This window comes from Prauserella shujinwangii (genome assembly GCF_003001955.1).
Lineage (GTDB): Bacteria > Actinomycetota > Actinomycetes > Mycobacteriales > Pseudonocardiaceae > Qaidamihabitans > Qaidamihabitans shujinwangii.
Genome location: NZ_PVNH01000009.1, coordinates 277,564 through 319,976 on the forward strand (window position 1 = coordinate 277,564; position 42,413 = coordinate 319,976).

Genomic DNA, 42,413 nt, shown 5'->3' on the forward strand with positions numbered 1-42,413 from the left:
ACGACTCGCTCGGCGGGCGCTCCGATGCCAAGCAGGCACAGCTGGCGATGCTGTGGGTGCTCAACCTCTCCGACGGCGGGCACTCACTGCTCGACATCGCCGAGCGGTCCGGCCTGCCGTTCGCCAGCGTCACCGCGGCCGCCGACGCCCTGCTCGCCGCGGGCCTGCTCAAGGAGTGAGCGGATGGGTATCGGACGACACCGGCGCGTGCGGCCGTCCCGCGGGCTGAAGGCCATGGCGGGGCGGCTCAGCTGGGGCCTCGGCGACCAGGCCGTCTCCAGCCTCACCAACTTCGCCGTCGGTGCGTTCGTCGCCCGCTCGCTCGGCGCCGGGGCGTTCGGCGCGTTCAGCCTCGCCTGGGTCACCTACGGCGTGCTCGTCAACGTCTCCCGCGGCCTGGCCACCGACCCGCTGATGGTGCGCTTCAGCGGCGTCGCCGCCGACGCGTGGCGGGGTGCGGTCGTCCGGGCCTCGGGCACCGCGCTCGCCGTCGGCGTCGCGGGCGGGCTCGGCTGCCTCGGGCTCGGCCTGGTGATCGGCGGCCCGGTGGGTGGCGCGTTCGCGGCACTCGGGGCCGTGCTGCCCGCACTGCTGGTGCAGGACTCCTGGCGGTACGCGTTCTTCGCCTCGGGCGAGGGGCGCAAGGCGTTCGGCAACGACCTGGTGTGGGGTGCCGCCCTGGTCCCGGCGATGCTGCTCGCCTCCGCACACGACAGCGTCGTCGCGTTCGTGCTCGCGTGGGGCCTCGCCGCCGCCGTCGCGGCGGGCTTCGGCTGCGTGCAGACCGGGGTGCTGCCGCGCCTCACCGTGGCGGCGACCTGGCTGCGGCAGCAGCGCGACCTCGGCCCGCGCTACCTCGTGGAGAACGCCAGCAACAGCGGCGGCTCGCAGCTGCGCATGTACGGCCTCGGCGCCATCGCGGGCCTCGCCGACGTGGGCGCGGTCCGCGGGGTCGAGCTGCTGCTCGGCCCGTTCCTCGCCGTCCTGATGGGACTGTCGCTGGTCGCGGTCCCCGAGGCGGCCAGGGTGCTCCGGCGCTCGCCGCACCGCCTGCGCGTGTTCTGCCTGCTGCTCGGCGGAGGGCAGGCGGCAGCGGCCCTGTGCTGGGGCACCGCGCTGCTGCTCCTGCTGCCCGACCGGGCCGGTGAGTTCCTGCTCGGTGCCGTGTGGGAACCCGCTTCCGCGCTGATCGTGCCCGCGACGCTCGGGGTCGTCGGCGCGAGCTTCTTCACCGGCGCGGCCACCGGCCTGCGCGCCCTCGGCGCGGCGCGCCGCAGCCTCCGCTCGCAGCTCGTCGCCTCCGCCGCCTACGTCGCGGGCGGGCTCGCCGGTGCCGCCCTCGGCGGCGCGCTCGGCTCGGCGTGGGGCGTCGCGGCCGGGGTGGCGTTCGGCGCGGTCGTCTGGTGGGCGCAGTTCGGGGCCGGGCTGCGCGAGCACGTGGCCCGGCCCCAGCCCGAACCCGAAGGAATGAGGACGTCATGACCACCGTCCCCCGGCTGAGCATCGGTCTGCCCGTCTACAACGGCGAGGAGTACCTCGCCGAGTCGCTGGACGCGCTGCTCGGCCAGAGCTACGGCGACTTCGAGCTCATCATCTCCGACAACGCCTCCACCGACGGCACCAGGGACATCTGCGAGGACTACCGCAGACGGGATCCGCGGATCAGCTACGTGCGGCTGACCCGGAACGTCGGTGCCGTGCCCAACCACAACTTCGTGTTCACCCGCGCGCGGGGCGAGCTGTTCAAGTGGGCCTCGCACGACGACCTGTACGGCCGGGACCTGCTGCGCCGCTGTGTCGAGGCACTCGACGCGCACCCCGAAGCCGTGCTGGCCCACTCGGCGAACGCGATCATCGACGGCGCCGGGCGCGTCACCCACCGGTACGACTACCGGATCGCGACCGACTCGCCGCACGCGCCGGAGCGTTTCCGCAGCCTGCTGTTCGAGCCGGGCGGCGACGACTTCTACGGGGTCATCCGCGCCGACGTGCTGCGCCGGTCCGGCCCGCACGACAGCTACCACCACGCCGACCGCACGTTCGTCGCCTCGCTCGCGCTGTACGGGCCGTTCCACCAGGTGCCGGAGCTGCTGTACTTCCGCCGCGACCACCCCACCCGCGCCGAGCGGGCCAACCCGACCATCCGCGGCCGCTGCGCCAACCTGGACCCGCGCCGGGCCGACCGGCTGCGGCACCCGACGGCGCGGCTGCTCGGCGAGTACGTGCTCGGCTTCGTCGACGCCGTGCGGCGGGCGCCGCTCACCCCTGCCGAGCGGCGGGAGTGCTACCGCCACCTCGCGGGCTGGTTCGCCAGCCGGACCCGTCCCGGCGCGGGGCAGCGGGTCGAGGACGCCCCGCCCATCTCCGTCGCGGAACTCGACCTCACCGTCGACACGGTGGTCGCGGGCCGCGCGGGGAGCACGCCGTGAGCCAGTCCGTCCGCATCGGGCTGTTCGGACTGCTCGGCTCGGGCAACCTCGGCAACGACGGCTCGTTCGAGGCGGTGCTCGCGCGGCTGCGTGCGGAGCATCCGGACGCGCTGCTGGACTGCCTGTGCGCCGGGCCCGGCGAGGTCACCGCGCGGTACGGGCTTCCGGCGGCGCCACTGAACTGGTACCGCGGCGAGTACGAGACCGTGTCCGGGGTCCGTTCGGTCGTCCTGAAGCTGGTGGGCAAGCTCGCCGACGCCGTGCGCACGGCAGCGTGGGTGCGCGGGCACGACGCCGTGATCGTGCCGGGCATGGGCGTGCTGGAGGCCACGTTGCCGCTGCGGCCATGGGGTTTCCCCTACTCGCTGTTCCTGCTGTGCGCGGCGGGCCGGGTGTTCGGCACCCGCGTGGCGCTGGTCAGCGTCGGTGCCGACCGGGTCAACGCGAGGGCGACCCGCTGGCTGATCACGCGCGCGGCGGCGCTCGCGACCTACCGGTCGTATCGCGACGAGCTGTCCAGGACCGCGCTGCGGCGGATGGGTGTCGACACCTCGGCCGACGACGTGTACCCCGATCTGGCGTTCGCGCTGCCCGCGCCCGCGGCCGCGGCCCCGAACGGGACGGTCGGGGTCGGTGTGATCGACTTCCACGGCAGCGACGACGAGCGCGCCGAGGCGGACGCGCTGTACGCCGCCTACCTGGCCAGGATGAAACGCTTCGTCGGCAAGCTCGTCGCGGACGGCCGCCCGGTGCGCCTGTTCACCGGCGATGTCGCGGACCAGGCCGTGGTCGACGCGCTGCGCGCGGAGATCGACTCGCCGCTGCTGTCCGCCGCGCGGACCACGACGATCGGCGAGCTGCTGCGCGAGATGTCCACAGTGGACGTCGTGGTCGCCAGCCGCTACCACAACGTGCTTTCCGCGCTGCGGCTGGGCAAGCCCACACTGTCGATCAGCTACGCGGCCAAGAACGACGAGCTGATGGCCGACCTCGGCGTCGGTGAGTTCCGGCAGCCGATCCGCACTCTCGACGTCGGCCTGCTGCTCGCCCAGCTCGCCGATCTGGAGGCCAGGTCGGACCGGGTGCGCGCCACGCTGGCCGGGCGCAACGCCGAACTGACCCGCGCGCTCGACCGCCAGTTCGCGGCACTGTCGGCGGCCCTGTTCCCGCACACCACGTCCGAGGAGGCCAGGTGAAGGCGACCCCGGTCCCCGCCATCGCGGGGGCGTACCTGTTCGAACCCACGCCGCACGCCGACGAGCGCGGGTTCTTCTGCCGCACGTTCGACCGCGCCGTGGTCCGCTCGGTGGGCATCGACCCGGACGGGTTCGCCCAGGACAGCGTGTCCCGCTCCGGCAAGGGCGTGGTGCGCGGGCTGCACCTGCGCTCGGGCCGGGGCGAGGCGAAGCTCGTCCGGTGTTCCGCGGGCGCGGTGTTCGACGTCGTGGTCGACCTGCGGACCGGCTCGCCGACGTACCGCAACGTCGAGTCGTTCGAGCTCACCGGCGACACCCAGGTGTCGCTGTACATCCCGGCGGGCTGCGCGCACGGGTTCCAGGCGCTCACCGAACCCGCCGACGTCTCCTACCGGATCGACCGGCCACACGACCCCGCCGAGGACGTGACGATCGCGTTCGACGACCCCGAGCTCGCGATCCCGTGGCCGTTGCCGGTGACCCTGATGTCCGAACGCGACCGGCGCGCACCACGGCTCGCCGACGCACTCAACCCGGCGCGGTGACCACCATGGACCTCGCACGATCCAGGGCCGCGGCCGAGCGCCTGCACCAGCTGGTTCCCGGCGGCGCCCACACCTACGCCAAGGGTGACGACCAGTACCCGGCCGGGCTCGCGCCGGTCATCTCACACGGGCGCGGCGCCCACGTGTGGGACGTCGACGGCAACCGCTACGTCGAGTACGGCTCCGGGCTGCGCTCGGTCAGCCTGGGGCACGCGCACCCGCGCGTCGTCGCGGCGGCCCGGCGCGAGCTGGAGCGGGGATCCAACTTCGTCCGCCCCGGCATCCTGGAGCTGGAGGCGGCCGAGCGTTTCCTCGCGGCGGTGCGCACGGCCGAGATGGTGAAGTTCGCCAAGAACGGCTCCGACGTCACCACGGCGGCCGTGCGGCTGGCCCGCGCCGCCACCGGCCGCCCGCTGGTGGCGATCTGCCGCGATCAGCCGTTCTTCTCCACCGACGACTGGTTCATCGGCACCACGGCGATGAACGCGGGCATCCCGGAGGAGACCACGAACCTCACCGTGTCGTTCCCCTACGGCGACCTGGCCGCCACCGAGGAACTGCTGCGCGCGCACGACGGCAGGGTGGCCTGCCTGATGCTGGAGGCCGCCGGGCAGCGGGAACCACCACCCGGGTACCTCGCCGGGCTGCGCGAGCTGGCCGACCGGCACGGCTGCGTGCTCGTGTTCGACGAGATGATCACCGGGTTCCGGTGGTCGGAGGCGGGTGCCCAGGGGCTGTACGGCGTCGTGCCCGACCTGTCGACGTTCGGCAAGGCGCTCGGCAACGGGTTCGCCGTGTCCGCGCTGGCCGGTCGCAGGGAGCTGATGGAACAGGGCGGGTCACGGGACGCCCGCGACCGGGTGTTCCTGCTGTCCACCACGCACGGTGCGGAGACGCACGCGCTGGCCGCCGCGATGGCGGTGTTCGACACCTACGTCGAGGAGGGCGTCACCGCCCGCCTGCACGAGCTCGGTGAGCGGCTGGCGGCGGGAGTCCGCGAGGTGGCGGCCGGGATGGGTGTCGGCGACCACGTCCTCGTCCGCGGCCGGGCGAGCAACCTGGTGTTCGCCACGCTCGACGAGCGGCTGCGCCCGTCCCAGGAGTACCGCACACTGTTCCTGCGGCAGCTGGTCACCGGCGGGGTGCTCGGGCCGTCGTTCGTGGTGAGCAGCGCGCTCACGGAGGACGACATCGACCACACGATCGACGTGGTCGGCCAGGCCTGCGCGGTCTACCGCAAAGCACTGGACGCGGGTGACCCGAGCGCCTGGATGGGCGGCCGCTCGGTGCGGCCCGTCTTCCGAAGGCGGAACTGACGCCCTGAACAGCGGTTTTCCACTCGGCAGAGTGACAACACGGCGGGCCGGAGATGCGTAGTTTGTCGTCATGTCGCCACCGCGCGCCGCGCTCGCCGCGGCGCTCACCCTCCTGTTGTCGCCGCTGCCCGCACCGGCCGCGGCGGCCCCGGCGCACCCCGAGCCGTGGGCCGTCTGCGACAACCAGCCGGCGCTCCACCCCGAGCCGCCCGACGCTGCCGTCGTCGTCGACCCGGCCGTCGACGCCGACCTGCACGCCAAGACGAGCGCGCACCCGCCGGGCACGACGTTCTGGCTCGCGCCCGGCACACACACGCTCGGCCAGGACGAGTTCGGGCAGGTGATGCCGAAGGACGGCAACACCTACCTCGGCGCCCCCGGTGCGGTGCTCGACGGGCAGGGGATCAACCGGTTCGCCTTCACCCGGCAGGCGAGGGACGTCACCCTCCGCGGCCTGACGATCCAGGGCTTCGCCGCACCGAAGGACCAGGGCGTGGTCAACCACGACTCCGGTGACGGCTGGGTGATCGAGCACAACACGATCCAGCGCAACGACGGCGCGGCGCTCATGGCGGGGGACCGCCAGCAGGTGCGGGGCAACTGCCTGCGCGACAACGGCCAGTACGGCATGAACGCCTACCAGCGTGGCGACGGCATCACCGGCCTCGTCGTGGCGGGCAACGAGATCACCGGCAACAACACCGGCGACTGGGAGACCAGGGAACCGGGCTGCGGCTGCACCGGCGGCATCAAGTTCTGGGCCGTCGACGGTGCCGACATCCGCGGCAACTGGGTGCACCACAACCACGGGCCGGGACTGTGGGCCGACACCAACAACAACGACTTCCTCATCGAGGGCAACCTCATCGAGGACAACGAGGCCGAGGCCGTCTTCTACGAGATCAGCTACAACCTCGTGCTGCGCGACAACGTCATCCGGCGCAACACCTGGGCGATGGGACGCCGGTTCGCCGAGCGCGGTGACGACTTCCCCGTCGGCACCGTGTACGTCTCCGAGTCCGGCGGCGAGCCGAGGGTCCCCGCCCGCACCGACCGGATCGAGATCCACGACAACCTGTTCGAGGACAACTGGTCCGGCATCACCCTGTGGGAGAACGCCGACCGGTTCTGCAACAGCCCGGCCAACACGTCGTCGGGCTACTGCACGCGGCTGGTGGAGGAGGTGGCGGCGTGCGCCCGCCCCGGCATCGAGACGCCGCCGCTGGACGACGACTGCCGCTGGAAGACGCAGCGGGTGGACGTGCGCGGCAACACGTTCCGCATCGACCCCGCGGCGATGGGCTGCGCGGACCGGTCGTGCGGCCGGATGGCGGTGCTCGCCAACTACGGCACCTACCCCGACTGGTCCCCGTACCACGGCTTCGGCGTCGCCGGCGCGATCACGTTCGGCCAGGACAACCACTGGTCGCGCAACACCTACGCCGGGCCGTGGTCGTTCGTGGCCCACGACGTCGCCCGCGCACTCGACGCGGCCCAGTGGCAGGCCGCGCCCTACCACCAGGACACGTGCAGCTCGTTCACCCCGGACTCGCCTGCCTGCTGACCGGGCGGCGTTCGGCGGCCAGGTCGACGAGCAGTGCCAGCACGGGCATCACCGCCAGCGCGGTGGCGAAGCCGCCCAGCGTGTCGGTCGCGTAGTGCGCGCCCAGCGCCACCTGTGACCAGGCCATCTCCGCCCCGGCCACGGCCGGCGCGCCCAGTGCCACCAGCACGCCCGCCGTCCGCCCCGCCCGGAACAGGTCCACGGCGAGCAGCGCGAACACGAACGCGAGCGCGGTCGCCAGCGCCGTGTGCCCGCTCGGGTAGGACAGGTGCTCGCCGTTGATCGTGCGGCCGAACACCGGCTTCAGTGCCGTGGTCACGGCGGCCGGGACGAGGCATGCGACGGCGAGCACGGCCAGCCGCCGCCTGCGCAGCAGGAGGCACAGCCCGGCCAGCAGCGTCACCAGGATCGCGGCGCCGGCCGGTTCCGCGCCGAAATCCACCATCAGCGCCACCGTGCGCGCGGGCGAGTCCGCGTCCAGGATCGCCGCCGTCGCCGCGGCGTCCACGCCGTGCGCCACCGACTCACCCGCGTGCAGGATGCCGACCAGGACGACGGTGACCGTCGCGACCACCGCGGTCACCGTGAGCGGCGGGCGCAGCGGCCCGGCGAGTGCTCTCGGATCGGGACCGGCCAGGCTGCTCACTCGTTCGCCACCCACATTCGACAAGTCGGGCTTCGTGCCCGAAGCGTTTCCCGCGAACGCGTAACGAGCGGCCCCCCGGCGCCGAATCCACTATGGAACCGCGGCAGGAAGGAAACGCCATGCGCCTGCGTTCGAGCGACATCTCGGCCCGCACCCTCGGAGACGAGACGATCGTCCTCAGCCTGCCCTCGTCCCGCTACTTCTCCATCACCGGGGTCGGTACCCGCGTGTTCGAACTGCTCCAGCGGGACGTGACCCTCGACGAGCTGGTCGGCACGATCACCGAGGAGTACGACGTCGACGCGGACAGCGCGCGGCGGGACATCGAGCTGTTCCTCGACCGGCTGCGCGATGCCGAACTCCTGCACTGAGATCGCGCCCGTCACCGGGCTGCCCGTCATTCCGGCCTGGGAGGTCGCCCTCGGCCGCCCCACCGGTTCCGTGCCGCTGCTGCCCGCGCGGCCCGCCCGGGTCGATCCCGACCCTCGGCGCGCCCTGCGCGACGCGTTGCTGCCCGCGCTGCTGCGCCCACCGTGTGTCGTGGCGTTCTCGGGGGGCCGCGACTCCTCGCTGCTGCTCGCCGTCGCCGCCGAGCTCGCCGCCGGGGAGGGGCTCGAAGTACCGGTCGCCCTCACCTTCCGCTATCCCGGCGACCCCGCGGCCGACGAGTCCGCGTGGCAGGAACTCGTCCTCGCTCACCTGCGCGGGCGCGGGCTGCGGCCGGTGTGGGTGCGGCGAGAGGTCACCACGGAGCTGGACAACATCGGCCCGCTGGCCGCGCCCGTCCTGCGCGCCCACGGCGGCCCCAGCTACCCCGCGGGCATCGGCAACACGATCCTGCTCTCCTCGTACGCCCGCGGCGGCAGCCTGGTCACCGGCAACGCGGGCGACGAGGTGCTCGGCGGGCACCGCATGCCGGTGCTGCGGGCCGTCCTGCGGCGGCGGGGACGCGGGCTGACCGGGGCGGACTGGCGGCTGGCCGCCACCTGCGCGGCCCCGGCGCCGGTGCGGTCCCGGCTGGCCAGGCGTGTCTCCGGCGGCGCGGGCTGGCTGCGGCCGGGCCCCCGTGCCGCCGCGCTGGCCGAGGCGGCCCGCGGCCACGACCGGCCGCTGCGCTGGGACCGTAGCGTGTGGTCGGCGCTCGCGCCGAGGGCGGTGCTCGTCGGCGAACGGACCCGCGCCCGTGTCGCGAGGGACCGTGACTGCGCGCTGGTCGACCCGCTGAGCACCCCGGGTTTCGTGGCGTCGTACGCGGCGTTCGGCGGCCGCTGGGGCGGGCTGACCCGCGCGGCGGGCATCCGGCTGCTCGCCGGGGACCTGCTGCCCCCTGAGCTGCCGGGCCGCCGCGACAAGGCGCGCTTCAATGCCTCCCGGTTCGGCCCCGTGTCGCGGGAGTTCGCGCGGGCATGGAACGGGCGGGGCGTCGACGACCGGATCGTCGACCCGGACGCGCTGCGCGCCGCGTGGCTGTCCCCGGAGCCGCCCGCGGCGACGGCGCTGCTGCTGCAACAGGCCTGGCTGGCCACGACGGGAGGCGCATGACCGTCCGCAGACGCATCCGGCTGGTCCTCGAAGCGCTGCACGCGGTGGCCGTGCTGGCCGCGATCGAGGCCGGGCTCCGTGTCACCGACCTGCCGACGGTGTGCCGCCTGCTGCGGGTGCGCCTCGACCTGGAGAGCGCGCGGCCGCCCGCGGTGGAACGGGCCGTGCTGCCCCGGCGGATGCGCCCGGCCGTGCTCGCCTGCGGCGCCGTCGTCACGCGCTGGCCCGCGGGCGACACCTGCCTGCGCCGCTGCCTGCTGCTCGGCCACCGGCTGCGGGCCCTGCGCCCGGTGCTGCGCATCGGGGTCCGCCGCGTGGACGGGGGCGAGTTCTCCGCGCACTCGTGGCTGGAGATCGGGGGACGCACGCTCGATCCGGCCGCCACCGGGTACGCGGCGCTCGGCTCGGCGGGGCGGTGAGCGGACGTGGCGCACGTGTACCGCGCGCACGGGCTGACCGTCGTCAGTGAGCTGCCGCTGCCGCTGCCGCCCGGCGATCCCGGTGGCGCCGAGGCCGGCCCCGATCTCGTGCTGCGCCTCGGCGGGGAGCGGCCGGTTCCGCACGAGCATCCGCCCGGTACCCGAGTGGCCGGGCTGACCCGCGCGGACGGCCGGATGTTCTACAGCCTCGTCCGGGAAGGCGACCGGACCGTGCTGCGTTACCCGGAGCTGTGCGAGTTCACCGGCGACCGGGAGTTCGGCGCCGTGACGGTCGAGCCGCACCCGGGAGTGGACCCCGGCCTGCTGTCCGTGCTGGCCGGGGGCACGCTGCTCGCCGTGCACCTGACCCTGCGGCAGCACCTCGTGCTGCACGCCAGCGCCGTGCGGGTCGGCGGCCGTGCACTGGCGTTCGTGGGTGCCTCCGGCATGGGCAAGTCGACGCTCGCCGCGGCGTTGTGCGGTGCCGGGCACGGTCTCGTCGCCGACGACGTGCTCCGCGTCGACCGGACCGAGGCGGCCATGCTGGTCCACCCCGGCAGCACCGAGAGCAGGCTGCGTGTCAACGCGCGCGGGCTGGCCGACGCGGCACCCGCCGGGGCCGTGCGCCCGACGGCGGACGGCAGGCTCGCGCTGCGCCCCGGCACGCGGGCGGACGGGCCGTTGCCGCTCGCCGCGTGCGTGGTGCCCCGGCCGAGCCGCGAGGTGGACGGCGTCGCCGTCCGCAGGCTGCCGCCCTCGCTCGCGCTGCTGCGGATGTGCCAGTTCCCGAGGGTCCTCGGCTGGTGCGACCCGCCGTCGATGGACGCCGCGTTCCAGGCCCTCGGCGACCTGGTGGAACGGGTGCCGGTGTTCGAGGCGACCGTGCCGTGGGGCCCGCCGTTCCCGCCCGGCGTCCTCGACGACCTGCTCGCCGCCGTCACCCCCTGACCGCGACGACGTGTCCGCGACCTGTGTACGCGTGTCCGCCATCCATGGTCGCGTGTCCGCCGTCCATGGCCGCGTGTCCGCCGTCCATGGTCGCGTGTCCGCGACCTGTGTCAGCGCGGACCCGGGGTGGCGTACACCGATGTCGGACACGTGTTCCTAAGTCGCGGACACGTGTTCCTAAGTCGCGGACACGTGTTCCCAGGTCGCGGACACGCGGTCAGTGGTAGGCGGAGGACTGGAGGCGGTACAGCTCGGCGTACTGGCCCGCCCTGGCCATCAGCTCGTCGTGCGTGCCGGACTCCACCACCCGGCCCGCGTCCATGACGTAGATCCGGTCGGCCAGGCGCGTGCTGGAGAACCGGTGCGAGATCAGCAGCGCCGCCCGGCCACCGAGCATGGCGCGGACGTCGGCGAACAGCTCGTGCTCCGCGCGCGGGTCGAGCGCGGCCGCGGGCTCGTCGAGCACCACCAGATCGGTGTCCCGGTAGAGCGCCCTGGCCAGCGCCACCCGCTGCCACTGCCCACCGGAGAGGTCGACGCCCTCGTCGAGGTCACGGCCGAGCATGGTGTCGAGCCCGTCGGGCAGCCGCCGCGCCGCGGGCAACACCCCCGCCCGGTCCGCCGCGTCCGCGACCCGCCCGGGATCGGCGTCGCCACCTCCGTCGCTGATCACGATGTTGTCCCGCAGCGACAGCTGGTAACGGACGAAGTCCTGGAAGATCACGGTCGTCGACGCGCGCACGTCCGGCGCGGGCGCATCGGTGCCGTCCCAGCTCCGGGTGCCCGCGTCCGGCTGGTACAGCCCGGCCACGATCTTGGCCAGGGTGGTCTTGCCCGAGCCGTTCTCGCCGACGAGCGCCACCACCTCGCCCGCGCCGATCTTCAGGTCCACGTCGTCGACCGCGGGCCGCTCCTGACCCGGGTAGCGGAACCCGACACCGGTCAGCGCGACGCCCTCCCGCAGCGGCCGCTTGCGGCCCCTCGGCGGCGCGGGCGGGCCCGAGGCCACGAACCGCTCCAGGTCGGCGAGGAACGGCGCCGACTCCAGCAGCCCGCCGATCGCCCCGAACATCGTGCTCAACTGCCCGGAGAGCAGCCGGACGGCGATCGCGGCCGCCCCGGCCTCCGCCAGGCTGATCCGCCCGCGCCGCACCAGCTCGATGATCGCCAGCAACGCGGCCGTCAGCGCCACGGCCACCCCCGCGGTGGTGAGCGCGGCGATCAGCTGGCGGCGCCGGACCTGGGTGCGCAGCGCCGCCGCCACCTCGTCGTTGAGCTCCTGGTGCCGCGCCCGCAGCGGCCCCGCCGCCTCGAACGCCCGCAGTTCGGCGGCGTACGGCCGCTGGGTGAGCAGCTGGCGCAGGTAGTTGCGGCGGCGGAACAGCGCGGTGAGCCGGTGGGCGAAGGCGAACTCGCTGCGGCTGGCCCAGCGGGAGAGCAGCACGGCGGGCAGCCCGGCCGCCAGCAGGATCGGCACGAGCAGCGGCTCGACCCCGATCAGCGCGGCCGACAGCGTCACCACGCCCAGCAGGCTGCCGGTAAGCCCCAGCAGCGAGGTGGTGACCGCGAACGGGCGGGTCAGCGCGTTCTGCTGGATCCGCTCCAGCGTGGTCGCGAAGCCGGACGACTCGTAGGTGACCAGGTCGGCGCGTGCGGTGGTGTCGAGCAGCCTGTCCCAGACCCGCTGCGACACCCGCTCGCCGAGCAGCCGGTGCTGCTGCGTCTGCAGCGGGCCGACCGCACCCGAGAGGGCGGTGGCGAAGGCCAGCAGGAACAGCGCGGGGGTGAGGCCGAGGGCGGCCTGCTCGGGCGCGAGCAGGGCGTCGAACGTCAGCTTGCCCGCCGCGACCACGCCGAGTGCCGCGCCCGCTCCCACGATCTGGTAGGCGGCCGCGACGACCGTGCCCAGCCGATCGGCCCGCCACACCTCACCGGCCGCCGCGGCGACGAGCCGCGGGGTGGCCACGGAGACCCTGGCGGCCCTGGCCATCCGTACCAGACGCACCGGGAAATCGTATCCGCGCGGCGGCCCTTCCGGACCCGAGGCGCAATACCCGGGTGGTACCGGTTGCGTCACCGTGTGGACACGTTCTCCGTCCGGGTGTAACGGCTGCGCCGAACGCACGAATTCACCGGCAGGGCCGGGCAACGGCGCCCGACCGTCCATTGTCGCCAGGAAGGGGGTGAAGGATGAAGGAAGTTTACGTCGCCCCCGTGGTCGAGGACCTCGGCGCGGTGTCCGAGCTGACGCTGGGCCAGTCGCAGGGCAGCAGGCTCGACGCCGACTTCGCCGCCGGCACGATCTTCGGCGACCTCACGTTCTCGTAGCCGGTGTCCCAGTCGGCTCCGGACCGCGGAAGGAGGTGTACATGCGACAGCCGTACGAACCGCCGGAGATCACCACGCTCGGTTCGGTGACGGAACTGACCCAGGCCAACCTGTTCGGCACGAAGCCGGACAACCTGACCTGGCTCGTCCCGATCCTGGGCGACAACGACGCGTTCTCCTGACAGCCCGTCGCTCGTGAGTGCGAAACGTGGTTCTAACCACGGAAAACACTCACGAGTGGTGTGCGCGAGACTGACGGGTGGCCGGTCGGGGACCGTGCGGCCGGCCACTCGACACGGAAAGGGCCCGCCGTGAGCGGCACACGCACCGCGTACTCGGTGTACACAATGGATCCGCTGGAGATCGCGGGTGGCTGGCTGGCCGGGTACGAGCGGGTGCCCATGCCCGAACCGCCACCCGGCGGAGCCCGGCGTGCGCTCGACCGGCTGCTGCTGCCGCACCTGACCAGGACGCCCTGCCTCGTCGCGTTCTCCGGCGGCCGGGACTCGTCCGTCCTGCTCGCGGCGGCCGTGGCCCTCGCCCGCCGGGAAGGACTGCCGTTGCCGGTGCCGATCACGCTGCGCTACCCGCAGGCACCCGGCACCGACGAGGCGGACTGGCAGCGGGCGGTGCTCGACCACCTCGGCCTCCGCGACCGCGTGGTGCTCACCGTCCACGACGAACACGATCCTGTCGGTCCGATCGCGACCCCGGTGCTGCTCCGGCACGGCGTCGTGTGGTCACCCAACTTCGCGCCGACCTGGCGCATGCTCGACCATGCCCGCGGCGGTTCGCTGCTCACCGGGGAGGGCGGCGACGAGCTGTTCGGGCTCAAACGCATCACCCCGGTCACCAAGGTCCTCAAGTCCCGGGGCCGCGTCGATCCCCGGGTCCTTCCGCACGCGATCCGCGCGCTCGCTCCCGCGCCGCTGCGCAGGCGGGCCGTGGCCCGCGGCCGGTACTCGAGGCCGTGGCTGCGCGAGCCCGTCGAGCGGCTGCTGGCCCGCCGCGACGCCGCCGACGCCGCGGCCTGGACGCTGCACGCGGGACGCAACGCGTGGCAGTTCACCGACCGGCGCTGCGCCCGCCGCGCCTACGACACGATGCGGGCCCTGGGCGCGGAGATCGGAGCCGGGTACGTCCAGGCCTTCGCCGAGCCGGAGCTCGTCGCGGCGGTGGCCGGGGCCGCCGGGTTCTGGGGCTGGACCGGCCGCACGGCCACCATGCGCGCGCTGTTCGGCGACCTGCTGCCGAGGGCCGTGCTGGAGCGGAGCACGAAAGCCGTGTTCACCGACGCGGTCTTCACCGGGCACACGAGGGAGTTCGCCCGCGGCTGGACCGGAGCGGGCGTCGACCCGGAGCTGGTCGACGCCGAGGCGTTGCGGGCCAACTGGCTCTCCGCCGAACCGCACGCCCCGGCGATGGCGTTGCTGCAGTCGGCCTGGCTCGCCGACCGCAGGGGCTGGTGAGCGCACAACGGCGCTCTCGCCACGGTTTCACTCCCGAGCCGGAGCGCCCCGGCCCCGCCGGATCTCCCGGACGGCGAAGCGAAACCGGGACAGTGCCGAGGGGTGCCTGCCCTCGGTGTACCCGCGGTCGGGCAGCAGCAGTGCCCGCAGGTAGGCCACCCGGTCGCGGAACCCGGGCAGCGCCGGGATCGTCGCGAGCGCCTGCGCGGCGAACGTCTTGCCCTCGTGCGTGTGCAGCCCCAGCCAGGCCTCCTCGCGCCGGGTCGGGAGGTAGCCGTCCGCCCACGCGGTGAACGCGTCACCGCCCCGGATGCCGAGCAGCCGCCTGGCGTCGGCGACCGCGGCGGCCACCACCGCCTCGACGCCCCACGCCGCCGCCCTCCCGCGCACCTCGGTCGCCTCCCCTCCGGTGCGGGGCAGCAGTGCGGCGACGTCCCGCAGGGATCCCAGCCGCAGCGGCCAGTCCCCGAGCGCGGCGTGGTAGCAGGCGTGCAGCAGCCGGTTGGTGCGGGACAGCGCCCGCAGCGTCCGCCCGCCCACCGCGAACTCCTCGCCGTCGTCCCACAGCGAGTCCAGGTCGACACGCACCCCCCACGGCCCCAGCACGAACGTCCGGTGCAGGTCGACCTCGAACCCGCCGGGGTGACGCAGCGTGGTGCCCTTGTCGAAGCGGCGGTCGAAGCCCGGCCTCGGCTCCGCGAGGGTCCGCGCGAACCCGGCCGCGGACAGCGCCGCGACCGCCCGCCCGATGTCGTCGGCGCGCACCAGCACGTCCAGGTCGATGAACGAGCGCAGGGCCGGATCGGGATAGTCCAGGTGCGCGTACGCACTGCCCTTCAGCACCCGGAAGTCCACATCGGACTCTTCGAGCCGGTCGGCGACCGCCATCAGTTCCCGCTCCAGCGAGAGCACCCGCAGCAGCACCCCCCGGTGCGCCGCCCTGGCCGCGTCCGCCTGCGCCGCCGTCGCGGGCAGCGCACCCGCCCCGGCCGCCGCGCGCAACGGCCCGAGCACGCGGTGCTTGCGGGCCGCGGCCAGCAGGCCGGACCACGAATCGTCGTCGAGCGGGCCGCCCGGCCACGGCCGGTCCGCGCCCGCGAGGCCGTACCCCGCGACCGCGAGCAGCGGCCCGGGATAGGCGTCCACGCCGCACAACCGGCGCGCCATCAGCTCACACCGGTTCGCACGTCGCCGCTCCCTCGATCGCCGCCGCGTACCCGGACAGGAGCCGCTCCAGCCCCACCTGCGGGGTGAACTCGCGCTCGTAGCGCAGCCGCGCCGCCGAGCCCATCGCCCGGTTGCCTTCGGCGTCGGTGACCGCGCGGCGCAGGGCGTCCGCCAGCGAGCGCGCGTCGCCGGGCCGGTGCAGCAGCCCGGTCAGCCCGTCGTCGATCAGCTCCACGAACGCGCCGTGCGCGGCCGCGACCGTCGGCACGCCCGCCGCCATGGCCTCCACCACGACCAGCCCGAACGTCTCGAGCCACGTCGAGGGCGCCACGGCGGCCACCGCCCGTGCCGTGAGCTCGCGGCACTCGTCCCTGCCGCGCAGGCCGACGTACCGCACGTCGTCCCGGTCGCGGGCCCACCGCGCCACCTCCTCCGCCATCGGCCCCGTGCCCGCGAGCACCAGCGGCACCCCGGCCCCGCCCTCGGCGGCGAGCCGGTCCCACGCCGCCATCAGCAGGCCGACGCCCTTCTCCTCGGTGAGCCTGCCGAGGAACAGCACGTGCTCGCCCGCCCCGGCGCGGCGGACCCCGGGGTCGGCGACGAAGTTGTGCTTCACCGCGAGCCGGTGGGCGGGCAGCCCCGCCTGGACGAGGATCTTGCGCTGCGCGCCGGAGATGCAGAAGAACCGCGCCACCGCCGTCCACCAGCGGCGGCGGTTCAGCACGAGGCTCGCCGCGGGCGGCACGGTCGCGAGCGCCGAGCCGCGGTAGCAGCCGTGCCGGATCGCGGGCAGCGGGGACGTGCCGAGGCAGTCGGTGCACACCTCGCCGCCGCGGTACAGCGTGCCGGGCACGCACGTCTGCGTGTAGTTGTGCAGGGTCGCGACGACGGGCACGCCCGCGTGCGTGCACGCGTCGAGGATCGCGGGGGACAGCAACGGGAACGTGTTGTGGACGTGCACGACGTCCGGCCGTCGCCGCTCCAGCGTCCTGGCGAGGTCGGCCCGCGCGGCCGGGTTCCACGGCACCCGCACCGGCACCAGCGCCTTGCGTGGCGCGGACATCGCGGCGATGTCGTCGCTGCGCCGCTCGAAGACGGCGACGTCGTGCCCGGCGCCCGCGAGCAGGGCGGTCTCGGCGTCGACGACGTTGTTCTCGCCGCTGGGCTGCTCCGACCGGTATCTGTTGTGGACCACCAGCACTCTCATCTGGGTTCCTCTCTCGTGAGCAGCGCCGACGCCACGACCAGGTGCAGCAGGTAGGGCGAGGCGTCGCCGAGCCCGGCCTCGGTGTAGGAGGCGGCGAGGCAGTAGACGATCAGGAACAGCGCGCAGGCGCGGGCCGGCGACGGCGGCCGCAGCACCGCGGCGATCAGCAGCGTCCCGAGGAACGCGGCCACGAGGGCGATGCCGAGGTAGCCCTGCTCGTGGTAGACGGCCAGCCAGCTGGAGTCGATGGGCAGCCCGTCGAAGGACTTGTCGGTGAGCCCGACGCCGAACAGCTCCTCGAACGCGGACCTCGGCTCGGCGAGCAGCGCGTCCCACACCTTCGCCCTGCCCGTGAGGTTGGAGAAGTTCTCGTCGGTCTGCCCGCGCTGGAACCACGCCTGGATGGCGGGGGCCGCCACGACGGCCAGCAGCCCGGCCACCGCGACCGTCCAGCCGAACGCCCTGCGCGCCCGCGTGCTGGTGAACACGAGCGAGAGACCCGCGACGCCGAGCGCGGCGACCAGGCCGACGGTGGCCGTCCGCGTGTGGCTCAGCAGGAGCATGGCGAGCGCGGGCAGCGCGATCAGCAGCGTGCTGCGGCCGTCGGTGCGGCGGGCGAGCCAGAGCAGGATCGTCAGCCCGGCGACGATCGCGGCGTACTGCCCGACCTGCGGCGCGGTGAGCGGCCACAGCGCCCCGACCAGCCGCCCGCCGTAGGTGTCGGGGAACGCGAGGCCGGGGGAGGCGACCACGCCGATCGCCACCGAGGCCAGCACCACGCCGAGGACCCGGATGTGGTGCCGGACGAACGCCAGGCTGCCGTCCCACCACCGCGACAGCAGCCACAGCGTGGCGATGAACACCGCCAGCCGCGCGCAGCGGAACAACGCGCCCAGCCCCGACTCCAGATCGACGCTGGCGATGAGGCTGACCACGAGCAGCAGGCTGAGCAGCAGGAGGTAGGCGCTCGGGCGGACGCGCAGCCGGGGGTTGAGCGCCAGCGCGAGCACGAACGCCAGCACGAGGGCGCCCATCGTGAGCACCTGCGTCGCCAGCCGGGGCAGCTGCACGATCGTCTCCGCGCCCGTGGAGCCCAGCGTGTTGAGGACCAGCAGGCCCCAGATGACCGCGACCAGCCCCGGCACGCGGCGCCGACCGGTCTCGCCCGCCGGCGTCGCCTGGACCGCCGCGGCGCCGGTGCCGTCCCTGCCCACCACGTCAGCCACCGCTTCCGCCGGTGAACGTGCTGCCCGGGTCCTGCCGGTACGGCGCGATCCGCCACTGGTTGTGGTCGATCACGCGGCTCGCGTCGAACGGCACGAACGTCCACGGCCCGACGTAGGTGTTGTCGTGCCAGGAGTTGTCCTGGTCGAACGTGATCGCCTGCTGCACGGCCTCGCCGTCGTAGGGAGACCAGTCCGGGTAGGTGCCGTAGTTGGACAGCACCGCCATCCGCGCGCAGCTCGTGGTGCAGCCGACCGTCGCCGGGTCGTGCGCGAAGTGGTTGTGGTGGATGTCCACCCGCTGCGTCTTCCAGCGGCAGTCGCCGTACAGCGGCCGCTCCGCGATGCCGGGCTGGGCGCACCGGCCGAGGTCGGGCACCAGCAGGGTGCACGTGCCCGAGGACGTGTTGGCGGGGCTGTTGCAGAACCGGTCGGCGTTCTCCCACAGGGTGATGCCGGACCAGTTGTTCTCCAGGACGTTGTCGTGGATCTCGATCTTGTCGGTGCGGGCGGGGACCCTCGGCTCACCACCGGACTCGGAGATGTAGATCGTGGCGACCGGGAACGAGTCGTTCCTGGCGGCGAACTCCCTGCCCTGCGCCCAGTTGTTCCTTCGGATCGTGTTGTCGCGGATGATCGCGTTGTAGCTGGTCTCGTAGAAGATGGCGCTGCCGTCGTTGTCCTCGATGAGGTTGCCCTCGATGAGGAAGTCGTTGTTGTTGGTGTCGGCCCACAGCGCCGTGCCCCGGTTGTCGTGCACCCAGTTGCCGCGCACCTCTGCCCCGTCGACGGCCCAGAACTTGATGCCGCCGCTGCAGCCGCAGCCGGGGACCCTCGTCTCCCAGTCGCCGGTGTTGTTGCCGGTGATCTCGTTGCCCTCGACCACCAGGTCGGTGATGCCGCCCGCCGCCTGGTAGGCGTTCATGGCGTACTGGCCGTTGTCGCGCAGGCAGTTGCCGCGCACCCGCTGCCCGGCGCCCGCCATCAGTGCCGCGCCGTCGTTGCGCTGGAGGGTGTTGTGCTCGATCACCCAGCCGTTGCCCGAGTTGTGGTTCACCACACCCTCGTTCTGCGGGGCGACGAAGTTCTGCACGGTCAGGTGCCGGATCGTCACGTCCCGGGCGTGTCCGGTGAAGGCGTACTGGTTGACCCGCCCGCCGTCCAGCACGGCGCCCGGCGCACCGACGTAGGTGTTGCCGTCCTTGGGCTGCACCTGGTCGTACTGGCCGCCGCCCAGCCTGTGCGTGCCGGGAGCGAGCCAGAAGGTGGTGCCCGCCCGCTCGTCGGCGGTCTTGGTGGCGAGGTCGCCCGGCACGGCGGGGTCGACGCGCACGGCGCCGGCGGGCGGCTGTGCCGGTCCCGGCGGCGTGGCGTCGCACACGGCGGCCACCGGCCGCCGCTCGGTGACCTCCTCCTGCGGAGGCTCGTCCGAGCAGGCGGCGGCCAGCAGCGCGAGCGCGCCAAGGAGCACCGCGACGCGGCGGTGACGGCTGGTTCCTCGGGCCTCCACTGCGGAGCACCTCCCGGTCGGGCTACGTGCGCGGGCGCAGCACGGTGATGAGGGGATCGGGACCGCCCACGCGGCCGGTGCCCAGCAGCGTGGTGGCGGGTTCCTTGCGGCCGAAGCCGGGCGAGTACCACCCGAGGGGCGGGTCCGCCTCGCCGCGGTGCGCCGTCCAGGACAGCTCGGCGGGCAGCGTGAGGTCGGCGGTGTAGCGCGTGCCGTCGCCGGTCCACGCCAGCCGGGCGGAGTGCCCGGTCAGCTCCGCCTCGACCCGGGGTCCGAGGTGGAAGGCGAGCCGGCAGGGGTGGGTGCCGTCGCCCCGCACCTCGTCGGACACCCGCAGCTCGCGGGTGCCGAGGTCGAGCTCCACCGTGCGGCGGTGGACGGCGGGCCGCTTGCGACGGCCGTAGCCGTCGTGCTCACCGGTCCAGCGCGCGACGCCGCGGTCGGGCGTGTGCGCCACCAGGACGCGGCTGCGGGCGTGCCGCGTCCACAGGAACGGCCCGCCCGGGACCGACTGGTCCCGCCCGTCGAGTTCGAGCGTGTTGTGGCCCAGCGTCGAGCGGAAGTACGAGCGCCACCGCGGTTCCCCGTGGTAGCAGTACGTGCCCGGGTCGGCGAGCAGCTCGACCCCGCCGTGCCGCACCTCCAGCGACAGCGCGTCGGCATGCGCGTGCGCCGCGATGGAGAGGAACCCGTGCGGCCCGCCGTCGCAGCGGCACCACAGCTCGGGCCCGGGATCGTCCGCGGGCGTGCGCAGCAGCGTCAGCCCGGCGTCGGCGAAGTGACCTGGCCGCAGTGCCGGACGCGCCATCGTGACCGCGGGCAGGACCGGACCGGCCAGCGCGGTGAGCAGCGCCGTGCGCACGTCGCCCTCGGGGTGGTCCGGCCACCAGCCGAGCCGTCCGAACAGGACACCGCCGGTCGCCAGCAGCGACGCCCAGCGTCCGGTGCCGGTGCCGTCGAGGACGAGACCGTGCCCGTCGTCGGCGTCGCCCTGCCGCGGCGGGTGCAGCGTGCTGTCCACCATGGCCGCCAGCGCGTCGCACATCCGCAGCAGGGTGAGCCACGTGGTCTCCGGCACCGGCACGCCCGCGGCCGCGGCCTCCGCCGCACCGGCGAGGCCGAGCTCCAGCACGAGCCCGTGGTACTCGGTGGCGAGCTCGCGGTTGAGGCCCGAGCCGAACGTGTTGGCGCGCAGGTGCTCGTCCAGCGAGCGGAGCGCGTCCGCGCGCCAGCCTGCGGACTCGGGGAACCAGTCGAACGCGCACGCCGCGGCGAGCTGCCCCGCCGCCTCCGCGATGACGTGGTTGTTCGCCGACGAGCCCCGGCTGCCGAACGCGGCCAGCCACCGCTGGTGGAACCAGATCTGGTGCAGCGCCTCGGGGTTGTCCTCGAACAGCCCCGGCGCGCCCGGCCAGCCGTCCAGCAGCCTGCGCACCCACACCCACGACAGCAGCCGGATGCCCAGCTCGATGCCGCTGACCCAGTGCACGCCGCGCAGCGGCGGGTTGGCCGCCCACCACGACTTGAGGTGGTCGGCCACCCGGCTCGCGTAGCGGTCGTCGCCGGTGCGCGCGTACGCCGCGGCGAGCACGGTCAGGTGCTGGTGGCGCGAGGGTTCCCAGATCTGCTTGATGTCCCCGACGGCGACCTCGTCGCGGTAGGGGATGTCGAACGTGTAGGTCTCGCTCGGCGCCCGGCGGCCCGTCTTCGGATCGAGTGACCAGTCCGGGCTCACCATGTCGCGGCGCGGCACGCCGAAGTACTCGGCATGGCCGTCGAGCAGCTCGTCGGCGGTGGCGACCAGCCGGGCCGCGGCGTCGGCGCCGACCGGCTGCCACGCCTCGGGTCCGAGCGTCGCCGGGAACCGCCTGCCGGGCAGCCACGTGTGGCGCGCGGGCTCGTCGGCCACGCCGCGCCAGCGCCGCCTGCGCACCGTGTCCGCGGCGCGCCCGGCCACCTCGCGCGGTCCCATGCGCGACAGCCGCCGCAGATACCAGCCCGCGCTCGTCATCCGAGGGCTCCGTTCAGCGCGGCGGCACCGGCACCGGCGGGGTCGAGCCGGACGGGCACGCCGGTGGACAGGCTGGTGTGCACGGCGAGCGTGGCGAGCGTGGTCGCCGCCAGGGAGCCGACCGGGACCGGCATCGGCCCGCCCGTGCGCACGGCGGTGAGGAACGCGTCCAGCTCGGCGGTCTGCCCCTTGTCCCGGCCCTGCGGCAACGTGGGGCTGTTCGACCGGCCCCGCCCGAACAGCGAGGCGCGCGCGAAGTCGTCGAACTTGAGCACCTTCCCGTCGGCGACGACGTCGATCGTCTCCTTCGGGAACTTGCTCGACCCGCTGGTGACGTAGCCGATGGTGGCCACCGAGCCGTCGGGGTAGCGCAGCACGGCCTGCAGGTCGGCCTGCCCCGGCGTCGCACACGCGTAGACGGAGACCGGGTCGGCGTCGAGCAGCCAGCTGACGGTGTCGATGAAGTGGCCGCCCTCGCCGGTGAACCGGGTGCCTTCCGAGCCCTGCTCGTACCAGCTGCCGCTGTCCAGGCGGCCCGCGTTGACCAGGTAGCGGACGGAGGCGGGGCCGACCCGCCTGCCGAAGCGCCCCTTGGCCCTGCGCAGCAGCGGCGCGAACCGGCGGTTGAAGCCGACCTGCAGCCGGTCGTTGCCCGACTCCTCGATCGCCGCCAGCACGGTGTCCAGCTCCTTCTCGGACAGCGCGAGCGGCTTCTCGACGAACACGGCCTTGCCCGCCAGCAGCGCCTGCCTGGTCAGCTCGGCATGGGAGCTGTGCCGCGTGACGACGAACACCGCGTCGATGTCCGGGTCGCCGAGCACGGCGTCCACGTCCGTGCCCGCTTCGGCGAACCCGAACCTGCGCTTCGCGTTGGCCGCCGACAGCGCCGACGTGGTCGCCACCCGGGCCAGCACGGCGTCGCCGTGTCCGGCGAGGTGCGGCAGCAGCATCGACGAGGCGTAGTTGCCCGCGCCGACGAAGCCGAGGCGAACCGGCCCGCGCAGCGGGCCAGGGCGAGAGACGTCGCCGGGCGCACGGGGAACACTCACGACCACGCCGGCCTTCGGCTGCGTTTCCCGCACCGGGTAGCGGAAGAGCACGGCGACGGCCTTCAGCTCGCCCTCGTTGAGCCGCTGGTAGGTCTCCACGGCGTCGTCGAACTCCGCCATGTGCGAGATCAGCGGTTCCACGTCCACCCGCCCGCGGCCGAGCAGGTCCACGAAGCACTCCAGGTTGCGGCGCTCGGTCCAGCGCACGTAGCCGATCGGGTAGTCGCGGCCCTCCAGCTCGTACTCCGCGTCGTACCGGCCGGGCCCGTACGAGCGGGAGAACCGGACGTCGAGCTCCTTCTCGTAGTAGGCGTTCCACGGCAGGTTCAGGCTGCACTTGCCGATGTCGACCACCCGGCCGCGGTCCCGGCTCAGCCGCGCCGCCAGCTCCACGGGCTCGTTGGTCGCCCCACCCGCCGCCAGGTACACCTGGTCGACGCCGTGCCCGCCGGTCAGCTCGCGGACGGCCGACTCCACCTGCTCCGAGCCGGGCGCGCCGCACGCCGAGGCGCCCAGCCGCTCGGCCAGCTCGCACCGGGCGGGATCGGGGTCGGCGCCGACCACGCGCGCCCCCGAGGCCACCAGCAGCTGCACCACCAGCTGCCCGATCAGCCCGAGCCCGATCACCAGGGTCACGTCGCCGAGCCGGGGCTCGCCCTGGCGCACACCCTGCAGCGCGATGGAACCGACCGTGCCGAACGCCGCGTGCCGGGGCTCGACCCCGGCAGGCACCCGGGCGTAGAGGTTCTTCGGCACCCAGTTCAGCTCGGCGTGCAGCGCGTGCTCGTTGCCCGCGCACGCCACGAGGTCGCCGACCGCGACGTCGGCGGTGTCGCCGCCACCCTCGCCCACCTGCTCCACGACACCGCACAGCGAGTAGCCCAGCGGCGTGTAGGAGTCGAGCTTGCTCGTCACCTTCCGGTAGGTGGCGGGCAGCCCGTTGGTGGCGACGCTCTGCATCACCTTCGCCACCTGATCCGGCCGTGCCCTGGCCTTGCCGAGCAGCGACATACTCGCCTCGGAGACCTTCATCAGCTCGGTCCCGGTGGAGATCAGCGAGTACAGCGTGCGGACCAGCACCCCGCCCGGCTTGCCCGCCGGGGCAGGCACGTCCAGCAACGCCAGCTCACCGCTCTTGTAGTTCTGTACGACCTGCTTCACGAGGCTCCTTGTTCGACGCTGCGGTACCAGTACTCGAGGGTCAGCACGTGCCAGAGGTGTTTGGACCGGTCCTGCCTGCCGGAGGCGTCCTCGTCGACCAGCCGCTGCAGCGCCTCGCGCCGCAGGAAGCCCGACCGCACCAGCGCGCCCTCGTGCACCACCGCACGCACGACGGGGGCCAGGTCGCGGCTCATCCACGCTCGCAGCGGTGCGCTGAACAGGCCCTTCGGCCGGTGGACGATCTCGGCGGGCAGGATCGACTCGGCCGCCCGCTTCAGCGCGACCTTGCCCTGCCGCCCGGCGATCTTCCGGCCGCCCGGGGTGGCGAACGCCGCCCTGACCACCTCGACGTCCACGAACGGCACCCGCACCTCGGTGGAGGCGGCCATGCTGGCCCGGTCGGTGTAGGCGAGGTTGAGGCCGGGCAGGAACATCCGGGTGTCCGCGAGGCACATGCGGTTGACGAAGTCGCCGAGCGCGTTGTCGTGGTAGGTGTCGGCGTGCTCGGTCAGCACGTCGTCGACGGTGCCCGCCAGGTCGGGGTCGACGAGGTCCAGCAGCTCCGCGCGGTCGTACATGGTGTAGCTGCGCCGGAACGCCGTCTCCTCCGGCAGGTCGGCGAACGAGAGGAAACGCTTGGCGAAGCGCACCGAGCGGTACCCGCGGCGGGCCGTCGCGACGGGCAGCCGGTCGACGAGCGCCCGCACCGGACGCCGCACCAGGCCGGGGACCCGCTGGTAGCGCACGCCGAGCAGGTTCGCGAGGTGCTTGCGGTAGCCGGCGAACAGCTCGTCGGCGCCCATCCCGGAGAGCATCACCTTCACCCCGGCCTCGCGCGCCGCCGAGCAGATCAGGAAGGTGTTGATCGCCGCGGGGTCGCCGATCGGCTCGTCCAGGTGGTAGGCCATCCGCGGCAGCAGGTCGAGCACCTGCGGCGCGATCTCGATCTCGTGCAGGTCCACGCCGAACCGCTCGGCGACCTGGCGCGCGTAGCGCAGGTCGTCGGGCATCGCCTCGAACCTGGCGTCCTCGGCCCGGAAGCCGATGGTGTAGGCGGAGATGCCGGGGGAGTGCCGGGCGGCGAGTGCCGTGAGGTAGCTGGAGTCCAGACCGCCGGAGAGGAACGTCGCGACGGGCACGTCGGCCAGCAGGTGCTTGCGGGTCGACTCCTGCACCACCGCGTGCAGGTCCGGCCGGTACGCGGGGTCCTCGGCCCTGGCCGCGCCTTCCTCGGCGACCTCCCGCAGCGAGAAGAAGCGGCCCTGCTCGGTGCCGCCGTCCGGCCGGAACCGCAACCACGTCCCCGGCGGGAGCTTCTCCGCCTCGCGGAACGCGCACCGCGCGTCGGGCACCCAGTAGTACAGCAGCGAGGCCACCAGCGCGCCCTCGTCCACCCGCAGCGACGAGCCCAGCTCCCCGGCGAGCGCCTTGAGCTCGGACGCGAACGCCACGGCGCCGCCCCGGCGGACGAGGAAGAGCGGTTTGATGCCCAGCTGGTCGCGCACCAGCGTGAGCTCGCCGCTGCGCTCGTCGAACACCGCGAACGCGAACATGCCGCGCAGCCGGGGCAGGCAGCCGGTGCCCCAGCGGCGCCAGGCCGCCAGCAGCACCTCGGTGTCGGACGTGCCCCGGAACCGCACGCCCGCCGCGGCCAGCTCGGCGCGCAGCTCCGGCGCGTTGTACAGCTCGCCGTTGTAGGTCAGGGCGAGGCCGCCTGCCACCATCGGCTGCGCGCCGTTCTCGGACAGGTCGATGATGGACAGCCTGCGGTGTCCCAGGTGGACCTCACCGGCGCCGGCCGGGTGGTCGTAGCGGCCGGAACCGTCGGGTCCGCGGTGGGCGAGGGTTTTCGTCAGCCGGTCGGTGACGGGTCCGCCGTCCGGCCAGAGGTAGGTGCCTGCGATTCCGCACATGCGCGCTCGGGCCTCTCAGTCCTTCACCTTGCCGATGGGGGCGAACCGCTTCGTCGGCAGGTCCGCGCCGGACGACTGCTTGCCGTTGCCGTTGGGCACCGGGGCGAGCTGGGTCGTCGGGGTGTCGTCGGTCGCCGGGGGACGCGGCTGCCCGTCGCCGCCTGCCCGGCCGCGCAGCGCCGTGTGCAGGCCGTCCCAGAGCGTGCCGTCCGAGGAGTCCTTGGGGTCGGCCTCCACCAGCACCACCCCGACGATGGGGATGCGCGCGTCCGCGAGCTGCCGCGCGACCGTGTGCAGCCAGGACGTGCTCGCGTGCCCCGCGCGCACGACGAGCACGGTCTCGGCGCCGAGCCCGGGCAGGTCGGTCCAGGCGGTACCGGGGGCGACCGAGCCGACGCCGAGCAGGCGTTCGCGCGGCCCCGGCCGCGGCGCGGGCGCCGCGCCGTCCCGGACGCGGACGGTGCCGTCGTCCCCGGCGAGCGCCGCGAGGTCCGTGCCGGGCAGGTCGTCCACGAGCGTCACCGGGCCGTCCGTGGCCAGCTGCCTGGCGACGTCCACGGACAGCGCCGCGGTGGCCTTCGGGCAACCGAGGTCTAGCAGCGACACCGGGCCCTGGCCGGTGCGGATCGCGCGGGCGAGCGTGGCCGCGACCCGCTGCCGCTCGGCCGTGGCCCGCGCACGCCGCCACAGCCGGGCCGGTCCGCGCCCGGGCAGCGCGAGCTGCGCGAGCACCGAGGCACCGAGGTGGGCGGACATGTCCTTGCGCAGCACCGGCCGGTCGCGCACGACGCTGGACACCGCGGTCAGGGCGAGCCCGGCGGCGAGGCCGAGCACGAGACCGACCGCCGAGTTCAGCGCGCCCGTGCTCAGGAGCGACGCGGGCACCGGGCGGGGCGCGTCCACGATCTGCGTGCCCGCGGCCACCCTGGGCGCCCCGATCCCGGCCTCGTCGGCGCGCCGGCCGAGCTCGGAGATCTGCGATGCCAGCTCGGCCCGCCGCGCGTAGAGCGTCTCCAGCTCGGCGGCGTTGCCGGTGCCGAACTCGGCCTCCTTCTCCGCGATCGACCCGTTGAGCTGGGCGAGCTCCTGCTGCAGATCGGTGCGCTGGTCGCGCAGTGCCTGCGCCTCGGCGTCGGCGGCGGCCTGCACACGCCGCACGTGGTCGGCGACGAAGACGTCGGCGAGCGCCTGGGCCCTGGCCACCGCGTCCTCGGGGCTGCTGCCCTCGACCTTGAGTTCGAGGACGTTGCTCGTCAGCCCGGTCGCCTCGTACGTCTTGAGGAACCGCTCGGGCCGCTCGGCCGAGCCCAGCTCGTCCAGCGCGGCCTTCGCGATCCGGGTCGTCTGCAGCAGCGCGACATCGGTGCGCATCAGGCTGCCGCCGTCGGAGGGCTGGTCGTCCTCGTGCACGATCAGCAGCTGGGTGACCGCCGTCGGGGGTGCGGGCATCAGCACCGCCAGCGCCCCGCCGAGCAGCAGGCCGAGGAGGCCGAACGAGAGCCAGAAACGGCGCCGCCTGCGCACGGCGACGGCGAGCCTGCCGAGGTCGATCAGCGGTTGGCTGTCCACGTTGTGTGCCGTCATGCCGAACCCGCCATCACGCCGTCGTGCACCGGGGCCGTCGCGGCCGGTTCCGGTCCCTGCCCACTGCCATCCCCCCGCGCCGTCGGCTGGGTGAGGACGGCGCCGAGCACAGCCTGTCCCGCCTCCGCGCAGGCCTCGGTGATGCCGACCAGTTCCCACGCGGTCCGCGTGCCGGGCGTGAGCACCAGCAGCGCGCCCGAGGAGCCCGCGGTGTCCGGAACGGTGGGCCTGCCCGCGGTGATCCGCACCAGCCGCAGCTCCAGGTTCGCCGCGCGGTCGTTGGTCGCCAGCAGCCGGTCGGCGGCCCGCCCCGCGGGCGCGTCGTCGTCGGGAACCAGCACGAGGACGCGCCGGGAGGATCCGGGCCCGCCCCGGAAACGCGCGAGCACTCGCCGGTACCGCACGGTCACCGCGGCGTCGTCGGCGGGCGCGGGTGGCTCGGGCACGTTCCACGGCCGGTCGGTGCCGAGCACCCGGCGCAGGCGGCCGAGCGGCCCGGTGGCCCGCGCGCCGGGGTCGGCGCCGGACGGGACGTCGACGCTGCCGACCATCGGGGCGCCGAGCGCGGCGACGATGTCGGCCTCGTTGCGCAGCCTGCGGTCTGCCCTCGCCGCGGCGAGGTGACCGAAGATCCCGAGCAGGACGAACACGACCGCGCCGCCCGCGACGAACTGCGCCATCGTGGGGGCAGCCTGTTCCGTGGACAGCGCCGCGGGGCCCATCACCACCATGTTCGCCCTGCTGGACGCCTCCTCCGCCTCGGCGAGGGTGGTCATCGCGTCCTCCAGGGAGGTCCGCAGTGCCTCGAGCTGCGTGCGGGCCTGCACGCTCTCCACCGACGTGCCCTGCCCGGCGACCGACTCGTGCAGCCGGGTGATCCGCTCGTTCGTCTGCGCCACCCGCTGCCGCAGCACCTCCCGCTGCTCCTTGAGCATCTGGGCGGACGCCTCACCGGGGTCGGTCACCAGCTGGGTGGAGAAGGCCACGTACTCCTCCGCCACCAGGTCGGCGAGCCGTTGCGCCCGCTCCGGGGTCTCGGCGGTCGCCCTGATCTCGATGACGTTGCCGTTGAGCACGGCGGCCTCGACCACATCGTCCAGCTCCTGGCCGGGGACACCCCAGCCGAGCGCGGAGGCGGTCCGGTCGAGGACCACCGAGCTGGTGGCGATCTCGGCTTCGGTGAGCAGCTCGTCCTCCTCGCGGGGGCCCTGCAGCAGGACGCTGCTCGTCGTCTCGTACCCGGGGGAGAACAGCAGGGAGGCGCCGGCGCCGACGAGCGCGCCGACCGCGGCGAGCGCGAGCAATGCTCGCCACCGCCTGCGCAGCAGCCGCCCGATCACGGGCAGACGCACCAGATCGTCACTCAACGTCGGGGTCCCCCCTCTGATCGGCTTTCCCCAACACGTCGCGCCGATCACGGCATTGGTTACAGTCGGCCGGGAGTCTTGTTCGAAATGAAACGTGGCGGTCAATCGCGCGTCGCCGCGTAGGCGGCGAGCAGTGACCTTGCGGAATTCGCCCAGGACAGCGGCCCGTCGACGCGCTCCTTGCCGATGCGGCCCATGTGGGCGCGCTCGCCGGGGTCATCGAGCAGCCGGGCGACGAGCTTGGCGAACTCCGTCTCGTCGTTGGCCGGCGCGTAGACGGCCGCGTCGCCCGCGGAGACCCGGGCCTCGCGCAGGTCGAACGAGACGACGGGGCGGCTCATCGCCATGTACTCCATGATCTTGTTCATCGTGGACACGTCGTTGAGCGGGTTCAGCGGATCGGGTGCGAGGCAGACGTCGGCGGTGGACAGGTAGCGCACCAGGTCCTCGTCGGGGATGCGGCCGGTGAACTCGACGAGGTCGTCGAGTCCCAGCCGCCGGGACAGCGCCACCATCTCGTCGAAGGTGTCGCCCGCGCCGACGAACACGGCGTGCCAGTCGGTGCGGTCCAGGTCGTCGCGGAGCTTCGCGAGCGACCGCAGCGCGTAGTCGACGCCGTCCTGCGGTCCCATCACGCCGAGGTAGCACAGCAGGTGCGGCTTGCCCCGCTTCAGCCCCGGCTCGGGCGGCACCTGCCGGAACCGGTCGACCGCGGGCGCGCTGCGCACCACGAACACGTCCTCCGGGCGCCTGCGACCCCGCCGCAGCGCCACGTCGCGGTAGCTCTCGTTGGTCGCGATCACGACGTCGGCGACCCGGTAGGTGAGCCGCTCCAGCGCGCACACGGCGCGGTAGAGGAGGTCCTTCCCCCGGTCGAACCGGGACAGGTACAGCTCGGGCACCAGGTCGTGCTGGTCGAAGACGAACCGCGCCCCGCGGAGCTTGCCCAGCAGCCCGACCACGAACAGCAGGTCGGGCGGGTTGCACGCGTGGATCACGTCCACCCGGCCGACCCTGCGGGCCAGCCGCAGCGTGTGCCACAGCGCCGAGCCGTACTCCGACAGGTAGCCCGAAGGTCCTCCGGTGGCGGCGCGCAGCGGGTAGCGGAGGATGTGCACGCCGTCGACGACGACCTCGCGCTCGGTGTCCCGTTTCGTCCCCTGTGGACAGATGACGTGTACTTCCCAGCCCGCGTCGCGCAGCGTGGTGCATTCCTGCCACACCCGGCGGTCGAACGGGACGGAGAGGTTCTCGACGAGGATCAGTGCTCGGTGGGGGCGGCTACCAGGCAAGGCCAACGTATCCCTCTTCGGTTCGGCGTCGGTCGGCGTCGGGGAGGCGGACGAGGTCGACGATCACCTGGTCCCCGCCGTGCGGCAGAGCGCCGAGTACCGCGGGGTCGGCCGTGCCGACCAGGCAGACCTCGGCGTGTTCCAGTACCTCCTCGACGGAGGCGGCGAGCAGCTGGCCGAGGTGCGGCAGCCTGCTCTCGATGTACTCGCGGTTGGCGCCGAGCAGGCGGGACAGGCTCACGTTGGCGTCATGGATCTTCAGGTGGTAGCCCTTGCCGAGGAGCCGTTCCGCGAGCTCCACCAGCGGGCTCTCCCGCAGGTCGTCGGTACCGGGTTTGAACGAGAGCCCGAACAGCCCGACCCGCCGTTTGCCGGTGCGGGCGACCAGCTCGAACGCGCGCCGCAGGTGCTCCTCGTTGGACGGCAGCACGTGGGCGAGGATCGGCACGGACACGTCGGCGCGCTGCGCGGCGTACACCAGGCCACGCAGGTCCTTCGGCAGGCACGAGCCGCCGAACGCAAAGCCGGGCCGCAGGTAGGCGGGGCTGATGTTCAGCTTGCGGTCGGCGAGGAAGACGTCCATCACGCGGTGCGAGTCGAGGCCGAGCGCGCGGCAGACGGCGCCCAGCTCGTTGGCGAAGCCGATCTTCAGGCCGTGGAACGCGTTGTCCGCGTACTTCGTCATCTCGGCCACCGGGATCGGCACGCGGAACACCGCACCGGGCAGACCGGCATAGAGCGCGGCCACCACGTCGCCGCTGGCCTCGTCCAGTTCGCCGATGACGGTCTTCGGCGGGTCGAAGAAGTCGCGCACGCTGCTGCCCTCGCGCAGGAACTCCGGGTTCACCGCGACGCCGAAGTCGACCCCCGCGGTGCGGCCGGACGCCTTCTCCAGGATGGGCACCAGCAGGTCGAGGCACGTGCCGGGCAGCATCGTGCTGCGGAAGACGACCGTGTGCCTGCGGTCGTGCCCGGCGAGTGCCTCACCGATCTGCTCGGTCACCCGCTCCAGGTAGGCGGTGGAGAGGCTGCCGTTGGGCTCCGACGGGGTGCCGACACAGATCAGGGAGACGTCACTGCCGGTGATCGCGGCGGCGACGTCCGCGGTGGCCCGCAGCGCGCCGGACGCGACGACCCGCGCGGTCAGGTCCCCGATCCGCTCCTCGACGACCGGGGCCTTGCCCGCGCGGACGAGGTCGACCTTCACCGGGTTGACGTCGACGCCGACCACCTCGTGGCCCTGTTCCCCCAGGCAGGCGGCGGAAACGCAACCCACGTAGCCGAGCCCGAAGACACTGATCTTCATCCGGCTCCCCTTCCGCTGCCTGCCGGCAGTCGCGCGACCTGCCTGCTGATTCGCTGGGCGGAGCGCGGTCGTTACGGGGTTTACCGAGTGGTGATGTCACGAAGTGCCGCGATGGCACGGGATTCGTCGACATGGATGTCCTGCAGCCGGGCGCCGAGCTCGGCGAACAGGGCGCGGGCCTGCCGTTCGGTGAAGGGCGTCTCGGCGTCGTAGTGCGTGCGCAGCCGCCGCAGCTCGGTGGCGGCCCCGGCGGCGGCTTCCCGCCCGGCGTCTCCGGCGCGCACGCCGTCGCCGACGCGGCTGACGAGCCCCCGCATCCAGCCGAACTCCGGGTGGTCGTCGCCGAGCAGCACCCTGGCCAGCTCCTGCCAGCGGCCGGCGATCGCGCGCCACGTGCGCGCGTGCTCGGTGAGGGCGGGTTCGCCGAGCAGCGGCGCGGCCTCGGCCAGTCCGTCGGCGAACAGGTCGCGCAGGTGGCCGCCACCCGGGCCGGAGGGGGAGATCGCCGTCCACGCCGAGAGCAGGGCGCCGACGAGCCCGCGCCGCTCGGCGAACACCGTGGGCCAGTTCTTGCGGGCGCGCTCGTCGGTGACCTGCCGGGCCCACGTGGCCCAGGCCTCGGCGCGGCAGGTGCGGGCGCAGTGGGCGAGCCCGGCGCGCACGGCGGCGGCCGGGTCCACGGGTGTGCCGTGCTCCCTGTCGTCCGGCCGGAAGGCGAGCAGCACGTGGCGGGCACCGGCGCGGGACCGGGCACGGGTGAGCGTGGCGCGGTCCACGGTCAGCGGCGCGGTGTTGCGGTCGTCGACCAGGACGCCGTCCCCGGTCTCCGCGTACGCCACCACGAAATGCGCGCCCGCGCCCCCGGTGTCCTCGGGCAGCTGCCAGTAGCCCGCCGCCGACCGCTCCGGCAGCACCAGGGCGGGCCGGCCGGCCGCCAGCTCGGTGCCGAGCCGCTTGCCCGCAACGCGCGCCCAGCCGGTGGTGTGCGGGACGGGAAGACCAAGACGCTCCACAGTGGACGAAAGCCAGCCGCGGTGGTCGCCGGGACGGTCGCGGAAGCCCAGTGTCAGCGTCTTGCTGCCGTCGGCGGTGAACTCGCCGAGGTGGTACCCGGCGCCGATCCCGCCCCCGGCCAGGAACAGCAGCGGCTCGGTGAGCGGTGCTGCGTCCGGACCGGCGATGCCGTGGTGGGCCAGCAGGTTGGCGAGCGCGGAGACGTCCGGTTGCCTGCCACCCCGCAGCCGGTACTCCCGCTCCGTCAAGACCTGACCTCCCGGATGTCATGAGTGGCTCGTTACTGACGTTTTCGCCAGTAACGAGCCACTCATGACAGTCTAGAAGGAAGCGGCCGCCGGGATGACCTCGCGCCGGAACGTCTCCAGCTTCGCGGGGTCGTGGACGCCGCGCAGACCGCCGATGACCGCGTCCACGCCGAGACCGTGCAGCCTGCGCAGCTCGTCGATCAGCTCACCGGTCTTCTCGCCCCGCTCGCCGATGTCGAAGAAGTGGTACACGGTCTTGGTGATGCTGGCGTAGTCGCGCCCCTCCGCCTCGCAGTGCGCCCGCAGCACGTCCAGCTTGCGTTCCAGGTCGGGACCGTTGAACACGTTGCACGCCTGGGCGTACCGCGCCACCAGCCGCAACGTCTTCTTCTCGCCCCCGCCGCCGATCATGATCGGCGGGTGCGGCCGCGACAGCGCCTGCGGGACGTTGAGCAGCCGCTCGGCCTCGACGTGGGTGCCCGCGAACGCCTCGTCGCTGTCCGACCACATCCGCAGGCAGTACCGGACCGCGTCCTCCAGCAGTTCGAACCGCTCCGCCACCGGCGGGAAGCGGAAGCCGAGCCCCACCGACTCCTCCTCGTTCCAGCCCGCGCCGACGCCGAGCATCGCCCGGCCGCCGGAGAGCACGTCCAGTGTGGTGACGGCCTTCGCGAGCAGGCCCGGATGGCGGTAGAACGCGCCCGTGATGACGGTGAGCAGCTTGGCCCTGCTCGTGTGCGCGGCCAGGTAGCCCAGCGTGGTGTAGGCCTCCAGCATGTCGTTCTCGGCGGGCCCGACCACGTCGATCTGGAAGAAGTGGTCCATGACCGCGAGGTAGGCGAAGCCCGCGTCGTCCGCGGTGCGGGCGATCTCGGCGAGCCGGGGCGCGAGTTCCTCCGGTCCGCCCGGCCAGGTGAAGTCAGGAATCTGCAGTCCGAGTTCCATGGTGAGTACGCCTTCGTGGTGATCCGATCAGCTCCGCCACCGACCGTACCCCCGGAGTTACTCCAGGTAGGCCTCGTCGTGAGTGGGGAACGTGGTGAGAACCACGTTCCCCACTCACGACTCAGAAGTCCGTGATCACCAGGACGGCGTCGTGCACCGGGTCGGCGACGTACACGGTGCCGGTGCGCTGGTCGACGGCGACCGCGCCCGGGTTGATGCCGAGGGAGAGCTCCCCGGTCAGCTTCGCGGCGGCGCCGTCGACGCGGGCGATGCCGTTCGGCCCGCCGTTGGTGTACACGGTGCCGGTGGCCTGGTGCACGGCCACCGAGGACGCGGCGCTGCGCAGCAGCACCGTGTCCCGCTCCACGAGCGTCTCGCCGTCCACGATCGAGAGATGGTGGATGCCCGCGTTGGCGACGTGGATGGTGCCGGTGGTCCGGTGCACCGCGATGCCCTCGGGTGCCCTGCCGACGCCGAAGCCGCCGGTGAACTCGCGCCGCACCAGGTCGAGCACCTCGACTCCCGCCCGGTCGGCGCTCGCCAGGTAGGCACGGCGCCTCCCGGGGTCGACGGCCACTCCCGACCGGGGACCGCCGGTGCCGGGCAGCACGGCCGACAGCGTGTGACCGGTGCCGTCGAGCAGCGTCACCGCGCCGGTGCGTGCGCTGCCGACACAGATCACGCCCGCCGTCTCGTCCACGCCGAGCACCGCGGCGCCGGGGCCCGCGGCGATCGTGGTGAACACGCCGCCGTCGCCGTCGAGCACCGACACCGTGCCCGCCCGCGCGTTGCTCACGTACACGGCGCCGGTGTCCTCGTGCACGGCCGCATCGGTGACCGTCCGCGCGACCGGGACCGTGTGCCGCAGCGTCACCCGGCCGCCGCCGGCGACATCGAGGACGGACACGGTGCCGTCGCCGGTGTTGGCCACGTAGACGGTGCCGGTGGCCGAGTTCACCGCGATCGCGCCCGGCCTCCGGCCCACGGCCACCCGGCTGACCAGCGGTGTCGCCGTCGCGGCGGACGGCACCACGGCCGCGGCGGCCGCGAGGGCCGAGACCAGCAGGCCACGACGGTTCAGGGTCGGTTCGGGCACGGGCACCTCCCCGGGTTGGCGGTGCACCGAACACCGGCGTTGTCTGCCGGACCGTAACCCGCGCGGGAGCTTGACGAGGGTTGAAACGGGGAACGCCAGGGGTGGCTGACCCGCCTGGGTGACCGCCGACCAGGAACTTCGCGGCCACCAGCAGCGTTCCAGCGAGTAGGAAGGACGCCGGATCGCCCGGCACTCGAAGGGAGGGTAGGGCGCGTGCACAGCCACCGGAACGGGTTGAAGACCGCGATGCTGCTCGGCCTGCTGAGTGCCATGATCGTGGGGATCAGCGCGATCTTCGGTCGCGGCGCGATCTTCATCGGCCTCGCCGTCGCGCTGGCCATGAACGCCTACGCCTACTTCAACTCGGACAAGCTCGCCCTGCGCGCCATGCGGGCCCAGCCCGTGTCGGAGGCGCAGCAGCCCGCGATGTACCGGATCGTGCGGGAGCTCGCCACGCAGGCGCGGCAGCCGATGCCGCGGCTGTACGTCAGTCCCACGCAGGCGCCGAACGCGTTCGCGACCGGGCGCAACCCGAGGAACGCCGCGGTGTGCTGCACCACCGGCATCCTGTCGATCCTCGACGAGCGGGAACTACGCGCGGTGCTCGGGCACGAGCTGTCCCACGTCTACAACCGCGACATCCTCATCTCCTCGGTGGCCGGTGCGCTGGCCTCGGTGGTGAGCGTGGTGGCGAACATGGCGTTGTTCGCGGGGATGTTCGGTGGCGGGAACCGCGAGGGCGGTGGCAACCCGCTCGTCGCGCTGCTGCTCATCCTGCTCGGTCCCATCGCGGCCGGCATCATCCGCATGAGCATCAGCCGCTCGCGGGAGTACCAGGCCGACGCGTCCGGCGCGGAGCTGACCGGTGACCCGCTGGCGCTGGCGTCCGCGCTGCGCAAGCTGGAGCGGGGCACCCGGCAGCTGCCGCTGGCACCGGAGCCGAGGGTGGTGTCGCAGTCGCACCTGATGATCGCGAACCCGTTCCGGCCGGGCGAGCGGCTGTCGCAGATGTTCTCCTCGCACCCGCCGATCGAGGACCGCGTGCGGCGCCTGGAGGAGATGGCCCGCCGCCCCTACTGACTCGTGAGTGTTTTCCGTGGTTCTAACCACGGAAAACACTCACGAGCCGGTGGCGCCCGCGTTCCTGGCCACGGACATCACGTAGTCGCCGTAGCCCGACTTGGCGAGCTTCGCCCCCAGCTGGAAGCACTCGTCGGCGTCGATGAACCCCATGCGCAGGGCGACTTCCTCAAGGCAGGCGATGCGCACGCCCGTGCGGTGTTCCAGGACCTGCACGAACTGGGCGGCCTCGAGCAGCGAGTCGTGCGTGCCCGTGTCGAGCCACGCGAACCCGCGGCTGAGCTCCACCAGCCGCGCGCGGCCCTGCCGCAGGTAGGTCGTGTTGACGTCGGTGATCTCCAGCTCGCCGCGGGTCGAGGGGCGCAGCCCCCGGGCGATCTCCACGACCTCGTTGTCGTAGAAGTACAGGCCGGTGATGGCCTTGTTGGACCGGGGCCGGGCGGGCTTCTCCTCGATCGAGAGCAGCTTGCCGTCGGCGTCGATCTCGCCCACCCCGTAGCGCTGGGGGTCCTTCACCGGGTAGCCGAACAGCGCGCAGCCGTCGAGCGTGGACACCTCGTGCTGCAGCATGGAGGAGAAGCCCTGGCCGTAGAAGATGTTGTCGCCGAGGATGAGGGCCACGTCGTCGCCGCCGATGAAGCCGGCGCCGATCACGAACGCCTCGGCGAGACCGTTGGGGCTGGGCTGCTCGGCGTAGCTCAGGTCGAGCCCGAACTGGCTGCCGTCGCCGAGCAGGCGCTGGAAGTTCGGCAGGTCGGTGGGAGTGGAGATGACCAGGATCTCCCGCAGTCCGGCGAGCATGAGGACCGAAAGCGGGTAGTAGATCATCGGCTTGTCGTACACCGGCAGCAACTGCTTCGACACCGCCTGTGTGATGGGGTGGAGCCGGGTGCCGCTGCCGCCCGCCAGCACGATGCCCTTCATCCGTCGGATCCCGCCTCACCTGATCGAGTAATGCTGCCCGGGGGCACACACTATCGGGACGGCCGGGCCGGGCCCTTCGCGTAGTAGGTCCGGCACACACCCCCGGCGTAGTCGGCGGCGACCTGCAGCACGTTGCTGCCGCCGTCGACCGGGAGCAGGGTGGAGCTGTAGTTGGGGCACCAGTCGTCGAACGGGCGCCCGACGTGCACCGGAGCCGGTACCTCGTACCAGGGACCGGCGCCGAGCTGGTCGTTCGCGAGCAGGGTGCGCCCGTTGCCGGGCAGCGGCCTGCCCTTCCGGTCGACGTAGATCTGGCCGACCATGAGGATGCGCACACCCCGGGGCCCGCCGGGGAAGAGTGTGATCGTCGGCGCGTGCTGGAAGTGGTTGCCGTTCGCCGTGGCCGCCCGCCTGCCCGGTTCGGTGGGGTCGCCGAAGTTGGCGCCGTCGGGGGAGATCTTCGAGTACGGATCGCAGAAGCGGTCGCCGTAGTTGCAGATCTCGTAGGAGAAGTAGTAGCGCCCGTTCGGCAGCCTGCGCACGATGGGCATGCCGGGGCGGACGCGGTGCGGCGCGATGGCCATCGTCCGCTGCTTGGTACCCCAGTGGATGCCGTCGGTGGAGGCGATGCGGTTGAGCACCTGGGCGTGCCCGGGGGCCTCGGTCTCGTCGGCGTAGTGCAGCCAGAGGTTGCCGCCCGCGTCGATGTTGAACTCCGGCTCCCACACGCCGTCGTGGTTGTGGGAACGGACCGGCTCGGCGAGGAACTGCCAACTGCGGCCGAGGTTGCGGCTGGCCCACACACGGATGCCGATGCGCCGCGAGGGGCCCGCCTGGTGCCGGTAGCTGGCGGCCCAGAGCAGGGTGCCCTCGCGGAGGCGGCCCACCCGCTGCGGCAGCTCGTAGAGGGTGCCGCAGCACATCCCGTGCCGCCCCGCGGGGTCGCGGATCTCGCCGACCAGGGAGAACGTCGCGCCCTCGTCGCGGCTCTCGTAGATCGGCGTGTAGTGCCCGCGGCGGTCGCGGCTGGTGAGGGAGGCGAGGATGCGGCCGTCCCGGCCCGGTCCGGCGTGGTCGACGCGGATGAGGCGGGGATAGGCGCCCATGCCGGGGTGCAGCGGCTTCCGTCCGGCCCGCTCCGCCCCGGCCGGGGTGACCAGCCCCCCGACCAGCAGCAGGCCGAGCAGGGCGGCGAACACCCGGCGCATCGCGATACCTCCCGTTCGGTGACGGCGCGATTACACCACGTTCAGGAGGTTCCGGGCGTTCAGGGACACGTCCCCTTTGGCGGGTTTGTCCGCGGGCCGGCCAGCCCTACCGGTAGTTGGTGAACTGGAGGGCGATACCGAAGTCCTCGTTCTTCAGCAGGGCGATGACCTCCTGCAGGTGGTCCTTCTTCTTGCCGGTCACGCGCAGCTGGTCGCCCTGGATCTGGGCCTGGACGCCCTTCGGGCCCTCGTCGCGGATGAACTTGGAGATCTGCTTCGCCTTCTCGGCGGAGATGCCCTCGAGGATCTTGCCGTTGACCTTGTACACCTTGCCGGAGGACGCGGGTTCGTCCGCCTCGAACGCCTTCAGCGAGATGCCCCGCTTGATCAGCTTCTCCTTGAAGACCTCGGTGGCGGCGCGGGCGCGCTCCTCGGTCTCGGCCTGGATCGTGACGGCCTCCTCGCCGGACCACTCGATCCTGGCGCCGGTCCCCCGGAAGTCGAACCGCGTGGACACCTCCTTGCTCGCCTGGTTCAGCGCGTTGTCCACCTCCTGCCGGTCGACCTTGCTCACCACGTCGAAAGACGGATCGGCCACGTCACACACCTCGTTGTCGGCTGGTTGGGATGGGTCCACCCTAGCCAGCGGCAACCCCGCTGCTCGGCCCGACATGGGGTTGGGTACGCTGTATCTCGGTCGGGCACGCCCCGGCCTCCGGCGGGTTGCCCGAGCGGCCAAAGGGATCTGACTGTAAATCAGACGGCTCTGCCTTCGGGGGTTCGAATCCCTCACCCGCCACACCAGCCGATGGCCCCGCTGACCTGCTAAGACAGGGCAGCGGGGCCATTGTGGTCTGTGCGGCTGTGTGCAGCGCTGGGTGGCCTTGCGCGGTTGCTCGCGGCAAATACGCGGCAAAGCTTCAGCCGTCCAGCATCCGCTGTACGCGGTCGCGCTCGGCCTGCTCGCTGCCGTCCAGGCATTTGGCGTACACGCGTAGCAGGACGGTGAGGCTGTGCCCGGCCCACTCGGCTACCTTGGTCGGCGTCACTCCTGCCGTGAGCCAGGTAGACACGGCTGCATGTCGCAGGTCGTAGGGTCGCTTCGCGAGTGGGCCAGCGAGCACGTCGGCGGTGAACACCTTAGCGCGGGCTGCTGCCCACACACGCCCGTAGACCGTGCTGCCGATCCGGCCGCCGTCCCGCGCACCTCGGAACAAGCGGCCGTCCGGCGCGGTCCCGAATCGGGACAAGTGATCGTGCAGCAAGGCGGTGAGGGTGGGAGGGCACGGCACAGTTCGGCCGGTGTTGTCTTCTCGATGCTTCAATGGGCCTTCTTCGCTCGCCTGTCCCGAGTCAGTCCATTCCTGCCCAATCTCGGGACGGGCCTTCTCAAGACGGATTTCGCCCCAGCCTGACGGCGGTAGTGACAAGTTCTCCTTCTTGAGATTTGCGCCCTCCTCTGGCCGCAGGCCCGCGTAGTACATCAGTCCGAAGAACGCCACGAGCGGGGGTCCCTGCTTGCCGAGCGTGCCGACTGCGTCGAGTAGCATTCGCGCCTGCATCGGGTTGACGACAGCCTGGGGGTCAACCTGGCGAAGCGTGAACTTTCGCTTCCTCGTCTTCACCTCGGCTAACGGGTTGTCGTCAAGCAACTTCAGCTCAATCGCATAGTCGATGGCGTTTCCAAGGGCAACTCGACGCAAGCGGACGGTGTTCCCGGCAGCGCGGTTACCGTCAAGTTTCAGTTCCAGTGCACGTAGCACCTCACGCAGGATTTCGGGTTTTGCTAGGTCTGCCACACTTCGGCTTGCTCGTTCGGCCAGTCGCAATGCCGTGGCGACTTCTGTCGACGTGTTCTTCTCCCGTGCTCGCTTGCTGTACGCGGTCTTGAGGGCCTTCCGTAAAAGCTTCGCATCCGGCAATGGACGTTCGGGACGCAGCATCGGGACGGTGATCGTCATCAACGATTCGGCAAGTGACTTGCGGTACTTGGGTGAGGCGTCGGGCCACTTCATGTCCGCGTACTTGCACGCGAATTCGTACCAGCTCATCCGGCGCTGCTCGCGGATGAGCGATACTGGCAGGCCAGAGTCTTTCTCGAACGCCTCGCCATTTCGTGACGCCGACACGAGGCGGGCGCGAAAGCTGTCGGCGAGCGCAAATGTGTCGAATGAGTCGCCGAATTCCTTTCCGTCCACGATCCAACGGACGCGGTACGTGGACTTCTTTCCTGTGTAGGTTTTGATAGCCCAGATTCGCACCTTGTGCGTCGTTTCCATCAGGCAGCCTCCTCGCAAGAGTCGAGCCAGTCGAGGAAATCGGTGCGCCGAATACGGAGATCACCGTTCGGCAGCTTGATACAGCGCGGCGCGCGCTTCTTGGCGCGCCACTCGTAGAAGGTGCGGCGCGAGATGCCTAGCTCCTGGCAGATGTCGGCGATGGTGAGGTGCTGGCGGTGGGTGGCCATGCTGGTGACGTCTCCCCGTGGTCGTGCTTGTGGCGGCGGGGGATGAACACGGGTGGCTCCTTGGGCTGGTGTGGGTGGCTGGGGTTGTCCGCTACTACCGCTACGTCCGCTACGTGCCTGGTCAGCGGGGTAGCGGATGCGTGGGCGGTAGCGCTTGTGTCCGCTACCCGTCCGGCACGTGGTCGGCGGGGGTAGCGGTTGGTGCCGCTACCTCGTCGGTGTCCGCTACCGGGTTGACCTGCGGGGTAGCGCTGGTAGCGGAGGTAGCGCCGGTGGGCAGGTAGCGGCTCCAGGCGTCGGCGAGGCCGCCGTCGCCGTCGAGGCGGTAGCCCTTGGCGACCGAGCCGCCGGGCTGCTTGATGTTGCTGGAGCGCACGCCGTACTTGCCGAGGAGCTTGCCCAGGCGGCGGGCGTCGAGCGGCTTGCCCTGCAGCTCGGCCCAGGGCGATTCGTCGAGTTCGTGGAGAGCGGTGAGGATGTCGGCGGTGGTCATCCGGTTGGTGTTGTGGCGGCTGTAGAGGTCACGGAGGTCGGCCAGTAGGCGGATGCCGATGCTGTCGGGCTGGGTGCTGGCGTGGGCGACGAAGTGTTCGCAGGCGGCGCGGGCGGTGTCGGGCCAGTGCCCTCCGGCCGCGTCGGCGATGGCGATGAGCGGGCGCCAGATTTCGGCGGCCCGGTCTCGCACGCCCTCGGGCATGGTGGGGCGGGAGCGGCCGACCTGCTCGCCCACGGACTCCACCCAGGCGGCGAGGCGTTCCCGCACCGGGCGTGCTTCGCGTTCGACGTCCTCCTCCCAGAACTCGGCGACCTGCTCGTCGGCGCGACGGCGCTTCATGTGCACGGTGATGGCGCGGGTGGTGATGGTCGCGGGCATGTGCCCGGCGATGCCTGCCAGTGCGGCGGGGGCGTAGACGGGGAACTTCTCGACCTTCATGGCGCGGGCGTCGCCCACACATCGGGCGATGGTGGCCGAGCGCTTGTACCCGGCGTTGAGCATGGCCCGCAGGTCTTCGTTGTTGCCGCCGTTCTTGGGGTTGAAGATGGCATCCACCTCGTCGAACAGGATCGTGATCGGCCCGTCGGCGACCATGCGGAACAGTGCGGCGGTGGTGGCCGAGATGGTCATCTCCGGCGCGCGCACGAGGAACTGGGCGACCTCCAGTACGCGGGTCTTGCCGCTGCCGGGCTCGGCCGAGTCCAGGATCAGCCGCGGGGTCACGTAGAAGTGGTCAGCGGCGTGGGTGTGGGCGTACCACAGCGCGAGCATGGGAGCGCAGTGCTCGGAAGGGAACGCGTTGAACCGCGCCACGAACTCCCGCACCGCGTCCAGCACCTCGTGCCCAGCCGTGGCGATCGCCCCGGGCGGGGGCGGCCCCAGCCACGAGAGGGACACCTCCGGGACCGACTCAGGTAGCTCGGTGTCAGGTGCGGCGCCACCGTCGACCACACTCGGGCCGCTGGCATGCGCGGCCAGCCAGCGGGTCTGGCACTCCTCCGAACAGAAGTCCGGCGAGGGTGAGTTCCGGCGGGGGCCGCCGCACTCGGCACACGGCGCCGTGGTGTCGTCGAGGACGGTCTCCGTCGCCGCGAGCAGCACGTCGGGGGTCATCAGGCGGCCACCTCCAGACTGGTCGTGGCGTGGATAAGTGCGGCGCGGTAGCGCTGCCACAGTTCGTCGGCGCTGTCGTGGTCGTCGGTCAGGGCGTGCAGCACTTCGGTTGGGCTGGTCTCGGCCGCGTGGAGCAGGCGGGTGGCGTACTCGGCGATCGCGCGGCGCCATGCGGCCTCCAGCACCACGGCCTTGAGATGGAACGCGAGGTCGGGCACCTGCACGGTGTGGCCGTACGTGTCGGCCAGCCACATCCCGAGCCGCGCGCGTTCCTCGCCGGGGGCGCGCCCGGTAGCGGTGGCGTGCGCGAACACGGTCGTCGGACACGGCGCATGTCCGGCAGCGACAACCTCGATGACGAGCTGGAGCACCTGGGCGCACATCGGGTCGGCGAGGTCGTCGGCGCGCATCCCGGCCAGTACTCGCCGCGCCGGGTCGAGGCGGAGCCACAGCAGGCAGCCGACGAACTGCCGTTCCGGGTCGGTGATGACGGGCGTCGGGGTTTCCATGCGAGATGCCTCCAGAGACGGTTTCTGGATGGTTGGTGGTGGCTGCCGGGCCGGTGGGAGCGGTGCTCGGCCACCGGCCCGGCAGCAGCTCTTAACGGGGGCAGCGCGCCCACGCGGCGCG

At 72.8% G+C, this 42,413-nt stretch carries 38 protein-coding genes and 1 tRNA gene (1 of these 39 running past the window's edge); 16 read left to right on the forward strand and 23 right to left on the reverse strand.

Annotation, left to right across the window (positions count from 1 at the left end):
* The 7 genes from B0I33_RS22380 to B0I33_RS22410 form a co-directional block, all read left to right on the forward strand.
* On the forward strand, positions 1 to 179 hold the end of the coding sequence (locus tag B0I33_RS22380; protein WP_106180798.1) for a DUF4910 domain-containing protein. 1,090 nt of this gene lie to the left of the window's left edge; the window shows 179 of its 1,269 coding nt (coding positions 1,091-1,269); its start codon lies off the left edge, out of view; the stop codon is at positions 177 to 179.
* A 4-nt stretch (positions 180 to 183) separates the two neighbouring features.
* Entirely contained in the window at positions 184 to 1,482 is a 1,299-nt protein-coding gene (locus B0I33_RS22385; RefSeq protein WP_106180799.1) for an MATE family efflux transporter, read from the forward strand.
* The gene (locus B0I33_RS22390) at positions 1,479 to 2,429 is read left to right on the forward strand and encodes a glycosyltransferase family 2 protein (protein ID WP_106180800.1); all 951 of its coding nucleotides are present in this window, start codon (positions 1,479 to 1,481) and stop codon (positions 2,427 to 2,429) included. Before B0I33_RS22385 ends, B0I33_RS22390 begins: the two co-directional genes overlap by 4 nt.
* Positions 2,426 to 3,625, forward strand: a complete 1,200-nt coding sequence (locus B0I33_RS22395) for a polysaccharide pyruvyl transferase family protein (RefSeq protein WP_106180801.1) — start codon at positions 2,426 to 2,428, stop codon at positions 3,623 to 3,625. The genes B0I33_RS22390 and B0I33_RS22395 overlap by 4 nt, the downstream gene beginning before the upstream one ends.
* On the forward strand, positions 3,622 to 4,170 hold the full coding sequence (locus tag B0I33_RS22400; RefSeq protein ID WP_106180802.1) for a dTDP-4-dehydrorhamnose 3,5-epimerase family protein: 549 nt from the start codon (positions 3,622 to 3,624) through the stop codon (positions 4,168 to 4,170). The genes B0I33_RS22395 and B0I33_RS22400 overlap by 4 nt, the downstream gene beginning before the upstream one ends.
* A gap of 5 nt (positions 4,171 to 4,175) precedes the next feature.
* Positions 4,176 to 5,486, forward strand: a complete 1,311-nt coding sequence (locus B0I33_RS22405; RefSeq protein ID WP_106180803.1) for a glutamate-1-semialdehyde 2,1-aminomutase — start codon at positions 4,176 to 4,178, stop codon at positions 5,484 to 5,486.
* Positions 5,487 to 5,556: 70 nt separating this feature from the next.
* Entirely contained in the window at positions 5,557 to 7,050 is a 1,494-nt protein-coding gene (locus tag B0I33_RS22410) for a right-handed parallel beta-helix repeat-containing protein (protein ID WP_106180804.1), read from the forward strand.
* Here the strand turns inward: B0I33_RS22410 and B0I33_RS22415 are convergent.
* A complete protein-coding gene (locus tag B0I33_RS22415) occupies positions 7,025 to 7,696 on the reverse strand; it encodes a phosphatase PAP2 family protein (protein WP_219927239.1) in 672 nt (223 codons plus the stop codon). The two genes, B0I33_RS22410 and B0I33_RS22415, sit on opposite strands and share 26 nt — an antisense overlap.
* A 119-nt stretch (positions 7,697 to 7,815) precedes the next feature.
* Between B0I33_RS22415 and B0I33_RS22420 the strand changes: the two genes are divergently transcribed.
* From B0I33_RS22420 to B0I33_RS22435, 4 genes are read left to right on the forward strand one after another with little or no spacing between them, the layout of a single operon-like run.
* On the forward strand, positions 7,816 to 8,067 hold the full coding sequence (locus B0I33_RS22420; RefSeq protein ID WP_106180805.1) for a PqqD family protein: 252 nt from the start codon (positions 7,816 to 7,818) through the stop codon (positions 8,065 to 8,067).
* Positions 8,048 to 9,238, forward strand: coding sequence for an asparagine synthase-related protein (locus tag B0I33_RS22425; RefSeq protein ID WP_106180806.1), 1,191 nt, complete (start codon positions 8,048 to 8,050; stop codon positions 9,236 to 9,238). The genes B0I33_RS22420 and B0I33_RS22425 overlap by 20 nt, the downstream gene beginning before the upstream one ends.
* Positions 9,235 to 9,657, forward strand: coding sequence for a lasso peptide biosynthesis B2 protein (locus B0I33_RS22430; RefSeq protein WP_106180807.1), 423 nt, complete (start codon positions 9,235 to 9,237; stop codon positions 9,655 to 9,657). Before B0I33_RS22425 ends, B0I33_RS22430 begins: the two co-directional genes overlap by 4 nt.
* Before the next feature lie 6 nt (positions 9,658 to 9,663).
* Positions 9,664 to 10,605, forward strand: coding sequence for an HPr kinase/phosphorylase (locus B0I33_RS22435; protein WP_181193410.1), 942 nt, complete (start codon positions 9,664 to 9,666; stop codon positions 10,603 to 10,605).
* 217 nt (positions 10,606 to 10,822) lie between these two features.
* Here B0I33_RS22435 and B0I33_RS22440 read toward each other — a convergent pair whose 3' ends face one another.
* Entirely contained in the window at positions 10,823 to 12,610 is a 1,788-nt protein-coding gene (locus tag B0I33_RS22440; protein ID WP_245900930.1) for an ABC transporter ATP-binding protein, read from the reverse strand.
* 185 nt (positions 12,611 to 12,795) lie between these two features.
* Between B0I33_RS22440 and B0I33_RS22445 the strand changes: the two genes are divergently transcribed.
* From B0I33_RS22445 to B0I33_RS22450, 3 genes are all read left to right on the forward strand, one after another.
* Positions 12,796 to 12,933: a lasso RiPP family leader peptide-containing protein gene (locus B0I33_RS22445; RefSeq protein WP_106180809.1), complete on the forward strand. Its 138-nt coding sequence runs from the start codon at positions 12,796 to 12,798 to the stop codon at positions 12,931 to 12,933.
* Between the two features lie 41 nt (positions 12,934 to 12,974).
* Entirely contained in the window at positions 12,975 to 13,115 is a 141-nt protein-coding gene (locus tag B0I33_RS29755; RefSeq protein WP_146147544.1) for a lasso RiPP family leader peptide-containing protein, read from the forward strand.
* Positions 13,116 to 13,244: 129 nt separating this feature from the next.
* Positions 13,245 to 14,402 (forward strand): asparagine synthase-related protein, encoded by a 1,158-nt coding sequence (locus B0I33_RS22450; RefSeq protein WP_245900932.1) that lies wholly within the window; start codon positions 13,245 to 13,247, stop codon positions 14,400 to 14,402.
* Between the two features lie 27 nt (positions 14,403 to 14,429).
* Here the strand turns inward: B0I33_RS22450 and B0I33_RS22455 are convergent, their stop codons facing one another.
* The 14 genes from B0I33_RS22455 to B0I33_RS22520 form a co-directional block, all read right to left on the reverse strand.
* Positions 14,430 to 15,569: a nucleotidyltransferase family protein gene (locus tag B0I33_RS22455; RefSeq protein WP_106180810.1), complete on the reverse strand. Its 1,140-nt coding sequence runs from the start codon at positions 15,567 to 15,569 to the stop codon at positions 14,430 to 14,432.
* A 4-nt stretch (positions 15,570 to 15,573) separates the two neighbouring features.
* A complete protein-coding gene (locus B0I33_RS22460; protein ID WP_106180811.1) occupies positions 15,574 to 16,776 on the reverse strand; it encodes a glycosyltransferase in 1,203 nt (400 codons plus the stop codon).
* On the reverse strand, positions 16,773 to 17,921 hold the full coding sequence (locus B0I33_RS22465; RefSeq protein WP_219927242.1) for an O-antigen ligase domain-containing protein: 1,149 nt from the start codon (positions 17,919 to 17,921) through the stop codon (positions 16,773 to 16,775). Before B0I33_RS22465 ends, B0I33_RS22460 begins: the two co-directional genes overlap by 4 nt.
* Before the next feature lie 73 nt (positions 17,922 to 17,994).
* The gene (locus tag B0I33_RS22470; protein WP_106180812.1) at positions 17,995 to 19,509 is read right to left on the reverse strand and encodes a right-handed parallel beta-helix repeat-containing protein; all 1,515 of its coding nucleotides are present in this window, start codon (positions 19,507 to 19,509) and stop codon (positions 17,995 to 17,997) included.
* A 22-nt stretch (positions 19,510 to 19,531) separates the two neighbouring features.
* Positions 19,532 to 21,520 carry an alginate lyase family protein gene (locus B0I33_RS22475; protein ID WP_106180813.1) on the reverse strand — a complete coding sequence of 663 codons (1,989 nt, stop codon included), beginning with the start codon at positions 21,518 to 21,520 and terminating at the stop codon, positions 19,532 to 19,534.
* Positions 21,517 to 23,730 (reverse strand): bi-domain-containing oxidoreductase, encoded by a 2,214-nt coding sequence (locus B0I33_RS22480; protein ID WP_106180814.1) that lies wholly within the window; start codon positions 23,728 to 23,730, stop codon positions 21,517 to 21,519. Before B0I33_RS22480 ends, B0I33_RS22475 begins: the two co-directional genes overlap by 4 nt.
* Positions 23,727 to 25,643, reverse strand: coding sequence for an asparagine synthase (glutamine-hydrolyzing) (gene asnB / locus B0I33_RS22485; RefSeq protein ID WP_106180815.1), 1,917 nt, complete (start codon positions 25,641 to 25,643; stop codon positions 23,727 to 23,729). The genes B0I33_RS22480 and asnB overlap by 4 nt, the downstream gene beginning before the upstream one ends.
* 15 nt (positions 25,644 to 25,658) lie before the next feature.
* The gene (locus B0I33_RS22490; RefSeq protein ID WP_106180816.1) at positions 25,659 to 27,227 is read right to left on the reverse strand and encodes a Wzz/FepE/Etk N-terminal domain-containing protein; all 1,569 of its coding nucleotides are present in this window, start codon (positions 27,225 to 27,227) and stop codon (positions 25,659 to 25,661) included.
* A complete protein-coding gene (locus B0I33_RS22495) occupies positions 27,224 to 28,594 on the reverse strand; it encodes a GumC domain-containing protein (protein ID WP_106180817.1) in 1,371 nt (456 codons plus the stop codon). The genes B0I33_RS22490 and B0I33_RS22495 overlap by 4 nt, the downstream gene beginning before the upstream one ends.
* 101 nt (positions 28,595 to 28,695) lie before the next feature.
* Complete coding sequence (locus tag B0I33_RS22500) at positions 28,696 to 29,886, reverse strand: glycosyltransferase family 4 protein (RefSeq protein WP_245900934.1); 1,191 nt, start codon at positions 29,884 to 29,886, stop codon at positions 28,696 to 28,698.
* Positions 29,876 to 31,192 carry a nucleotide sugar dehydrogenase gene (locus tag B0I33_RS22505; RefSeq protein WP_106180819.1) on the reverse strand — a complete coding sequence of 439 codons (1,317 nt, stop codon included), beginning with the start codon at positions 31,190 to 31,192 and terminating at the stop codon, positions 29,876 to 29,878. The genes B0I33_RS22500 and B0I33_RS22505 overlap by 11 nt, the downstream gene beginning before the upstream one ends.
* A gap of 80 nt (positions 31,193 to 31,272) precedes the next feature.
* A complete protein-coding gene (locus B0I33_RS22510) occupies positions 31,273 to 32,454 on the reverse strand; it encodes a BtrH N-terminal domain-containing protein (RefSeq protein ID WP_245900936.1) in 1,182 nt (393 codons plus the stop codon).
* A 72-nt stretch (positions 32,455 to 32,526) separates the two neighbouring features.
* On the reverse strand, positions 32,527 to 33,399 hold the full coding sequence (locus B0I33_RS22515) for an LLM class F420-dependent oxidoreductase (protein WP_106180820.1): 873 nt from the start codon (positions 33,397 to 33,399) through the stop codon (positions 32,527 to 32,529).
* Positions 33,400 to 33,520: 121 nt separating this feature from the next.
* Complete coding sequence (locus tag B0I33_RS22520; protein WP_146147545.1) at positions 33,521 to 34,495, reverse strand: YncE family protein; 975 nt, start codon at positions 34,493 to 34,495, stop codon at positions 33,521 to 33,523.
* A 213-nt stretch (positions 34,496 to 34,708) separates the two neighbouring features.
* On the opposite strand from B0I33_RS22520, the gene htpX reads away from it, so the two are divergent.
* Positions 34,709 to 35,575 carry a zinc metalloprotease HtpX gene (gene htpX / locus B0I33_RS22525; RefSeq protein ID WP_106180822.1) on the forward strand — a complete coding sequence of 289 codons (867 nt, stop codon included), beginning with the start codon at positions 34,709 to 34,711 and terminating at the stop codon, positions 35,573 to 35,575.
* 39 nt (positions 35,576 to 35,614) lie between these two features.
* On the opposite strand, the gene rfbA is transcribed toward htpX, so the two are convergent.
* The 3 genes from rfbA to B0I33_RS22540 all read right to left on the reverse strand — a co-directional run bounded on the left by rfbA (position 35,615) and on the right by B0I33_RS22540 (position 38,305).
* Positions 35,615 to 36,499, reverse strand: coding sequence for a glucose-1-phosphate thymidylyltransferase RfbA (gene rfbA / locus B0I33_RS22530; protein ID WP_106180823.1), 885 nt, complete (start codon positions 36,497 to 36,499; stop codon positions 35,615 to 35,617).
* Between the two features lie 50 nt (positions 36,500 to 36,549).
* The gene (locus B0I33_RS22535) at positions 36,550 to 37,707 is read right to left on the reverse strand and encodes a hypothetical protein (protein ID WP_106180824.1); all 1,158 of its coding nucleotides are present in this window, start codon (positions 37,705 to 37,707) and stop codon (positions 36,550 to 36,552) included.
* 106 nt (positions 37,708 to 37,813) lie between these two features.
* On the reverse strand, positions 37,814 to 38,305 hold the full coding sequence (locus tag B0I33_RS22540) for a YajQ family cyclic di-GMP-binding protein (protein WP_106180825.1): 492 nt from the start codon (positions 38,303 to 38,305) through the stop codon (positions 37,814 to 37,816).
* A 119-nt stretch (positions 38,306 to 38,424) separates the two neighbouring features.
* Here B0I33_RS22540 and B0I33_RS22545 point away from each other — a divergent pair.
* Positions 38,425 to 38,506: transfer RNA gene (locus B0I33_RS22545), tRNA-Tyr, on the forward strand.
* 121 nt (positions 38,507 to 38,627) lie between these two features.
* On the opposite strand, the gene B0I33_RS22550 is transcribed toward B0I33_RS22545, so the two are convergent.
* From B0I33_RS22550 to B0I33_RS22565, 4 genes are all read right to left on the reverse strand, one after another.
* Entirely contained in the window at positions 38,628 to 39,986 is a 1,359-nt protein-coding gene (locus B0I33_RS22550; RefSeq protein WP_106180826.1) for a tyrosine-type recombinase/integrase, read from the reverse strand.
* The gene (locus tag B0I33_RS22555; protein WP_106180827.1) at positions 39,986 to 40,174 is read right to left on the reverse strand and encodes a helix-turn-helix transcriptional regulator; all 189 of its coding nucleotides are present in this window, start codon (positions 40,172 to 40,174) and stop codon (positions 39,986 to 39,988) included. Before B0I33_RS22555 ends, B0I33_RS22550 begins: the two co-directional genes overlap by 1 nt.
* Before the next feature lie 163 nt (positions 40,175 to 40,337).
* A complete protein-coding gene (locus B0I33_RS22560) occupies positions 40,338 to 41,783 on the reverse strand; it encodes a DUF3631 domain-containing protein (protein WP_106180828.1) in 1,446 nt (481 codons plus the stop codon).
* Positions 41,783 to 42,292, reverse strand: a complete 510-nt coding sequence (locus B0I33_RS22565) for a hypothetical protein (RefSeq protein ID WP_106180829.1) — start codon at positions 42,290 to 42,292, stop codon at positions 41,783 to 41,785. Before B0I33_RS22565 ends, B0I33_RS22560 begins: the two co-directional genes overlap by 1 nt.
* Positions 42,293 to 42,413 lie beyond the last annotated feature (121 nt).

Coding starts and splice junctions, on each gene's coding strand:
- B0I33_RS22515 (WP_106180820.1), bottom strand. CDS start 33,399: ATGGAACTCGGACTGCAGATTCCTGACTTCACCTGGCCGGGCGGACCG.
- B0I33_RS22555 (WP_106180827.1), bottom strand. CDS start 40,174: ATGGCCACCCACCGCCAGCACCTCACCATCGCCGACATCTGCCAGGAG.
- B0I33_RS22455 (WP_106180810.1), bottom strand. CDS start 15,569: ATGGCGCGCCGGTTGTGCGGCGTGGACGCCTATCCCGGGCCGCTGCTC.
- B0I33_RS22425 (WP_106180806.1), top strand. CDS start 8,048: ATGCCGAACTCCTGCACTGAGATCGCGCCCGTCACCGGGCTGCCCGTC.
- B0I33_RS22535 (WP_106180824.1), bottom strand. CDS start 37,707: ATGCGCCGGGTGTTCGCCGCCCTGCTCGGCCTGCTGCTGGTCGGGGGG.
- B0I33_RS22460 (WP_106180811.1), bottom strand. CDS start 16,776: ATGAGAGTGCTGGTGGTCCACAACAGATACCGGTCGGAGCAGCCCAGC.
- B0I33_RS22385 (WP_106180799.1), top strand. CDS start 184: ATGGGTATCGGACGACACCGGCGCGTGCGGCCGTCCCGCGGGCTGAAG.
- B0I33_RS22475 (WP_106180813.1), bottom strand. CDS start 21,520: ATGACGAGCGCGGGCTGGTATCTGCGGCGGCTGTCGCGCATGGGACCG.
- B0I33_RS22430 (WP_106180807.1), top strand. CDS start 9,235: ATGACCGTCCGCAGACGCATCCGGCTGGTCCTCGAAGCGCTGCACGCG.
- B0I33_RS22410 (WP_106180804.1), top strand. CDS start 5,557: ATGTCGCCACCGCGCGCCGCGCTCGCCGCGGCGCTCACCCTCCTGTTG.
- B0I33_RS22490 (WP_106180816.1), bottom strand. CDS start 27,227: ATGACGGCACACAACGTGGACAGCCAACCGCTGATCGACCTCGGCAGG.
- B0I33_RS22550 (WP_106180826.1), bottom strand. CDS start 39,986: ATGGAAACGACGCACAAGGTGCGAATCTGGGCTATCAAAACCTACACA.
- B0I33_RS22445 (WP_106180809.1), top strand. CDS start 12,796: ATGAAGGAAGTTTACGTCGCCCCCGTGGTCGAGGACCTCGGCGCGGTG.
- B0I33_RS22505 (WP_106180819.1), bottom strand. CDS start 31,192: ATGAAGATCAGTGTCTTCGGGCTCGGCTACGTGGGTTGCGTTTCCGCC.
- B0I33_RS22560 (WP_106180828.1), bottom strand. CDS start 41,783: ATGACCCCCGACGTGCTGCTCGCGGCGACGGAGACCGTCCTCGACGAC.
- B0I33_RS29755 (WP_146147544.1), top strand. CDS start 12,975: ATGCGACAGCCGTACGAACCGCCGGAGATCACCACGCTCGGTTCGGTG.
- asnB (WP_106180815.1), bottom strand. CDS start 25,643: ATGTGCGGAATCGCAGGCACCTACCTCTGGCCGGACGGCGGACCCGTC.
- B0I33_RS22565 (WP_106180829.1), bottom strand. CDS start 42,292: ATGGAAACCCCGACGCCCGTCATCACCGACCCGGAACGGCAGTTCGTC.
- B0I33_RS22390 (WP_106180800.1), top strand. CDS start 1,479: ATGACCACCGTCCCCCGGCTGAGCATCGGTCTGCCCGTCTACAACGGC.
- rfbA (WP_106180823.1), bottom strand. CDS start 36,499: ATGAAGGGCATCGTGCTGGCGGGCGGCAGCGGCACCCGGCTCCACCCC.
- B0I33_RS22420 (WP_106180805.1), top strand. CDS start 7,816: ATGCGCCTGCGTTCGAGCGACATCTCGGCCCGCACCCTCGGAGACGAG.
- B0I33_RS22405 (WP_106180803.1), top strand. CDS start 4,176: ATGGACCTCGCACGATCCAGGGCCGCGGCCGAGCGCCTGCACCAGCTG.